This is a genomic window from Streptomyces sp. NPDC060209 (assembly GCF_042728155.1).
In the GTDB taxonomy this organism is placed as follows: domain Bacteria; phylum Actinomycetota; class Actinomycetes; order Streptomycetales; family Streptomycetaceae; genus Streptomyces.
Window position 1 is genome coordinate 1 of the sequence record NZ_JBHWZS010000006.1, and the last position, 57671, is coordinate 57671.

52 protein-coding genes and 2 pseudogenes are annotated in these 57671 nt (G+C 66.9%); 19 read left to right on the top strand and 35 right to left on the bottom strand.

Features of this window, described 5'->3' with window-relative positions; genetic code table 11:
- Positions 1–756, top strand: a 756-nt coding sequence (locus tag ACFWFI_RS02230) for a transposase (RefSeq protein ID WP_387384459.1), incomplete at its 5' end; no start/stop codon positions are given.
- A 496-nt stretch (positions 757–1252) separates the two neighbouring features.
- Here ACFWFI_RS02230 and ACFWFI_RS02235 read toward each other — a convergent pair.
- The 4 genes from ACFWFI_RS02235 to ACFWFI_RS02250 form a co-directional block, all read right to left on the bottom strand.
- On the bottom strand, positions 1253–1669 hold the full coding sequence (locus tag ACFWFI_RS02235) for a (R)-mandelonitrile lyase (RefSeq protein WP_387384461.1): 417 nt from the start codon (positions 1667–1669) through the stop codon (positions 1253–1255).
- A gap of 117 nt (positions 1670–1786) precedes the next feature.
- Positions 1787–2554, bottom strand: coding sequence for an SDR family NAD(P)-dependent oxidoreductase (locus ACFWFI_RS02240; RefSeq protein WP_387384599.1), 768 nt, complete (start codon positions 2552–2554; stop codon positions 1787–1789).
- A gap of 299 nt (positions 2555–2853) precedes the next feature.
- Complete coding sequence (locus ACFWFI_RS02245; RefSeq protein WP_387384463.1) at positions 2854–3519, bottom strand: SDR family NAD(P)-dependent oxidoreductase; 666 nt, start codon at positions 3517–3519, stop codon at positions 2854–2856.
- 72 nt (positions 3520–3591) lie between these two features.
- Positions 3592–4608: a zinc-dependent alcohol dehydrogenase family protein gene (locus tag ACFWFI_RS02250; protein WP_387384465.1), complete on the bottom strand. Its 1017-nt coding sequence runs from the start codon at positions 4606–4608 to the stop codon at positions 3592–3594.
- 213 nt (positions 4609–4821) lie between these two features.
- Between ACFWFI_RS02250 and ACFWFI_RS02255 the strand changes: the two genes are divergently transcribed.
- From ACFWFI_RS02255 to ACFWFI_RS02270, 4 genes are all read left to right on the top strand, one after another.
- Positions 4822–5706, top strand: a complete 885-nt coding sequence (locus ACFWFI_RS02255) for a helix-turn-helix transcriptional regulator (RefSeq protein ID WP_387384467.1) — start codon at positions 4822–4824, stop codon at positions 5704–5706.
- Positions 5707–6421: 715 nt separating this feature from the next.
- Entirely contained in the window at positions 6422–7564 is a 1143-nt protein-coding gene (locus ACFWFI_RS02260; RefSeq protein WP_387384469.1) for an FAD-dependent monooxygenase, read from the top strand.
- Positions 7565–7764: 200 nt separating this feature from the next.
- Positions 7765–9354 (top strand): Na+/H+ antiporter, encoded by a 1590-nt coding sequence (locus ACFWFI_RS02265; protein WP_387384471.1) that lies wholly within the window; start codon positions 7765–7767, stop codon positions 9352–9354.
- Positions 9355–9469: 115 nt separating this feature from the next.
- On the top strand, positions 9470–10453 hold the full coding sequence (locus ACFWFI_RS02270) for a quinone oxidoreductase family protein (RefSeq protein ID WP_387384473.1): 984 nt from the start codon (positions 9470–9472) through the stop codon (positions 10451–10453).
- Positions 10454–10912: 459 nt separating this feature from the next.
- Here ACFWFI_RS02270 and ACFWFI_RS02275 read toward each other — a convergent pair whose 3' ends face one another.
- The 4 genes from ACFWFI_RS02275 to ACFWFI_RS02290 all read right to left on the bottom strand — a co-directional run bounded on the left by ACFWFI_RS02275 (position 10913) and on the right by ACFWFI_RS02290 (position 15333).
- Positions 10913–11812 carry a bifunctional 5,10-methylenetetrahydrofolate dehydrogenase/5,10-methenyltetrahydrofolate cyclohydrolase gene (locus ACFWFI_RS02275; RefSeq protein ID WP_387384475.1) on the bottom strand — a complete coding sequence of 300 codons (900 nt, stop codon included), beginning with the start codon at positions 11810–11812 and terminating at the stop codon, positions 10913–10915.
- Between the two features lie 230 nt (positions 11813–12042).
- Complete coding sequence (purU, locus tag ACFWFI_RS02280; protein ID WP_387384477.1) at positions 12043–12951, bottom strand: formyltetrahydrofolate deformylase; 909 nt, start codon at positions 12949–12951, stop codon at positions 12043–12045.
- Entirely contained in the window at positions 12948–13820 is an 873-nt protein-coding gene (locus ACFWFI_RS02285) for a methylenetetrahydrofolate reductase (RefSeq protein ID WP_387384479.1), read from the bottom strand. The genes purU and ACFWFI_RS02285 overlap by 4 nt, the downstream gene beginning before the upstream one ends.
- A 169-nt stretch (positions 13821–13989) precedes the next feature.
- Positions 13990–15333 carry an aminomethyl transferase family protein gene (locus ACFWFI_RS02290; protein WP_387384481.1) on the bottom strand — a complete coding sequence of 448 codons (1344 nt, stop codon included), beginning with the start codon at positions 15331–15333 and terminating at the stop codon, positions 13990–13992.
- A gap of 367 nt (positions 15334–15700) precedes the next feature.
- Between ACFWFI_RS02290 and ACFWFI_RS02295 the strand changes: the two genes are divergently transcribed.
- From ACFWFI_RS02295 to ACFWFI_RS02310, 4 genes are all read left to right on the top strand, one after another.
- Positions 15701–16633 carry a LacI family DNA-binding transcriptional regulator gene (locus tag ACFWFI_RS02295; RefSeq protein ID WP_387384483.1) on the top strand — a complete coding sequence of 311 codons (933 nt, stop codon included), beginning with the start codon at positions 15701–15703 and terminating at the stop codon, positions 16631–16633.
- 284 nt (positions 16634–16917) lie between these two features.
- Positions 16918–18126, top strand: a complete 1209-nt coding sequence (locus ACFWFI_RS02300) for a low temperature requirement protein A (protein WP_387384485.1) — start codon at positions 16918–16920, stop codon at positions 18124–18126.
- A 239-nt stretch (positions 18127–18365) separates the two neighbouring features.
- Positions 18366–19247 carry a helix-turn-helix transcriptional regulator gene (locus ACFWFI_RS02305; protein WP_387384487.1) on the top strand — a complete coding sequence of 294 codons (882 nt, stop codon included), beginning with the start codon at positions 18366–18368 and terminating at the stop codon, positions 19245–19247.
- 237 nt (positions 19248–19484) lie between these two features.
- Positions 19485–20741, top strand: a complete 1257-nt coding sequence (locus ACFWFI_RS02310) for an MFS transporter (RefSeq protein WP_387384489.1) — start codon at positions 19485–19487, stop codon at positions 20739–20741.
- 217 nt (positions 20742–20958) lie between these two features.
- Here the strand turns inward: ACFWFI_RS02310 and ACFWFI_RS02315 are convergent, their stop codons facing one another.
- From ACFWFI_RS02315 to ACFWFI_RS02390, 16 genes and pseudogenes are all read right to left on the bottom strand, one after another.
- Positions 20959–21801: an alpha/beta fold hydrolase gene (locus tag ACFWFI_RS02315; protein ID WP_387384491.1), complete on the bottom strand. Its 843-nt coding sequence runs from the start codon at positions 21799–21801 to the stop codon at positions 20959–20961.
- Positions 21761–21853 (bottom strand): annotated as a pseudogene (locus ACFWFI_RS02320) (acetyl-CoA acetyltransferase); the annotation flags it as partial. The gene ACFWFI_RS02315 and the pseudogene ACFWFI_RS02320, both read right to left, overlap by 41 nt.
- Positions 21854–21971: 118 nt before the next feature.
- Entirely contained in the window at positions 21972–22268 is a 297-nt protein-coding gene (gene catC, locus ACFWFI_RS02325; protein ID WP_387384493.1) for a muconolactone Delta-isomerase, read from the bottom strand.
- Positions 22269–22274: 6 nt separating this feature from the next.
- Complete coding sequence (gene catA, locus ACFWFI_RS02330; RefSeq protein ID WP_387384495.1) at positions 22275–23129, bottom strand: catechol 1,2-dioxygenase; 855 nt, start codon at positions 23127–23129, stop codon at positions 22275–22277.
- A 29-nt stretch (positions 23130–23158) separates the two neighbouring features.
- On the bottom strand, positions 23159–24262 hold the full coding sequence (locus ACFWFI_RS02335) for a mandelate racemase/muconate lactonizing enzyme family protein (protein ID WP_387384497.1): 1104 nt from the start codon (positions 24260–24262) through the stop codon (positions 23159–23161).
- Positions 24263–24467: 205 nt separating this feature from the next.
- The gene (locus ACFWFI_RS02340; RefSeq protein ID WP_387384499.1) at positions 24468–25766 is read right to left on the bottom strand and encodes an amidase; all 1299 of its coding nucleotides are present in this window, start codon (positions 25764–25766) and stop codon (positions 24468–24470) included.
- 29 nt (positions 25767–25795) lie between these two features.
- Positions 25796–26698, bottom strand: coding sequence for a PDR/VanB family oxidoreductase (locus ACFWFI_RS02345; protein WP_387384501.1), 903 nt, complete (start codon positions 26696–26698; stop codon positions 25796–25798).
- 60 nt (positions 26699–26758) lie between these two features.
- Complete coding sequence (locus ACFWFI_RS02350) at positions 26759–27235, bottom strand: aromatic-ring-hydroxylating dioxygenase subunit beta (RefSeq protein WP_387384502.1); 477 nt, start codon at positions 27233–27235, stop codon at positions 26759–26761.
- Between the two features lie 19 nt (positions 27236–27254).
- Positions 27255–28532 carry an aromatic ring-hydroxylating oxygenase subunit alpha gene (locus tag ACFWFI_RS02355; RefSeq protein WP_387384504.1) on the bottom strand — a complete coding sequence of 426 codons (1278 nt, stop codon included), beginning with the start codon at positions 28530–28532 and terminating at the stop codon, positions 27255–27257.
- Entirely contained in the window at positions 28529–28810 is a 282-nt protein-coding gene (locus ACFWFI_RS02360; RefSeq protein ID WP_387384506.1) for a hypothetical protein, read from the bottom strand. Before ACFWFI_RS02360 ends, ACFWFI_RS02355 begins: the two co-directional genes overlap by 4 nt.
- 26 nt (positions 28811–28836) lie before the next feature.
- Positions 28837–29307 (bottom strand): nuclear transport factor 2 family protein, encoded by a 471-nt coding sequence (locus tag ACFWFI_RS02365; RefSeq protein ID WP_387384508.1) that lies wholly within the window; start codon positions 29305–29307, stop codon positions 28837–28839.
- A 57-nt stretch (positions 29308–29364) separates the two neighbouring features.
- Positions 29365–30717 carry an MFS transporter gene (locus tag ACFWFI_RS02370; RefSeq protein WP_387384510.1) on the bottom strand — a complete coding sequence of 451 codons (1353 nt, stop codon included), beginning with the start codon at positions 30715–30717 and terminating at the stop codon, positions 29365–29367.
- Positions 30718–30880: 163 nt separating this feature from the next.
- Positions 30881–31636 (bottom strand): IclR family transcriptional regulator, encoded by a 756-nt coding sequence (locus ACFWFI_RS02375; protein WP_387384512.1) that lies wholly within the window; start codon positions 31634–31636, stop codon positions 30881–30883.
- A complete protein-coding gene (locus ACFWFI_RS02380) occupies positions 31614–32216 on the bottom strand; it encodes a TetR/AcrR family transcriptional regulator (RefSeq protein ID WP_387384514.1) in 603 nt (200 codons plus the stop codon). The genes ACFWFI_RS02375 and ACFWFI_RS02380 overlap by 23 nt, the downstream gene beginning before the upstream one ends.
- An 86-nt stretch (positions 32217–32302) precedes the next feature.
- Entirely contained in the window at positions 32303–34699 is a 2397-nt protein-coding gene (locus ACFWFI_RS02385; protein WP_387384516.1) for a glycoside hydrolase family 3 protein, read from the bottom strand.
- 4 nt (positions 34700–34703) lie between these two features.
- Positions 34704–35978 (bottom strand): MFS transporter, encoded by a 1275-nt coding sequence (locus tag ACFWFI_RS02390; RefSeq protein WP_387384518.1) that lies wholly within the window; start codon positions 35976–35978, stop codon positions 34704–34706.
- 925 nt (positions 35979–36903) lie between these two features.
- Between ACFWFI_RS02390 and ACFWFI_RS02395 the strand changes: the two genes are divergently transcribed.
- Positions 36904–37718, top strand: a protein-coding gene (locus tag ACFWFI_RS02395) for an IS5 family transposase (protein WP_387384520.1) whose coding sequence is annotated in 2 segments (ribosomal slippage) — positions 36904–37252 and positions 37252–37718 — 816 coding nt in all. Because the reading frame shifts where the segments join, the coding sequence is not laid out codon by codon here.
- Between the two features lie 784 nt (positions 37719–38502).
- On the opposite strand, the gene ACFWFI_RS02400 is transcribed toward ACFWFI_RS02395, so the two are convergent.
- A complete protein-coding gene (locus tag ACFWFI_RS02400; RefSeq protein WP_387384522.1) occupies positions 38503–39888 on the bottom strand; it encodes an MmgE/PrpD family protein in 1386 nt (461 codons plus the stop codon).
- Complete coding sequence (locus ACFWFI_RS02405; protein WP_387384524.1) at positions 39881–41257, bottom strand: MFS transporter; 1377 nt, start codon at positions 41255–41257, stop codon at positions 39881–39883. The genes ACFWFI_RS02400 and ACFWFI_RS02405 overlap by 8 nt, the downstream gene beginning before the upstream one ends.
- Before the next feature lie 203 nt (positions 41258–41460).
- Here ACFWFI_RS02405 and ACFWFI_RS02410 point away from each other — a divergent pair, with 203 nt between their 5' ends.
- From ACFWFI_RS02410 to ACFWFI_RS02445, 8 genes are all read left to right on the top strand, one after another.
- Positions 41461–43650 carry an alpha-ketoacid dehydrogenase subunit alpha/beta gene (locus ACFWFI_RS02410; protein ID WP_387384526.1) on the top strand — a complete coding sequence of 730 codons (2190 nt, stop codon included), beginning with the start codon at positions 41461–41463 and terminating at the stop codon, positions 43648–43650.
- Positions 43650–44903 carry a dihydrolipoamide acetyltransferase family protein gene (locus ACFWFI_RS02415; protein WP_387384528.1) on the top strand — a complete coding sequence of 418 codons (1254 nt, stop codon included), beginning with the start codon at positions 43650–43652 and terminating at the stop codon, positions 44901–44903. Before ACFWFI_RS02410 ends, ACFWFI_RS02415 begins: the two co-directional genes overlap by 1 nt.
- A gap of 75 nt (positions 44904–44978) precedes the next feature.
- Entirely contained in the window at positions 44979–45761 is a 783-nt protein-coding gene (locus tag ACFWFI_RS02420) for an N-acyl homoserine lactonase family protein (protein WP_387384530.1), read from the top strand.
- A 50-nt stretch (positions 45762–45811) separates the two neighbouring features.
- The gene (locus ACFWFI_RS02425) at positions 45812–46636 is read left to right on the top strand and encodes an SDR family NAD(P)-dependent oxidoreductase (protein ID WP_387384532.1); all 825 of its coding nucleotides are present in this window, start codon (positions 45812–45814) and stop codon (positions 46634–46636) included.
- Entirely contained in the window at positions 46636–47037 is a 402-nt protein-coding gene (locus ACFWFI_RS02430) for a carboxymuconolactone decarboxylase family protein (protein ID WP_387384534.1), read from the top strand. Before ACFWFI_RS02425 ends, ACFWFI_RS02430 begins: the two co-directional genes overlap by 1 nt.
- A 49-nt stretch (positions 47038–47086) precedes the next feature.
- Complete coding sequence (locus ACFWFI_RS02435) at positions 47087–47554, top strand: VOC family protein (RefSeq protein ID WP_387384536.1); 468 nt, start codon at positions 47087–47089, stop codon at positions 47552–47554.
- Positions 47555–47620: 66 nt separating this feature from the next.
- Complete coding sequence (locus tag ACFWFI_RS02440) at positions 47621–48343, top strand: GntR family transcriptional regulator (protein WP_387384538.1); 723 nt, start codon at positions 47621–47623, stop codon at positions 48341–48343.
- A 433-nt stretch (positions 48344–48776) separates the two neighbouring features.
- Positions 48777–49013, top strand: coding sequence for a hypothetical protein (locus ACFWFI_RS02445; RefSeq protein WP_387384540.1), 237 nt, complete (start codon positions 48777–48779; stop codon positions 49011–49013).
- A gap of 93 nt (positions 49014–49106) precedes the next feature.
- Here the strand turns inward: ACFWFI_RS02445 and ACFWFI_RS02450 are convergent, their stop codons facing one another.
- From ACFWFI_RS02450 to ACFWFI_RS02480, 7 genes and pseudogenes are all read right to left on the bottom strand, one after another.
- Complete coding sequence (locus ACFWFI_RS02450; protein WP_387384542.1) at positions 49107–49463, bottom strand: transposase; 357 nt, start codon at positions 49461–49463, stop codon at positions 49107–49109.
- 493 nt (positions 49464–49956) lie between these two features.
- On the bottom strand, positions 49957–50799 hold the full coding sequence (locus ACFWFI_RS02455) for an IS5 family transposase (RefSeq protein ID WP_387384544.1): 843 nt from the start codon (positions 50797–50799) through the stop codon (positions 49957–49959).
- 229 nt (positions 50800–51028) lie between these two features.
- Positions 51029–51358, bottom strand: coding sequence for a hypothetical protein (locus ACFWFI_RS02460; RefSeq protein ID WP_387384546.1), 330 nt, complete (start codon positions 51356–51358; stop codon positions 51029–51031).
- 73 nt (positions 51359–51431) lie between these two features.
- Positions 51432–52301: an IS5 family transposase gene (locus tag ACFWFI_RS02465; RefSeq protein WP_387384548.1), complete on the bottom strand. Its 870-nt coding sequence runs from the start codon at positions 52299–52301 to the stop codon at positions 51432–51434.
- A 393-nt stretch (positions 52302–52694) separates the two neighbouring features.
- Complete coding sequence (locus tag ACFWFI_RS02470) at positions 52695–53081, bottom strand: hypothetical protein (protein ID WP_387384550.1); 387 nt, start codon at positions 53079–53081, stop codon at positions 52695–52697.
- Between the two features lie 43 nt (positions 53082–53124).
- Positions 53125–53385, bottom strand: coding sequence for a transposase (locus tag ACFWFI_RS02475; protein WP_387384552.1), 261 nt, complete (start codon positions 53383–53385; stop codon positions 53125–53127).
- Positions 53386–53801: 416 nt separating this feature from the next.
- A pseudogene (locus tag ACFWFI_RS02480) lies at positions 53802–54032 on the bottom strand (hypothetical protein); the annotation flags it as partial.
- A gap of 515 nt (positions 54033–54547) precedes the next feature.
- On the opposite strand from ACFWFI_RS02480, the gene ACFWFI_RS02485 reads away from it, so the two are divergent.
- Complete coding sequence (locus ACFWFI_RS02485; protein WP_387384554.1) at positions 54548–55525, top strand: hypothetical protein; 978 nt, start codon at positions 54548–54550, stop codon at positions 55523–55525.
- A gap of 583 nt (positions 55526–56108) precedes the next feature.
- On the opposite strand, the gene ACFWFI_RS02490 is transcribed toward ACFWFI_RS02485, so the two are convergent.
- On the bottom strand, positions 56109–56699 hold the full coding sequence (locus ACFWFI_RS02490) for a malonic semialdehyde reductase (protein ID WP_387384556.1): 591 nt from the start codon (positions 56697–56699) through the stop codon (positions 56109–56111).
- A complete protein-coding gene (gene pheA / locus ACFWFI_RS02495) occupies positions 56696–57556 on the bottom strand; it encodes a prephenate dehydratase (RefSeq protein ID WP_387384558.1) in 861 nt (286 codons plus the stop codon). The genes ACFWFI_RS02490 and pheA overlap by 4 nt, the downstream gene beginning before the upstream one ends.
- Between the last annotated feature and the right edge of the window lie 115 nt (positions 57557–57671).

Sequence of the window (57671 nt, forward strand, 5' to 3'; positions counted from 1 at the left end):
CGGGCTGAGTCGTTGTGGGTGGAGACGTTCACCGGCTTGCGGATGGGCCGGTTCGAGAAGTTGGTGAAGGTAGTACGGGAGCGGGGCGGAAACGGTCCCGGTGGAGGGCGCCCGTGGTGCCTGCCACTGGCGGACCGGGTCCTCCTGGTGGCCGTCTACTACCGGACCAACCTCACGATGCGCCAGCTCGCCCCGCTCTTCGGGATCTCCCCGGCCACCGTCTGCCGGGTCATCCATCGCCTGCGGCCGCTTCTCGCGCTGGAGCCGGCGCCGCGGCCCGTCGCGGATGTCGAACGGTTGTGGATCGTGGACGGAACCCTCGTCCCGGTCCGCGACCGCAGGGTCGCCGCGTCCTCCCGCAACTATCGGTTCTCGGCGAACGTGCAGGTCATCATCGATGCGGACAGCCGCTTGGTGATCGCCTCGGCCCGCCCCGTCCCCGGGAACAAGGCTGACGCCCACGCCTGGCGAGAATCGGACCTGCCCGCCATCGCGGCCGGGACAACGGTCATCGCAGACGGCGCCTACCTGGGAACCGGACTGGTCGTCCCGCACCGCAGAAGAGCCGGACGCCCACTCCTGCGCGGCCAGGAGGAGGACAACGCCGAACACCGACGCGTCCGCGCCCGCGTCGAGCACACCTTCGCCCGCATGAAGAACTGGAAAATCCTCCGCGACTGCCGCCAGAAAGGAGACGGACTCCACCACGCCGTCCAAGCCGTCGCCACCATGCACAACCTCGCCATGACAGGCTGAACCAGCAGGTCAACCGCCATCCTGGCCTGCCCACACCCACCCTTCTGCAACAACCTTTAGGAATTGTCCGGTGGGTCACAGGTGACTCGCCGAACGCGCCCAGTTCACCGCGCGCTTCGGGCAAATGGTGCAATGGAGTGGAGCCACGCTCAGACGCTGAGATCACGGCACCTGCCCAGATCCCGCGTGTGTCGGCGGCTGCTCGCGTCCTTTGACAGCAAAGTTGGTCCGGCCGGAGTCCCTGACCGGTGCGGACTGACTTCGCTGTCAGGGCTGCTTTCATGGCACTGCCTCGATCCGAACCCTTGGGCCTGCCGTGACTGGGTTGGATGGCAAGGAACGTCACGCGACTGGTTTCGGTGTTGTGGGATCTCGTGCTTCGTGGCACGGTCCAGTCTGCTGACCAGCGCCTTCCCGGTCTTCTCACGTCGTGGCATGGTGGCGTTGTCTCAGGGGCGCGTGGCATTTCCTCAGCAACTGTGAGCGTGAGGGCGGGTCAGCTCCCGTTCTTGCTGTTGAGGGCGTCGGCGTACTTCTCGTCGATGACGGGTTCCAGCCAGGTGGTTCCGTCGCCGTTGGCATCGCCGACGACCATCGCGATGTGGGCCATGAGCGTGGTGTCGGTGGCGCCGTGCCAGTGCTCCTCTTCGGGCGGACACTTGACGATCTGTCCGGCGCTGACGCACACGACGTTGCCGTCGCGGGTGCCGACCAGGCCGGTTCCGTCGGTGACGTAGAGGGTCTGGCCGTTGGCGTGGGAGTGCCAGTTGGTGCGGGCACAGGGGGTGAAGCGGACCAGAGCGGTGGCGAGGCGGGCGGGCTCGGTAGGGGCCTCGATCACGTTGAGGTAGACATCGCCTGTGAAGCGTTCGGCGGGGGCCTTCACGGTGGGGGGCTGAGTGATGTGTTCCATGACTGCCTTTCTGGGCGGTTCAGGATCGTCTGCGTGCTGTTCGTCAGTTCTGCTGGGTCGGCCGGCGGGTGCTCGCAGAGGGGCCCGCGCGCGTGGTGCCGGTCCTTGGACGGGCGGTCACTGAGCGGTGTAGCCGCCGTCGACGGGGAGGGCGATACCGGTGACGTAGCTGGCGCCGGGACTGCACAGCCACAGGACGGCCTGAGCGATCTCGTCGGCGGTGCCGAGCCGGCCGATGGCTTGGCCGGCTTCGGCCTGGGTGCGGTCGAGTTCTCCGCCTTCGACCATGGCGTCGACCATGGGGGTGCTGATGGTACCGGGGCAGACGGCGTTGATGCGGACGCCGCGTGCACCGTATTCGAGTGCGGCGCTCTTGGTCAGGCCGATGACGCCGTGCTTGGAGGCGTGGTAAGCGGCGCGGCCTGGGTTGCCGACGAGGCCGCCGAGGCTGGAGCAGTTGACGATGGCGCCGCTTCCTTGGGTGCGCATGTGGCGCAGTTCGTGCTTCATGGCGGCCCAGATTCCGCGCAGGTTGATGGCGTGCACTCGGTCGAACTGGCCGGCGCTTTCGTCGGCGGCGCCGGTGGGCGGAGGCATGATGCCAGCGTTGTTGTAGGCCGTGTCGAGCCGTCCGAAAGTTTCCACGGTGCGGTCGACAGCAGCGGCGACCTGGTCTTCGTCGGTGACGTCGCAGACCAGAGCGATGGCCTGGTGGCCGGCGTCGCTGAGTTCCTTCGCGGCGGCGTTAACGGCGTTCCCGTCGATGTCCGCGAGGGCGACGGCGGCCCCGGAGGCGGCGAAGGCTCGGGCGGCGGCCAGGCCCATTCCCGAGCTGGCGCCGGTGATGAAGGCGACCTGGCCGGTGAAGTCGTAGGTGGGGTTAATGGGGTTACTCCTGGTGGGTGAGGTGCGGGACAGGTGTACCGGTTCAGTTCCGCGGCGACGTCGCTTCAGCGGTCTCCCGCCGCGCCGGATAGGGGCTTGGGGAGTGTCGTGGGCGACGGTGCGGGTCGTCCCGCGCAGTCGCACTGTCTTTCAAGGTGGCGTCCACGCTGTGGCCGTCGATCGTGATCGGTGTCCGAAGAGGCGGCGCTGCAAGCCGTCACAGCCAGCAGCACCGCGGTCAAGAACCGCGTAGGCACGGGTGCGCGGGGCGGTGCGGGGCATGGCAGAACGCATCCGGCTCAGTCGGGCATCGGTTCGGCGTAGTGCCGAAAGCCCTCCCGATCGGTGTGCAGCGTGTACAGCCGCTCGGCCAGCGCGCTCGGGCTGGAGTGCTCGGACTTTGGGCTGATGGCTCCCGGGACAATGAGCTGGGCGGCGTGGATGTTCTCGCCCGCAAGCGCGTCGTGCAGCATCGCCGCGTACGCGCTCTCACCGGCAAACGCAATCGAGGTACCCGCACGGTCGGGGTGCGGGCGGACCGCGCTGCCGCCGTTGACGAACAGCAGCGTGCCCCGCCCTAGTGCCCGCATCCCGGGCAGCACCGCGTTTACACAGGTCAGCGGGCCCTTGATGGAGAAGGCGAGCGGATCGTCCAGGTCGGCCGGGCTGGTGTCCAGGACCGGCTTCATGAAGTCGGCGCGGGGCACCGGGCTGAACTGCAGGATCTCCACCGGCCCCAGCTCCTCACCGGCCCGTCGCAGGGCGGTGGCAAGGGAGCCGGCGTCCAGGACGTCGGCGGTGTAGCCGCGGGCCTGGATTCCGTCTCGGTCCAATTCGGCCACGAGACGGTCGAGGTGCTCGGCGTTGCGCGAGAGCAGGGCGACGGTGTGGTCGGCGGCGCCGAAGCGGCGGGCGCAGGCCAGGCCGAGGCCGGGACCGGCGCCGACGAGGGCGAAAGTCGTCATGAAAGGTTGCTCCGAGTGATCAGGACACGGCGAGGGCTCGGCCACGCCGTTCGGACGGGCAATTTCCCCTGGTCAGGGCTTGAGGAGCGCCTTGATGGCCCTGCGCTCGTCCATCGCCCGGTAGCCCTCTGCGACCTGGTCGAGGGGCAGGGTGAGGTCGAAGACCTTGCCCGGGTCGATGTGGCCCGTCTGGACGAGGCCGATGAGGTCGGACAGGTAGCGGCGTACGGGCGCGGGGCCGCCGCGCAGGCCGACGTGGGAGAAGAACAGCTCCTGGCCGTCCACGGCGACGTCGTGGGGGACGCCGACGAAGCCGACGTTGCCGCCCGGGCGGGCGGATTGGAGGGCCTGTTGCATGGCCTCGTTCGTGCCGACGCACTCAAGGACACTGTCGGCGCCGATCCCGCCGGTCAGCTCCTTGATCCGCTCGACGCCTTCGTCGCCGCGCTCGGTGACGATGTCGGTGGCGCCGAACTCGCGGGCCAGCTTCTGGCGGGAGGCGTAGCGGGACATGGCGATGATCCGCTCCGCGCCCATTTCCTTGGCGGCGATCACCGCGCACAGGCCGACCGCGCCGTCCCCGACCACCACGGCGGTGGAGCCGGACTTGACCTCGGCGGCATCCGCGGCCCACCAGCCGGTGCCCATGACGTCGGAGACGGCCAGCAGGCTCGGCCACAGCTCCTCGCCCGGGATGTCGTCGGTGGCGACCAGGGTGCCCTGGGCGTTGGCGATGCGCACGTAGTCCGCCTGGCAGGTGGACATGAATTCGCGGTGCAGGCAGCTGGACTGGAAGCCGTTCTTGCAGTTCGCGCAGGTGTTGTCCGAGGTGGCGAACGAGCCGATCACGAACTGGCCCGGCTTGACCGCGGTGACCGCGGAGCCGACCTCTTCGACGAAGCCGACGTATTCGTGCCCCATCGGGTGCGGCTCGTCAGTGGGCTCCAAGCCTCGGTAGGGCCACAGGTCGGAACCGCACACGCAGGTCACGGCGGTGCGGATGATCGCGTCGGTCGGTTTGAGGATCTTCGGGTCGTCCAGCGTCTCGAAGCGGATGTCGCCGGGGGCGTGGATTACTGCGCCGCGCATGAAAGGGGTTCCTTTGCGTGCCGAGGCGACGTACCGGGGTAGCGGCCGTCGCCGAGTGCAGAGCCAGGTGGCCTTGTGTCCGGCCAGCTCACGGCCGGGCGACAAGCACCACGTCACCAGGTAACCCGCTCTTGGCGCGCGCAGCGAGGCACCGAGAAGGGGTGTACTGCCAGTACATCGCTGCGGCCGCGTATGGGACGTACCGTCGAAGGCGTGGAGAACCAAGCAGAGGTCCGCGAGTTCTTGACCTCGCGGCGAGCGAAGATCACCCCCGAGCAGGCGGGCCTGCCCTCTGGCAGCCGTCGGCGGGTGCCCGGCCTGCGCAGGAGCGAAGTCGCCGCGCTGGCCGACATGAGCGTGGAGTATTACTCCAAATTGGAGCGCGGCAACGTCGCCGGTGCCTCCCCGGCCGTCCTGGAAGCCCTCGCTCGCGCTCTCCAGCTCGATGACGTCGAACGCGCCCACCTGCTGAATCTGGCCCATGCGGCGGATGGCTCCGACGCCCTCGCCCGCCCCCGGCGCCGCTCCCCGCAGTGGAAGGCGCACCGCAGTCTGCAATGGGTCCTGGACGCCGTCACCGCCGGCCCGGCCTTCGTGCGCAACGGCCGCATGGACCTGCTCGCCACCAACCAGCTCGCTCGCGCGTTCCACGACGAAATCTACGCCGCACCCCACAACCAGGCGAACCTGGCCCGCTTCAACTTCCTGGACCCCGCTTCCCGGCGCTTCTACCCCGACTGGGACCAGGCCGCAGACATCGCCGTGTCGATCCTGCGCACCGAAGCCGGCCGCAACCCCCACGACAAGGGCCTGCACGACCTCGTCGGCGAGCTGTCCACCCGCAGCGACGACTTCCGCACCCGCTGGGGCGCCCATAACGTCCGCCACCACGGCACCGGCACCAAGCGCTTCCACCACCAGGCCGTCGGCGAGCTGACCCTCGCCTACGAAGGGTTGGAGATGGCAGCCGAACCCGGCCTCACTCTGACCATCTACACCGCCGAACCCGGTTCCACCTCTGAAGAGGGCCTGCGCCTCCTCGCGTCCTGGGCCGCCACCCAAGATGCCGACGCTACGCAACCCTCCACAACGAGCTGAGCCCAGCTTTCAGGGATCACATTCTCCGGGGGCGGCCCGTCACAGCGAGACTGTCCAAGGCGTACCCCCTCCCACCAGTACGGCCGTACAACACCCCCAGCGTGCTCAATTCGCACGACTAGGTTCACAGTCACAAAAGCCGAGACAGCTGTGTTCGCTGTCAAACGCCTCGATTGGATAACAAGGGACATCGCCCCAGCACTCTGAGACTCGCCAGGCAGGCAGGGACTGGTGTCAGGTGCGAGACAAGTCAAAGCCTCGTCTCTGTTCTGAACAGCGTGAGCGTCACCCGGCCTGTGACTGGCACGGGCCGGGTGACGGTCATGGGGCCTGCCAGCATGCGCTCGTGCCACCCGACCAGAGGGCAACGGAGTACCTCGTGGCGCCGGGGGGCTGGTTCCTGGCTACCGCTTGCAGTCAAGGGCCGGGCTGTGACCTGTACAAATGCGGCCTGGGGGTCCTTGCCAGTACCCCTCACAGCGGAGACTCCCACATCGCCTTCATTCCCGGTTCCATGGTCAATGCCCCACCCCGCCGACCGGTCCCCCTGCACTGGCCCGGTTACCCACGCAACGAGGATGAGACATGACTGGCAAGAGCCCGGTGATCACGCTGGACAGCGGCCTCAAGGAGCCCTCCCTGGGCCTCGGCTTCTCCCAGTACGCACCGGCCAACACGACCGCCGCCGTGGCGAGTGCGTGAGGAGAAGAACAGCATGACCACACAGCTGCACGACACGCCCGCGGCCAGGAACCCGGACCAGCGTCGGACCACCGCAATCGTCGTCGGCGCGTCCCTGGCAGGTCTGATGACCGGGCTGGCCCTGTCGCGCGCCGGAGTCGACGTCACGATTTTGGAGCGCTCGGGTGCAGTCCCTCGGACTGGGGCCGCTCTCGGCGGGGTGGACGAAAGCCTGCTCGAGAGAATCACCGGCCGCAAACTCTCGAAAACGGACTCGACGGCGCTACGTTCAGTGGCCTCCGGTGTGCAGACCTGGAGCGCTGTCCACGCCCGGCTGCGTACGGCCGTCGCTGCCGACCCCCACATCACTCTCCACCCCCACACGTCGGTGCACAGCGTGAGCCAGGACGCGGATTCCGCGTGGGTGATCACCTGGGACAACATGACGTTCCGGGGAGATGTCGTGATCGGTGCGGATGGTCACAGAAGCGTGGTGCGCAACAGCGTCTCACCTGAGAAGCCCGACGCCACGTTCGCCGGCTACGTGATCTGGCTCGGCCTGACCGATGAGGCCGCACTCGCGTCGTCAGGCCGCTGGCCTCGCGACGTCGCATTCCTCAGCGGCATTGACGACTATCTCCTGGGCTACCCGCTGCCCGGCCACGATGGTTCTCTCGCTCCGGGCTCCCGCCAGCTGGGATGGGCCTGGTACGACTCGAGCCGCAATGATCTTCTGCGTGAAAAGGGCAGCGTTGTCCGCAACGTCGTGCACCACTCACTCACCTCCGCCGACATACCGGAAGCGACCTTCCGCGAGCTTGCGGACACGGCCAATGCCCTCTGGCCGTCGCCCTGGCGCGAGGCGATCCTCGACTGCATCGAGCGGCGTGCCGTGATCGGCACTCCCATCGCCGAATACGTTCCCGACAAGCTCGTTAACGGGCGCCTTGCCCTTGTGGGGGACGCCGCGCACGTTCCGACCCCGATGACGGGTTCGGGCTTCAGCGCGTCGCTCCACGATGCCGAGGCCGTCGCCGCATCCGTTGCTGCCGGTGTGCGTGGACCGGCCATGGCGCAGGCCCTGCGGGGGTATGAGAGGCAGCGGCTCAACAGCGTGCGGAGCATGGTCCAGTCGGGCCAGCAGTTCAGTCGTTCCTTCGCCGGTCGGGCCGCCTGATCTCTCGCGGGAACGCCCGTACGAGGGCACTTCCAGGCCGTGCGCCGCGTATGCGCCTTGTCGTGACCGGGGCACCATCAAGATCGACTGGACTAACGGGCGCGAGGTCATCGGGACACACCCCCGCGACCGTCCGGCTCCGATCCGTATCAGCTCCGTGGCGCCCCCGCCCGGCAGGCAGGCTACCTGGGAGAAATACCTTGCTCGGTCTCGAACTCGTCGTGATCCTGAGTCTCGCGGTTCTGGTGTGCAATGCCGTCGGACCGCACCTGCGGGTCGCGCCGCCTGTCCTGCTGCTCATCACCGGCGTGCTGCTCGGGTTCATCCCAGAGCTGCGCCAGGTGCACCTTCCGCCTGAAGCGGTGCTGCTGCTGTTCCTACCTGCACTGCTGTACTGGGAAAGCCTAACCACCTCGCCCCGGGAGATCCGTAAGAACCTGCGCGGCATCGTCCTCATGAGCACCGTTCTGGTCATCCTGACCGCCTGGGCTGTCGCGGCGGCAGCGCATGCCTTCGGGTTGCCGTGGGGACCGGCGTGGGTGCTCGGAGCAGCCGTCGCGCCGACCGACGCCACCGCCGTCGGAGCGCTCGCGAAGATGCTGCCACGCCGCAACGTCACCCTGCTGCGCGCCGAAAGTCTGATCAACGACGGCACCGCCCTGGTCATCTACGGTCTGGCCGTCGGCATCACCGTCGGCGAGGAACACCTCACCGCACCGCACGTCGGCGGGCTGTTCCTGCTCGCCTATGTCGGCGGAGCCGCAGCCGGAGCGGTGACAGCGTGGTTGGGGCTCAGGGCGCGCCGGGTCTTCGGCGACCCGTTGCTGGGCAACGTCGTCATGATCCTGATCCCCTTCACGGCATACCTGCTCGCTGAACTCGTCGAAGTCTCCGGCGTGCTCGCGGCCGTGGTGGCCGGCCTCTTCATGAGTCAGGCCGGGCCACGTGTCGCAGGAGCCGCCCCCATGCGCCGTCAGGCGGACGCGTTCTGGTCGCTGGCCACGTTCCTCCTCAACGGTTCCCTGTTCGTCCTGGTCGGACTGGAGGCTCAGTCGGCCGTCCGGAGCCTGAGCGACCCCGACCTCACCCACGCCCTGATCACCGTCGGCATCGTGTCAGCGGTCCTCGTCGTTGTGCGTTTGGTTTTCCTGTTCGCCGCCGCCTATCTGATCCGGCTGATCGACCGCCGTCCTCAGCAGCGGCTGCGCCGGATCAGTAGCCGCGCCCGGGTGGTCAGCGCGCTGGCCGGCTTTCGCGGGGCGGTATCCCTCGCAGTGGCGTTTTCCGTGCCGACCACACTGGATTCGGGTGCCCCGTTCCCCGACCGTGACGTGATCGTCTTCGTGACCTCAGGGGTCATCATGGTGACGCTCGTGGTCCAGGGGCTGTTGCTGCCGAGCGTGGTGCGCTGGGCCAAGCTGCCAGTGGACACATCGGTTCAGGAGGAGCGTTTCCTCGCGGAGACCCGAGCCACCGAAGAGGCGCTGAAGGCACTGCCTGACCTCGCCGCCGAGACCGACACCGACCCGGCAGTCGTCGACCGGCTCCGCGACGAGTACGAGACGCACCTTGACGTCCTGCACGCAGGCCGAGGCGACGCCGACGACGACACCGTGCTGCGGCACGCCCAGGACTACACAGCCTTGCGTCTGGCCCTCATCACCCACAAACGCGCCACCGTGATCAAACTCCGCGACGATCACCACATCGACGACACCGTTCTGCGCCAGGTACAGGCCCACCTCGACAGCGAAGAAGTACGCCTGGCCCACAACGAGACGACCGAGTGACGTCAAGTCCTGCCCCGACCGTCTTCAAAGCCTGCAGGGCACACCGCCACCGCCGGCCGTGACGCGCCTATGCCTGCATCCCCCAACCCTGCACAACCAGAGAAGGAAGAACGACATGTCGCACACCATGACAGCCTTGCTCGGCGGAGCCGGACCCGATTGGGTCACCCGCGAGGTGTCCGTACCCGAACCCGGCCCCGGACAGGTGCTCGTGCGTACCCGCGCAGTCTCGCTCGGCAACGCCGACGTACAGATGCTCGCGTCCGCAGACTCTGCATCCGGAAGCGGAAACGAATATGTCGCCGGTTACGAATTTGCCGGGGAGATTGCCGCCGTGGGGACAGACACCGGCCTGGTCCAGGTCGGGAATCATGTCATGGGCGCGTCGCCGGGGGCCTTCGCCGAGTACGTACTGGCTGACCACCGCCACGTCATGCCAATCCCGGGGAGCATCGGCCACGAGAAAGCATCCGCGCTGCCCACCGCCTTGTTCACCGAGCACGGCGCACTCGCCCTTGCTTCATTCCAGGCCGGGCAGAGCGTGCTGATCACCGGCGCCACGTCCGGGATCGGCCTGGTCGGAGTACAGATCGCCAAGGCTCTCGGAGCCCGCACCGTTCTGGCAACGACCAGGACCGATGCCCGATCGGGCCTCGTGAAGACGACCGGGGCTGACGTCGTTATCGCCACCACCAGCCAGAACCTCACCAAGATGGTGCTCGAGGCGACCGACGGCCAGGGCGTGGATGCCGTGCTCGACCATGTGGGAGGACAGACCCTCGCCGACTGCCTTCCCGCCACCCGCGTCGACGGCACCATCCTCAACATCGGCAGGCTGGACCAAGCGGCTTCCACCATCGACCTGGACGCCCTCTCCTACCGCCACCTGCGCCTGCTGGGAGTGTCGTACGGCTTCAGCCGCGCTGCCGAACTCGGCGGGGTAATCGCCGGCCTGACACCGCACGTGCTGCCCGCCGTGGCCGATGGCCGCATCCGCCCCGTCATCGACACTGTGTTCCCCCTTGCCCAGGCCAAGGAGGCCGCCGACCGGATGCGCACCAACCAGGCCCAGGGAAAGGTTGTCCTGGTGATGCCCTGACCGCCTCTCTGCCACCTGGCCAGTCATCGATGCGGACTTAAACTCTCACACTTGCTCATCAGTGGGTCAGTGACAGCGCTCGTCGCGCCACGAGGCTTCAGGCGCGGTACGTCGACGTTGCGGTGCGTCGGAATCTGCGCGAGCGCAGTGACCGCGCTGGCGTCGGGAGGGCGACGGGTGGCGTCCTTGCCCGACGCCGCCCGGCTGCTCCTGATCCACACGGAGGCGGCTCCGTTGACGCAGTACGAGAACGCTGGAGAGCCCCGGCCGGCCGGGGCTGTAGGGAGTGTGGGACGAGGAGGGTGGTCCCCTCTTGGCGGAGGGCGCCATGGGGCTTCAGCCGAAGGTGCTTTGGGAGCCAGCTCTGTGGCGCACCCCTCAGTACAAGGCCAGCCACTCCCCCACACCTTGCCCGGGCGCAGCTGGGCGAAGTGAGCACGGTGCCACCTCGGCGCGGGCTCACGCACCGAGGGGGCTTCGTGCTTGCAATTGCTGCCAAGCCGTGACGGATTGCCGTTCGGCGTGCCACTCAGCTGCCTGAAGGGTGTTGACCAGGAGCATGGCGATGGTCATCGGGCCGACGCCGCCGGGTACGGGGGTGATGCGGCCGGCGATGCCGTCGAGTTCGGCGGCGCGGACGTCGCCGATCAGCCCGTCGCGGGTGCGGTGGATGCCGGCATCGATGACAGTGACGCCGAGTTTGACGTGCTCGGGCCCAATGAGGCCGCGGACGCCGGTGGCGACCACGATGATGTCGGCGGGGCGGGTGACGGCGGCGAGGTCGATGGTGAACTCTTGCGCCACGGTCACTGTGGCGCCGCGCCGCAGCAGCAGTTGTGTGAGGGGGCGCCCCACCAGTTCGCCCCAGCCGACCACCGCGACGCAGGCGCCTTTGATTTCGATGCCTTCCGCGTCGAGAAGTTCGATGATGCCGCTGGGTGTGCAGGGCCGCAGTCCGCGCTCGCCGCGGGCCAGCTGACCGGCGCTGGCCGTGGTCAGGCCATCGACGTCCTTCACCGCGGGAATGCGGTCGATCAGGGGTGCGGCGTTCAGCTGTGGTGGAAGCGGAAGTTGGACCAGGATCCCGGAGACGCCTGGGTCGGTGGCCAACTCATCGATCACTGAGGCGACTTCCGCTTGGGTTGCTTGCTGGGGCAGGTGGCGGTGGATGTCGCGCATACCTGCCTCACGGACGGCGCGGCGTTTGGCGGTGACGTAGACGGCACTGGCTGGGTCATCGCCGACCAGAATGGTCGCCAGTCCGGGTACCAGCGCGGTACCCGCTGCCGCAGCGACGCGAGCGGCGACTCGCACACGGATGCCTTTGGCGATCCGCGCGCCGTCGATCATGGTTGTCATCACAGCGAACCGCTTTCTACTGGTGGACAATTCACTCGGTGAGATGAACTGCGCCGCGGCTGTACGGCGCCGGCCCGGGGCGCCACTGGGTACCGGAGAAGGCTGTGCGCGGGATGCACGGCAACTCGCGACGTCCGCCGCTCTGGTCGTCCGGGAGGCCGGCGCGCGACGAGACCGCCTGCCCCTGTGCCGGGCGGAATCCCTGTCGAGGTGTGCGTGTGGAAGGCGTCTCAGGTGAAGACGATGGTGTGGTTGCCGTTGCGGATGATGCGGTCCTCGGCGTGCCAGAGCACGGCGCGGGACAGGACGGCTCGCTCGACGTCGGCGCCACGGTGCATCAGGTCGGCCGTGTTCTGCGCGTGGGTGACGCGGACGACGTCTTGTTCGATGATGGGCCCTTCGTCGAGGTCGGCGGTGACGTAGTGGGCAGTGGCGCCGACGAGTTTCACACCCCGCTCCTTGGCTTTGGCGTAGGGGCCGGCGCCGATGAAGGCAGGCAGGAAGGAGTGGTGGATGTTGATGATCGGCACGCCGACCTGCTCGATGAAGTCGGCGGAGAGGATCTGCATATAGCGGGCGAGGACGACGAAGTCGACGTTGTCCTTGAGCAGGCGCAGGTGTTCGGCCTCGGCCGCGGACTTGTCCGGCCCGGCGGAAGCGACGTGGAAGAAGGGGATGCCGAAACCGCGCACCTCCTCCGCCACATCGGGGTGGTTGGAGACGACCATCGCGACAGAGATCGGAAGCTGGCCCTGGCGATGGCGCCACAGCAGATCCAGCAGGCAGTGGTCCGACTTGGAGACGAAAATCGCGACGCGCTTGGGGACCGACATGTCACGCAGGGTGTAACGGAGTCCGTACTTCTTCACCAGATGCTCGTCCAGACCTGCGCGTAGGGCGGGAACGGCGGCCTGCAGCCCGTCAAGGCCGAAGACGGTGCGCTGGAAAAAGGCGCCGCCCTGCGGGTTGTCGGAGTACTGGTCGAGGGAAACGATGTTGGCCCCGTGCGTGCTGAGGAGGGATGCCAGCGCGGCGACGATCCCGGTGGCGTCAGCACCCTGCACGATCAAGGAGGCTTGGTGCCCGGCCGACTTCTGAGTCCTGGTGAGTGGGACGGACGTGTGGTGAACGGTGGTCATGCGGGCGTTTCCTTCCTGAACTGCGCAACCCACTCGGAGGTCGCCTTCAGACCGCCGAATGTGTAGAAGTGCACCTTCACCTCGCCATGGCGAGCGGGGTCGTAGCCGTCTGTGAGGGCGCGCAGGAAGCGGTCTGGTCCTGCGGTGCCCATGAGGTTGGTGATCGACAGGCCGTACTTCTTGGCAATGGACGCACTGGTTGTGACACCGAAGCGCGTCGCGTAGGCCATCAGCCGGCGCACACCGGCCGGCCCCGGGACACCGATGCGGACGGGCAGGGTGATGCCTTCCTGCCGGACCCTCTCGAGCCAGTTGAGTACGGGATCTGCGTCGAAGCCGAACTGGGTGACGACGCTGCCCTCCAGGTTCTGGGCGGTGAGCGATGCGTCCTTGTCCCGCAGCGCCGACCAGAGCGTGTCGTCGGCGATGTCGGGGTGGCCTTCCGGGTAGCCGCTGACGCTGACGTGCCGGACACCGTACTTCTTGAGCAGTCCGGAGTTGATAAGGGCCAAAGAATCCGCGTAGGGGCCCTCGGGGTGGGCAGGATCGCCGCCGACAGTGAAGGCGTTCTCGCTGGTTCCGTCGGCTTGGAGGGCTGCGAGGAACTCCTCGAACTCGGCCTGGGAGCCGAGGCGGCGGGCCGAGATGTGGGGCACGGGCTCGAAGCCCAGGCGCTTGACCGCCCGAGATGCCTCCCGCCGCATCTGCAGATTCTCGTTGCCGAGGAACGTGACGTTGATGCGAGTGCCCTGGGGGATCGTTTCGGAGGCGTCCTTCAGCTGGGCGACGTCCTTGCCGGTCATCTCCAGGGAGAAGCCCTCCAGGAGTGAGGTACTCACCCCGGCCGAGGCGTTGCTGAGTGGATTCATCGTGCTCCTTGTCCTACCGATGGGTGTAGTGGGCGGTCGATCCGGGCTACGCGGAGGGGTGTCCCTGCTCCAAGGTGGTCGGATATCTCGGAGATGGCAGACCGGTTGGAAGTGGGGCTCCCCTCCGGTCGGTCCTGCCTGGAGTGCGTACGACCCCGGCCGGGGTCGGTCAGCTGTTGCGCCGGTAGTGGGTGCGGGCGTGCTGGTCGAAGGGGCTGGGCTGAACGGTGGCGCGTATGCGTGGGAACCCAAGGTCGGCCTCGGGTTCGGTGCCGAAGCCAGGGTGCTCGCCCCACACAACGGTGACCTCGGTGCCTGGTTCGGCGTGCGCGGGGTCAATCACGGTCTGCGCCAGTACGGTGCCGACTGGGTCGATGGACGCTGTCTGCACGGTCATGCCGACCAAACCGACGGATGCCTCCACACGGTGGCGGGCATACGTGAGGACGAAGCCGGGGTCCTCCCCGGCGCCGACCACACGGCGCACGTCGTCGGGGTTGAGGACGAGGGTGACCTTTTTGCGGCGAGGCTGGTCCTTGGCCGCGAGCAGGGCTTCCCGGCCCACGAAGTCGTGGGCGAAATGGATGAGCTTGCCGTAACCGAGTTCGTACGGGGACAGGTAGTAGTCCTCGATGTCAGGGGAGAAGTAGCTGCCGTTGAGGGGCCGCTGGCCCTCGATGCCGTACAGAGCCAGGTGCGCGCGGTAGTCCCGCAGCTCGGGGTCGGTGTAAATGCCGGGGACGGGAGAGGGAATCCAGCCGCTCTCCACACTCGGCGTGGTGTAGGCCAGGGCGCCGACCTGGATCAGGCCGAGGGGCTCACCGGCCTTCAGGAACGCCTCGTGGACGTAGTCTGAGTGCTCCCAGGGCCCGATGAACTCGTAGCCGGCCTGCCCGGCCATGCCATGCCGCAGGGCCTTGAAGTCCCTGCCGTCCAGACTGACCGGCGTCGAGTGGAAGAACTTCGTCTCCGGCAGCGGTCCGTCGAACACCCTCTCCACCAGTTGCTGAGCCAGAGGCCCCTGAATCTGGTAGCGGAACAGCTTCGGGTTGCCCCCGCCGTGCCGGAACGCGGACGAGGCGTCCGTCTCGAAGGAGACGTCGTAGCCACCCTTTTCTGCGTGGTACTGCACCCAGTGCTGCGCTGCGGGAATCCCGCTGAGGAGATACGCGTTCTCGTCCTCCCGGGCGAGGATCCCATCGGTGACGATGTTTCCGTCCCGGGTGACCGGCACGTACTGCTTGGCCTGACCGACCGCGAACTTCTCGAAGTTGTTTACCCCGTGGTCCGCGAGCAGACGGGTGGCGTCGGGGCCTTCGATCCACATGTCGTACATGTGGTGCGACAAGTTCAGCAGCGCGGCGCCCTCGTGCCATGCGGCCTGCTCGAGGCGCCAGCCGGCGTACTCGCGCTCGACCACTTCCGGGGTCCAGGGCGCCGCCCCGGGCTTCCACAGCAGCTGGATCGGTGAGCCTGCTTTGTCGATGCCGTCCTGAAGGCTGGGGGTGGTCATAACAGTTCCCTTCGATGGTCCACCCGAGGTACTTAATCGATCTAGTAGCGAAGATCGAAGACTGAAGAAGTACCGCGGCTCTGGGGGACGTGCGATTACTAGAACGATCTAGCGCAAGCTAGCAGAAGGTTGCTGGCGGAAGGGAGGTTCATGCACTGCACGCTTACGTTGCAGCGGGCGCAGCCTTCGCTGTCGTGGGCGTGCCCTACGGCCGGTTCCACACGAGGGCGCCCCGGACGTCGTGTACACAGACAAGACGCCGGCAGCGGCAAGGCCGGCTATCGGCCGTGCTCACCGTTCGGCTCCTCCTACAATGAACCGCTGCACAGGTGTGTGCGGCGCACGCACACAGCATCGGAGCAGATCGATGGGCGCCTCCGGACGGGTCACGCTGAACGATGTCGCGGCTGCCAGCGGAGTATCCCGGGCCACGGTGAGTTTCGTCCTGAACGACGACCCGAAGCAGACGATCTCGGCCTCGACCCGCGACCGCGTCAAGCAAGCGGCGAAAGAACTCGGCTACGCCCCCCACGGCGTCGCGAGGGCACTGCGGGAGGGCAACTCCCGTCTGGTCGTCCTCACCATCGACTGGGGCCTGGACGGCAACTACGCCCGTACTTACATCCGCGGACTCGACGACGAACTGGCCGCGCACCACCACGTCCTCCTCGTCCGTCACGGACACCAAACAACCCAGGACACACAACAGATCCTCGACGCCATCGCTCCGCGCGCCATCTTCCGCTTCGGAGATCCCTACTTCACCGGCCACGACCTCGATGATCTGGGCCGTGGCTGGCGCGACGGCCTCGCCGCCCACACCGCACTGCAGATCCAGCACCTCGTGGAACACGGGCACACACGCATCGGCCTTGCCCTTCCGGACTTCGAGACGCCGCTGACAGCCTCCCGTCTGCGTTTCACCGGACACGCCGCAGTGAAGCTCGGCATCCCGGCCCCGGCCTCGTTCGTCGCGCACCGTAACCGCTCCGCCTGTGCGCACGCCGTCGAGCAATTCCTCGCCGATACTCCCGGGACGACGGCGATCGCGGGCTTCAACGATGACATCGCGCTGCGCTCCATGACCGCTTTGCAGGATCTCGGCCTGAGTGTTCCTCACGATGTCGCTGTAATCGGCTACGACGACACCGAGTACGGCGAACTCGTCCGGCCGTCCCTGACCACTGTCCACATCGACGCCGAGGCGCATGGGCGGCTCAGCGCGCGGCTAATCCTCCGCTTGGATGATGCAGGACTGACGCCGGTACCGGCTCAGATCATCGTCCGCGAGTCGGTCTGAGCTCAGCCGCAGCTCACAGCTCTGCGGCTGACAGCGGCCAGGCCACGCATTCCATCGCAACTGCAGTCGCAGCACCCGCAGACCCGTCTGACTCCAAAGCCGTGCAGCCCGGCACGGCATGACGCTCGCCCAGCGGCGACCACATACTGCCCGCAGCCCCGTCCCCCGCTCCGCCGGCCCGAGCGACAACCGGCCCGCAGTCTCCGTCAAGATCCTGACTACGGCCTGAGCGCTGCGGCGCGCCGGAATGCACGACGACCGCAATGCCGGGAAAAGTGCGGTACGTGGTGGAGAAGAGCAAAGACAGGCAGGAACACGGACCGCTGGCCAGGGTCCACGCGGCTTTCACAGGCGACCGGGTGACGACCTTCGAGCTCTTCTTCGACCTCGTGTATGTCTTCACCCTGACCCAGGTCACGGCCTACATGGCCCACGAGCACACCGGTATCGGTGTCCTGCACGGCGTGCTGCTCCTGGCCCTGGTCTGGATCTCCTGGTCCGCCTACGCCTGGCTCGGCAACCAGGCCCAGGCCGACCCGGGTGTCGTACGAGTCGGCATGACGGTGGCGATGGCAGGGGTCTTCATCGTGGCGCTCACCGTCCCGGAAGCGTGGCACGACGAGCCGGGCGGCCTGCATGGACCGCTGGTCCTGGCCTGCGCGTATCTCTTCGTACGATGCGTGCACATGGTCCTCTACAGCGTGCTCGCGCGTGGGGACCGCGGGCTGCTGCGTCAGATCGCGGTCTCATGGCCCGCTGTACTGGCGGGCTCCGGGCTCCTGATCGCGGGCGCGGTGGTGGGCGGCGGATGGCAGACGGCACTGTTCGCAACGGCGATCGCGGCGGACTGGGGAGGTGTGTACGTCACCTCCCGCCGGGGAAGCTGGCGCATCCACAGTGCCGCCTACTTCACCGAACGGCACGAGCTGTTCATGATCATCGCAATCGGGGAATCCCTACTGGCAATGGGAGCGGGGGCCGCCGGTCGCCCTGTATCAACACCGCTTCTGGCCGCCGCAGTCCTCGGCGTCGCCATCGCCCTCGGGCTGTGGTGGCTGTACTTCGACGTGGCGACCCTGGTCGGAGGACACCGGCTGAAGACGTCCCAGGGCCGGGACAGGGTGAGCCTCGCAGTCAACGCCTATGGCTACGCCCACTTCCCAATCATGGCGGGCATCGTGCTGACCGCGCTCGGAGCGGAGGGAGTTGTGGCACAGGCGGACAGCGGCAAGACTCTGGGCAGCTTCTACGCCTGGGCTCTCTACGGCGGCGCCGCCGCGTATCTGGCCGGACTACTCCTCTTCGGCCTGGTCATGCTGGGCCAGTGGAGCCCGTTCCGGATGGGGGCCCTGTTCCTTCTGCCTGGGATTGCGCCCGTAGCAGCCACGCTGCCGCCGGTCGCGGCTCTGGCAGCCGCTGTCGCTGTCCTGGCAGCGGTAGCTGCCGCCGAGACCTGGTGGTACGCCGAACTGCGCCACCATTTGCGACGCTGAGGCGTACGTGACGGTGGCAGCCACGATCCCTCGCACAGACGGCTGACAGACCTGGATGACCCACTCAGCCAGCGTGTGGCGCGTTGGAACGGCAGGCGGGGACGGCATGCTCGAGCGGGACTACCAGCTCAGTGAGCGGCGGATCTGTGATGACGCATGTGCGACAAGCTGGGGGTCACTGCTGATGGGGGTACTAGCAGGGTCTCTCAGATTCGGGGAGTCGTGCCTAGCCTGGGTGTATGGACAATCAGGCTGAAGTACGCGCTTTCCTCAAGTCTCGGCGTGACAAGATCACGCCTGAGGAGGCTGGCCTGCCCTCTTACGGAAACCGTCGGGTGAGCGGGCTACGCCGGAGCGAGGTCGCGATGCTGGCCGGGGTGAGTGTCGAGTACTACACCCGGCTGGAACGGGGCAATCTCGGCGGGGTGTCCGAGGGTGTGCTCGACGCCCTCGCACAGGCCCTGCAGCTCAATGACACCGAACGCACCCACCTGGACGATCTGGCCCGTGCGGCGAATACGACCCCTGCCCGGGCCAAGCGTCAGCCGGCCCGGACGGGCGTGCGGCCGAGCATTTCGCGGATCGTCGAGGGGATGCCGGGGCTGCCGGCCTTCGTGCAGAACAACCGCTTCGATGTCCTGGTCTGCAATCCATTGGGGCGGGCGCTGTACTCGGAGATGTACGCCGATCCGTCGTGCGGTGCGAACACGGCACGCTTCGTGTTCTTCAGCCCGGCGGCGAGGCGGTTCTACGTCGACTGGGAGCGCATCGCCCGGGGCGCGGTGGGCGCCTTGCGGATCGAGGCGGGCAAACACCCCTACGACCGGGAACTGTCGAACCTGATCGGCGAGTTGTCGACGCGCAGCGACACCTTCCGTGTGATGTGGGGCGCCCACGACGTGCATGTCTTCCGCGAGGGGAAGAAGCGGTTCAACCATCCGGACGTTGGTGAGCTGGAGCTGGACCATGAATCCATGGATCTTCCGGGCGACACCGGGCTGATCGTGGCCGCGTACAGCGCGGCTCCCGAAACGGCGGCCGAGGATGCTCTGAAGCTGCTCGCCAGCTGGTCCGCGCCGTCCGAGGCTCCGCAGGACGCCGACGCGAACTCCGACAGCTGATCCTCTGCGCCCTTCCCTACTCCGTTTAGCCCCGGCCGCGCTCCGCGGCCGGGGTGAGCTGTTTCGGTTGCGGGAATGCGGTGCTGGGGGGCTCTGCGAGTGCCCCTCACAGCAGAGACTCCCTCATTGTCCGGGATCACGGTTGCATGGTGGTCGCCCCGCGTTCCGGGGCACGGGACGGTGACCGCTTCGGCTGGTCCCGCCGCCACCCACTCGTTCAGCAAAGGCTATTTCCGCATGTCTCCTCTGCGACCAAAATCCTCCAAGCTTCCGTTCGTCGTCCCGCTGCTGGCCCTGGGCACCTTCCTGATGAGCACGACCGAGTTCATCATCGCCGGCATCCTGCCTGAGATGGCCTCCGACCTGGGCGTCAGTATTTCCCAGGCGGGTCTGCTGATCACGGCCTTCGCGATCGGCATGATCATCGGCGGGCCCACGATCTCGCTCGCCACACTGCGTCTGCCACGCCGCTCGACACTGGTCATGGCTCTGGCCGCGTTCGCCGCCGGTCACCTGATTGCTGCGCTCAGCTCTTCGTTCACAGTCGTGCTCTCGGCTCGTGTCCTGACTGCTTTGGCCACCGGCGCGTTCCTGTCAGTCGCCTCGGTCGTCGCCACCTCAGCGGCAGGCCCGGCCGCCGCCTCCCGGGCCATGGGCGTGATGATGAGCGGCATGGGCCTGGCCATCGTGGCCGGTGTGCCGCTGGGCTCGTTCGTCGGCCAGTCGATCGGCTGGCGCGGCACCTTCTGGGCGCTGACCATCCTCGCCGCGATCGCCGCCGTGGTAATCGGCCGGTTCATCCCTGGCGAGGAACACCGCGAGGTGCCCTCCGTGCGCTCCCAGCTCGGCGTGCTACGGCACGGGCGGATGTGGCTCGTGCTGGCCGCGACCGCCCTGGTCTCGGGCGGGTTCCTGGCCGCCTACAGCTACATCTCGCCGCTGCTCACCGAGCGGACCGGTCTGTCCGAGGGCATCGTGCCGCTGGTCCTGGTCGGATTCGGTATCGGCGCCCTGCTGGGCACAAACCTGGCCGGCCGGTTCGGTGACCGTAAGCCGCTGACCACGTTCCTCACGATCGCGATCGGCTCCGGGCTCGTTCTGCTCCTGCTGATTCCGCTGTCCACCAGCGCCGCTCCAACCGTCGTCCTGGTGGTGGTGCTGGGACTGACCGGCATGGCGGTCACCTCGATTGCCACCCCGCTGGCCGTGCGGTTCGGGCACTCCGCCCCCGGCTTGGCCGCCGCCCTGACCGTGTCGGGATTCAACGTCGGCATCGCGGCCGGCACCTGGATCGCGGGCAGCGCCCTGGACTCCTCGCTCGGCGTGACCGGTCCGGAGGTCGTGGGTGTGGTCATGGCCGCCCTCGGTGTGATCCCGCTGCTGATCCTGGCCGCGATGCGCGCCACCCGCACGAACACCTTCGAAGCGGCCCTGGTCGATGGTCCGGCCGAGGAGCCGTCGCAGGGTGAGTCCGACGACCGGGTGCTGGTCTGATCCGGCCTAGGACGCGGCTGCGACGCCCCGCTTCCAACGGATCGATCTGATGGTTGCCGGGCGTCCCCACTCTGCTCCCGCCAAGGGCTGCAGGGAAGTGCTGGTCATGGCTACTCGTTGAGGACTACGACCAGCAAGGTCGCCTCGTAGCGGGGTGGCGCCCTACGGAGTGGGATCGACGTGGTGGCCTGCCGCCCTCCCCACTGCCCGCACACGCTCAGGTCTTTAGCAGGTGTGCCGTGAGTGCGTCCTGCAAGGCCGTGCGCCGCTCGGCGACGAGATGGCCGCAGGCGATGGTCTTGAGGACAGCATGCGGGATGCCCTCTGCGAGTTCCCGCGCGTGTTCCAGCGGTGTGGCTGCATCGAGCGTGCCACCGACCACGAGGGTGCGGGCTCTGATCGTGGCAAGTTCGGGACGCAGGTCGTAGCCGGCCAGTGCGTCGCAGCACGCCGCATATCCGACCGGGTCGGTGTCTGCGAGATCTCCAAGGAGTCTTCTGCCGAAGGGAGTGTCAGCTCCGTCGGCAGTGGCGAACCACCGGCTCTGGCTGGTCCCCAGTAGCGGAGCGGTTCCCTTCAACCGCACCAGACCAGCTCGCTCGTTCCACGGCTGAGCGGCACCGAAGTGCGCTGAGGAGCAGACCAGAGCCAGAGACGCGATCCGGTCCGGATGACGCGCGGCGAGGTGGGCTCCGATGGCCCCGCCCAAGGAGATGCCCGCGTAGTGGAACCGGTCCCAGCCGTGATGGTCGGCAAGGGCGAGCACCAACGCCGCGAGGTGCCCGACCGTAGTACGGCCGGGCTCGGGGTCGGGCAGAACGCCGGACGAGGAGCCGCCGTGTCCTGGCAGGTCGAAGTACAGGACCCGGAAACAACGGGACAAGAAGGGAAGTTGGGACTCCCAGACCGCCTTGGAGGTGCCCAAGGAGGGGCCGAGGACCAGGGGTGGAGCGTCTGCCGGTCCGATGACGTGATGGTGCAGGAGAGGGGAGGTGGGCACGGTCGGCTCCTGTCGGGGTTCACCGGCGTTCGAGGACGAGGGCGAGGCCCTGGCCGACACCGATACAGAGGGTGGCGAAGCCGATGCCGTCGCTCTTACGCGCGACTTGATGGACGCCCCGCTCGTACGGGGCCTGGATCAGCATGTTCGGCACACCGCTGGGGCCGAGTGCGGCGTCCGCGAGCCCCGGTCGGCCACGGCCTTGGCCGCCGAGGGAAGCAGCTTGTCCATCACGCCGTTTCCTCGCCGGCCGAGAGGTCGGAGGGATGCTGCGCCAGAGGGGCCACGTCGATCTTCATGTACGGGAACAGCGGCAGCCCCCAAAGGATTCGGTGCAGCGCCTCGTTGTCGGTCACATCAAAGACGCTGATGTTGGCGTACCGACCGACCCACCGCCAGAGGTGCACCCACTGCCCCGACTTCTGCAGTTCCTGACAATAGACCTTCTCGCGGGCCACCAGGTCCGCTCGAACCTCGGGGGCGAGGTCACGCGGGATGTCGACGTCCATGCGTACTGCGAACAACACAGTGCATCACGCCTTGTCGAGAACGAAGTCGTAGGTGACCTCTCGGCCGGTGCCGTCCGCGACAGGGGTCGGGTCGAGGATCAGCTCGGGCTTCACGGCGGTGGCGATGTCGTCGCTCACGTGCGCGCCGCCCTGGAAGTACAGCTGGGTAGTGACGAGTTGGTGCCCCGGGGCAGCGACCTTGAGGTGCAGGTGGGCGGGGCGCCAGGCATGCCAGCCTGCTGCCCTGATCAGTGTGCCGCAGGAGCCGTCGGTCGGGATCTGGTACGGCGCCGGCTGGATGGTGTGAATCCTGAAGCCGCCCTGGTCGTCGACGACGACCGTGCCCCGCAGATTCCACTCGGGCAGACCGGGAGCGAACTGGGAGTACAGGCCGTCGTTGTCGGCCTGCCACATCTCGACGGTGGCTCCGGCCAGCGGGGTGCCGTGCAGGGACCGAACCTGGCCTTGGAACAGCAGCGCCGTGCCGCCCTCGCCGTCCCTCATGGGCAGCGCCGCCTCGGCGGGCAGCCGCGGGGAATCGGGGACGTAGTAGGGGCCCTCGATGGTGCCCTTGCTGCCCTCGCGGGACGCGTTGGCGACCTCCTCGACGACGCGCTCCAGCCACACGTCGAGGAAGAGCGGCCACTCGCCGTCCGCACCGACCTGGATCAGCCACGTCTTCAGAGCGTCGTACTCGGCGTACGTCACCTGGTGACGGCGGATGATGTCGTGTGTGGCGGCAAGCAGTTCGGTGACGAGAGTGTCGACGCGCTTGGTGTCCACTTCGGCTGCCTCCGTCCGCTGCTTGCCGCGGAACTGCTCGGTGGCGGCGGCTCCAGAAGCGGCGGCGGTCGCCTGCTGGGTGGTGGTGTCGGTCATGGTGATTCCGTTCCTTGAAATCAGATGTGTCAGCGGTCCTGGCGGTAACGAGCCAGCTTGTCGGGGTCGATGTCGATGCCGAGTCCGGCGCCCTCGCGGATGCGCAGAGTTCCGTTCTCGATCGTCAGCGGCTCGGCGAGGAGGTCGTCGGTCATGTCGAGGAAGTTGGACAGTTCACCCGCGTAGCGAGCGCTGGTTCGGTGGGCGGCTCCGAAGGCAACCGTGCACAATGTGCCTACCTGCCCGTCGATCTGATTGCCCATCACTATCTCTACGCCCAGCCCCTCGCATTCGTGCAGTACACGCTGCGAGGCGGTGAAGCCGGTGCGGGCGGTCTTGATGCTGATCGCGGTGGCCGATCCGCCGAGCAGTTCGCGGGTGACCTCCGCTGCTCGGGTGGCGCTCTCATCGGCGATGAACGGCACCGGGCTCTGCGCGACCAGCCAGCGCCGCCCCAGCACGTCGTCGGCGGGGCAGAGTTCTTCTGCGAAGGTCAGACCGAGGTCGGCCATCTCCCGCAAGGCGCGAGCGGACTCGGATGCCGTCCAACCCCTGTTGCCGTCGATGTACAACTCCGCATCCGTGCCGAGGGCTTCGCGCAATGCACGGCAGGCCGCTACGTCATCGGTGTAGGGGCGACGTCCGACCTTCACCTTGAACGTGGTGATGCCGTGCGTGTCCCGAATCCGTTCCGCCTCGGCGACCATGTCGGCGGCCGGCGCGAAGCCGACCATGTGACTCACACGCATCCGGTCGGTGTAGCCGCCAAGCAGTCCGGAGACCGGCATCCCCGCAGCCTGGCCGAGGATGTCCCACAGCGCCATGTCGATCGCGGCCTTCGCGGTCGGGTTGCCCACGGTCCGGTCAAGGCGGGCGTGAACCACCTCCCGCTCGAGGACCGACAGACCCAGGATCTGCGGCGCGAAGATCTTTTCGATCACCGCCACGATGGACTCCTGCGTCTCGCCGTACGTGTACGGGCGCGGAGGTGCCTCGGCCGTACCTGTCAGTCCCTCATCGGTGTGGATCCGCACCAGTACGTGATCGGCGGTGTGCACCTCGCCGCTCGCGAATTTCAGGGGTTTCCGGTAGGGGATCGCGAAAGGGATGGTTTCCACTGCGATGATCTTCACGGCTTTTCCCCTGCGCTTTCGTAGATTTCCTGCTCGGTGGCCGCCAGGAATACAACATTCTTTTCGGGTACGTCACACCCCCGGTCACCACGACGCACGCGAAGGAGCCGAATGTCTTACGGTCCCAGTCGAGGCCACGGCACGGACGCACAACTTCTTTTGAAAGCATCGGGCGGGCCGATCAGAAGAGTCCTTTCTCCACGACTTACCTGAGTCCGCGCTGTGCACGGGCGGCCAGTTCCACCACGTGCCCGAGGGCGAAGAGCTGTTCCAGACGGTCCGGGTGCCCGATGAGTTGCACCCCCAGCGGCATGCCCTGGCCGTCTCGGTGACCAGGCACGGTCACGACCGGCAGTCCCAGGAGTTGCCACGGTCGGCTCAGGATCGGTGATCCCGTGGCCGTGAGCCCCTTCAGCGCGGGTCCGGTGGCAGCGGGGCCAACAACTGCGTCAACCTCGGTCAGAAGCGACAGCATCGATGTGCGTTCTCGCTCGGCGAGGGCCAGGGCCTGTTGGTAGTCCGCGGTCGGGATCGCACGGCCATGCGCCAGGAGTTCGTTGAGCGGAGTGCTCAGCCGATCTGGGTGGGCAGCTTCCGAGGCCAGCTCCCGAGCGGCCTCGTACGCCATGATCGTGCCGTGCGCATCGGCGAGCCGAGGCGTCCGGGAGGGCAAGTCGATGTCCACGAGCTCGGCGCCGTGGGTCACGGCGTCTTCGGCGGTCCGGATCACAGCTGCCTGCATATCCGCGGCGACCTCGGCCAGTTCTGTGCCTGACCACAGGGCGAGCCGCGGTCGGGTCGGTGGCTCGAGCACTCCCGGGAGACGGCCGGCGGTCAATGCCTCGTGGACGATTCGGAGATCGGCAACGCCAGGGGTGAGCAGCCCGACCGCGTCGAGGCTGGGCGAAAGGCCTGCGAATCCTTTCGTGTCGAGCAGTCCCCCGACCGGAGCCACGAGCCCCGCAACTCCGCAATACGCGGCCGGACGGGTCAGCGAGCCTGCGGTCTGACTGCCGAGGGCCAGCGGCACCACGCCCGCGGCGACGGCGGCCGCCGAGCCGCTGGAGGAACCGCCGGGAGTGTGTTTCAGGCTGTGCGGATTTCTGGTGGGTCCCGGTGAGAAGTATGCGAACTCCGTGGTGACCGTCTTTCCCAGGGGGATCGCACCGAGTTGCCTGAGCCGGGCTACCAACGGGGCGTCGGACTCGGCCATGCGGCCCTGTCGCAGCGGTGATCCGCATTCGGTCGGCATCCCGCGGACGTCGATGATGTCCTTGACCCCGAACGGGATGCCGCGCAGAGGCCCGCTGGCGGGCTCTGTGTCGAGCTGCCGTGCGGTGCGCAGCGCTCCGCATCGGTCGAGCCGCTCCCACGCCCGCACTTCGGGCTCCGTGCGGTCATGGCGCCTCAGCGCGCATGCAACGGCATCGCTGGGGGTCGACTCGCCTGCAGTCATCCGGGCCACGAGGGCGGACAGGGTGGTGTCGCAGTCCACGGTCGGCATCGGTGTGTCTCCTTTCGCGGGGCGGGCTACTACAGCTCCAGTACGAGCCGGGCCGTCCGAGCCCGTGACACGCACGTGGCGATCTGGTCGCCTGCCTCCTTCTCCTTGCGGGTCAGGCAGTTGTCGCGGTGGTCCGGCACTCCGTCGAGCACGGTGAGAACGCAGGTGCCGCAGATGCCCTCACGGCAAGATGTGTCGACCTCGATGCCGTCCTCCGCCAGCACCTCGACGATGCTGCGTCCGGGCGGTACGTGAAAGACCTCACCGGTGTCCAGTTCCACCTCGAACGCGTCCCCCGCCGCAGCCGTCGGCTCCAGCGGCTGGAAGTGCTCGACGTGGACGTTGTCCTCCGGCAGGGCTCGGGCTGCCGCCTCGACTACGCCTTGCATGAACTCCTTGGGGCCGCAGGTGTACACGTGCGTCGTGGAGTCGGCGTCCGCCAGTGCCTGGGCCAGGACCTCGTGTTGTGCATTCCGGTCGACTCCGAAGTGGAACTCGACGTCGGCCGCGAATTCCGGGCTCTCCAGCAGGGACACGAACGCCGCCTTCTCACGGCTGGTCGCGAAGTAGTGGAGACGGAACCGTGCGCCATCACGCCGCAGTTGGTACGCCATGCTCAACAACGGGGTGATCCCGATGCCGGCCGCGATCAGCACGTGCCCATCCGCCGCCGGCTCGATGCGGAAGACGTTGCGGGGTTCGCTGATGGTGAGTTCGTCACCGGCACCGACCTGGTCGTGCAGCGCCGCGGAGCCGCCCCGCGAGGCCTCCTCCCGCTTGACCGCGATGAGGTAGGAGCCAGTGTCGTCGGGGGGCCCACACAGTGAGTACTGCCTGGTGATGCCGGTTGGGCCCAGGACGTCCACGTGTGCGCCCGCCTCGCACGGCGTGAGCGGGCGGCCGTCGCTGCGCCGAAGCCGCAGAAATCTCACGGCACTGGTTTCGGCCAACGTCTCGCTAACTGTGACTGGGATCATCATCGTCTCCTCCGTCTACAGCAGGAACCCGAAGGAGTTGACGGCGTCCGTGGAGTTGATCAGCCGGACGACCTTCTCCTGGATCAGCGGCTCGGGACCGTCCAGCCGGATGCGGTGCGTCACGTCCGCGGCGAGCACGAAGGTCTCCTCGCGCCGGTGGCTGACCACGACCTGGGCCGAGCAGAGCTCGGCGGACTTGTCGTCGCAGTGCTCGACCACGAACCGCGACAGCGTCCGCACGGTACGCGCGGCAGCTGTCGCCGAAATGGAGTAGCCGGACGTCAGACGCTCGATGCGCATCCGGCGCATGCGGTCGTCGTCGTAGACCATGTTCAGCGCGGACGCGAAGTCCTCGGTGTCCTGCTCGATGGGGATCACGTAGAGGCCGCCGGGGGCCCAGAGCCGGTCCCAATCCTCGTACCGCTTGTGGTCCAGCAAGTGGGCCTCGCGCCAGACCAGTTCGATGGCCGAAGCAATGCGAGGGTCGGCCAAACGCGGGATTACGGTCGCCTCAACGGACATCGTTCATCATCGCCTTCCACATTGCGTACGCCTCGCGCATCCCGGTCTCGTCGGTGGCGTGCGAGACGCGTCCCTTGTGTTCCTCTTCGTCCAGCTCACGGCCCAGCCCGCGGTTGACCATGATCGGCATGCCCGGTCCGGCTGCCGCACCGCGCTGCACCCGGTCCCAAGCTTCAGAGTCGTCTGTGGTGCCGAACCCGAACGGGCCTTGGAAGTGCTCGTGGATTCGCAAACGTTCGCGGTTGACGATCTCCGGGCCGCCGTCGAGGCCGAGGGCCAGGTGCCGGATCTCCGTCTCGGTGACGGAGATCGGGCGCAGCACACGGAAGAACGACATGGACATCGCGACGTTCGGGAACAGGTTGAGGTTGAAGCCGGCTCCGTGCATCGAGCGCACGATGCGTCGCACCTGGGCCGGTTCGAAGTCCTTGGACAGCTCCTCGACGATGTGACCGAAGCGTTCCTGGAGCTGCTCGGTGCCGTCGTCCTCGTCCAGGTCGACGTGCTCGGGCACCATGATCATGACGCTGTGGCCGTTGCCGAGCGAGTGCGTGACCGCCTTCTCGTCCGTCATGAACGACAGCATCTCGGCGGTCTCCGCGTCCACGGAGGACATCCAGGAGCGGTGCACGATCGGGAAGTGGTAGCCGTCGGTGGTGTTCTCCAGCTGGATCTTCCAGTTGCCCTTGAATCGGAACTTGTGCTCACCCTGCACCTTGAGGGGGAATCCGGCTCCCTGCTTCATGAACAGGTCCATCCAGTGCCGGGCCGGACCGAGGAAATCCTCCAGAGGTTCCACGTCCGGGTTGAAGCTGGCGAAGACCATCCCGGCGTACGTGTCCACCTGGAGGCGGTGCAGCGGGAGGTCCTTCTTCTCCAGAACATCCTCGTAGCCGTCGGGGTAGGGGATGCCGCGCAGCTTTCCGTCGAGGGCGTAGGACCATGCGTGATACGGGCAGGTGAAGCCGTTGGCGTTGCCGCGGGGGGCCTCGCACAGGCTCGCGCCGCGGTGGCGGCAGCGGTTGAGCAGGACGTTGATGCCGCCGCGGCGGTCACGGGTCACGATGACCGGTTGGCGGCCGACCATTGCGGTCCGGAAGTCGCCGGCGTTGGGAATCTCGCTCTCGTGTGCCACCCACACCCAGGTGCGGTTGAAGATGCGGTCCATCTCCCTCTCGAAGAGGCCGGGGTCGGTGTAGAGGGAGATGTCCACGCGGTCGGGCTGGACCAGCCCTTCGAGGTCGGCGCTTTCCGTGGGTGTATTCATTGCTTCGCTTCCTGTGGGGTGCCGGTTTCGGTGGGGTCGTCCCAGGCGGCACCGGCGGTCCAGTAGTCGCTGCCGTCGGCTCGGATGCCGTGCTGCCACTCGGTGGTTCTGCGCAGGGTGGGTTCGACGGCCGCGCAGGCGGCGTCGGCTCCGTCGGGGCCTTCCTCGGCGGTTCCCCAGTGGACCCAGTTCAGTTCCCTGCCGTCGCGGTCGTGCAGGAACAGGTCTACGTGGAGCCAGCCGTAGCGGCGGATGTCCCGGTAGCAGGTGAGGTGCATGGTTCGGTCTTCCTGCGTAGGGGCTGTCACGGGATCTCCGCTCCGAGGTCCGCTTCGAAAACACGTTCCGTGCGGAAGCGGGAGATACGGATGTCGGACCCTTCCCTGCGGAAGGTCACCTCCAGCCTCGCCACCACGACTTCGGCCGCGCCGGACTCGTAGCGGGACAGTTGCTGCATCAGCCACCGCCCGCCGACTTTGTCGCCGTCGGAGTACGTCGTGCCGCGGTGGAGCAGGTGGACGTTGGCCTGGAATTGTCCGTTCGGAGGCAGGTGGGCCGAGAGCATCGTCTCGATCGCCACTGATCCGGTGGTGCGGCCGAACTTCGCCGCGTAGAGCGGTCCGACCCCCTCCCACACGGCGTCTGGGGTAAACAGCTCCGCAAGGCTGCCGGCCGCGTGGGAAGGTCGGGGGACGTCGCAGAGCTCCAGGTATCGGGTCAGTACCGCGTACGCCAGACGTTCGGACGACCGTTCGGCAGTGCTGGTGGAGGGCATGCGTGACCAGCCTCCCTTCTTCAAATCTTGGTGAGGTGGGGTAGGGGTATCACTCACTCATCGGGTGGACACCGCTGCGGGCTCCTCGGCCTCCAGGCGGGTGTCGCCTCCATCGATGGACTTGGTGCGGGTCTCCGGCGCCAGAGCCACGGAGACGACCGTGACCACTCCCATGGCGATGAGGAACAGCGCGATAGGCCAGGAGGCGCCCGCCCAGGCGAGCAGAGCGGTGGCGATGATGGGTGAGAAGCCTCCGGCGACCACGGAAGCGAATTCGTGTCCGAGGGCGACGCCGCTGTAGCGCACCCTGCTGTCGTCGAAGAGTTCGGTGATGAAGGCCGGCTGGGTGCCGATCATCGCGCCGTGGCAGATCACGACCGCGACGAAGACCGCGACGAAGACCAGCACCGGGTTACGCGTGTTGAACAGCCAGAAGAACGGGAACGCCCAGGCGATCACTCCGATCGCCCCGCCCAAATAGACCGGGCGGCGTCCGACACGGTCGGAGAGCGCGCCCCACAGCGGCATCGCGAACGACTCGAAGAGCATGGCCACCACGACCGCGATCAGCGCCAGATCTCCGTCCATCCCGATCTTCGCCGCGTAGGAGAGGCTGAAGGTGAGGAACAGGTAGGTCGCACCGTTTTCGGCGATGCGTGCGCCGAAGGTGATCAGCACCGCCTTCGGCTGGGTGCGGAGAACCTCGATCACCGGCAGCTTGCGCTTCTCGCCCGCCTTGGACTTGGCCAACGCCGTCTGTTGGTAGGCCGGCGTCTCCATGACCCGGAGCCGGATCAGCAGTCCTACGCCGGTCAGTAGAATGCCGGCGAGGAACGGGATCCGCCATCCCCAGGCAAGGAAGTTCTCCCTGGTGGTCACCTCCTGGACCAGCCAGTACGTGGCCGCGGAGAGCACAAAGCCGAGGCCCACGCCCGTCTGGCTCCAGGCCGAGTAGTAACCGCGGCGATGGTCCGGCGCGTGTTCGCTGACGATCAGGACACCGCCACCCCACTCGCCGCCGGCGGCGATGCCCTGGACAACCCGCAGCATCAGCAGCAGCACCGGCGCCCAGAGTCCGATGGCTCCGTAAGTGGGCAGGACACCGATCAGGAAAGTCGCGACACCCATGATCATCAGGGTGGTCACCAGGACCGACTTGCGGCCTACCCGGTCGCCGAAGTGCCCGAAGACGATACCGCCGAGCGGCCTGGCGAGGAAGCCCGCCGCGTTGGTGCCGAAGGCGGCGATCGTGCCGACCAGCGGATCGACGTTGGGGAAGAACAGGGTGTTGAAAACAAGCGCGGCTGCTGTGCCGTAAAGGAAGAAGTCGTACCACTCAAGCGCGCTGCCGACCAGGCTCGCGGTCGCTGCCCTGCGCACCGCACTCGGCCCGCGGTTCGTTCCTGCCATGCTCGCCCCTCTGGCCGCTAGTGATGCACAGCCGTGAGGCGGCTGTGCAGGAATGCCACTCAGCCGTCGAGCAATGCCGTTCGGCTGTTCACGGATTGTTCGCCACGTCGTTGCCGGACGAAATGCCATTGGCCCGGCCACCGGACCGAAAAGTTCCAGATGCTCAGTCGTTTACCGACTCGAAATCCCGTGTCAACGCGCGGCCGGCCGCCGTGAGCACGGGAGCGAGCCGCGGCACGTCCAACCGGTCGATCGGACCGGTGACCGTCAGCGTGGCTACGGCGATCCCCGCGGAGAGCACGGGAGCGCCGACCGCCCCGTAGCCCACAACGAGCTCCTGGCGGTCGACGGCATAGCCCTGCCGGCGCACCTGCTCCAGCTCGGCCGCCAGCCGGCCCGGCTCCGTGATGGTCCACGGGGTCCGGCGACGCAGCGGGGCGGCGAGGGCCCGCCCGCGGATCGCCGGGTCGCCGAAGGCCAACAGGGCCTTGCCCGAGGCGCCGCAGTGGAACGGCACCCGGCCCTCGACCTGGGTGACGGCCACACCGCCGCCACGCTGGCTGAAGTACTTCTCCAGAAAGAGGACGTCGCGGTCCCCGGGGAACGCGAGCACCACGGTCTCCCTGGTGGTGAGCGCCAAGTCCTCGAGGTACCGGGCCGCGATCAGGCGCAGGGCCCTGGTCCGGGGCACTCGTTGGCCCAACTCGAAGAGCAGCGAGCCTAGTTCGTATCGCCGCCCGTGCCGGTTCAGCAGTCCGACGTCCACCATCTCGGTGGCCACGCGATGGACCGTCGTCTTCGCGAGACCAGTGCGGCGTGCCAGCTCCGACAGACCGAGCACGGGCGCCCCGGTGTCGAAGACTCCCAGGATCAGCCGCACCTTGCGTAGCAGAGAGTCACCGTCCGACTCGGCCGTCATGGCGGTCACCCTCCCTACGCGGTCCCCAGCGGGACCGTAGGTCGGCCGTGTACGCGCCGAACTCCTTGACCATGGAAACTCTCTCCGGATACAGGAGCCACTGTTGCTGCAACCCGTCCACCACAGCGATCGTGTTATGTACGAGGACCGAAGCCGGGGCGTCGGACTGGATCTCGTCGCGCACCTTGCCGATACGGACGGCATCGGTCAGCCACGCCGTCATCCCGGTGTAGCGGTCCTTGAGCCAGTTGTGCGCGGGGTGACTCGGCTCCATCGCCTCTGCGGAGAGCCGGACGTAGAGGCCCACGAGGTGCGGTCGCGTCGAATTGCGCGCGACCAGCGCCTCGATGGCATCGAACGCGTCCCAGCCCAACGGCGCCTCCCCATCCTTTCCGGTGAGGAACGCGCCGTCCTCGGCGTCGCGTTCCTCCAGTACGGCTGACAGCAACTCGGCCTTGCTCGGGAAGTGGTGCAGCAGACCGGACTGCGACAGCCCGGTCCGCTCCGCCACTTTCGCGATCGATGTGCCCTTGAACCCTGTGGTGGCGAACAGCTCCAGCGCCGCACGTACGGCTTTCACACGCGAGTCCTGGCCGGCACGCTCACGCCGAGACAGAGCCGGTGCCGCGTGGTACTGCGAGGGAAAGGACATACTTGCTCCTGATCTCAGTGGGCCGCGGGCAGCACAATCCGAATGTCGCCGAGACCGCGGGCGACCAGCACCTCGCCGGTGAGCGGCAGTTGCCGCCAGGCGCCCTCATGCCACCGGCGCAGCACCCGGGCGTCCACGGGCACGTCGACCGTCACGGTCCGTCCGGGTTCGACGTCGACACCTCTCCATCCGACGAGCCGTACGGGCTCGTGCTCCGGCCGCCAGTACGCCTGCACGACCTCGCGACCAGCCCGCGCTCCGGTATTGGTCACCTCGACACGCACCGAACGGATCGCGTCGTCGGCGATGGCCAACTCGGCCCGCCCGTAAGCCCATTCGGTGTAACCAAGCCCGTGACCGAACCAGAAGAGCGGCTCAGTCCGCTCACCGTGCCATCCGCGGTAGCCGACAGCGATCCCTTCGCTGTACGCCACTTCGCCGTGCGCGGGCACCGGCGACCAGACCGGGCCGTCCCCGTCCTGCCCTGGGAACGTGGTGACCAGCCGGCCGGCAGGCTCCACCTCACCGGTCAGCGCCGCCGCAACCGCCGCTCCGGCCTCCTGACCGGGCAACCCGGCCCACAGCACGGCGTCGACCCGATCCAGCCACGGCATCAGCACAGGCGTGGCCGCATTGACCACGACCACGGTCCGCCTGGCCGCGGCGGCGACCGCGGCGACCAGGGCATCCTGCTCACCGGGCAGCGCGAGTGTGATCTTGTCGACCTCCTCGGTCTCCTGCTCCGGGGTGAGCCCGACAACGACCACCGCGACATCGGCCTCGCGGGCTGCCCGGACGGCCGCGCCGATCGCCGGAGCCGGCGGCTTCGGGGCCACGCGGGTGGCCAGGCCGATGACCCGTTCACCCGGTTCGGCGGTCGCGACCGCCGTGATCCGCGCGCCAGGTTCCAGGTCGAGGGTGACGGTGCGGTACGGCAGCCGCAGCACTTCCCCTGCGTCGTCCACGCGCTCCAGACGGACCCGCTCGTAGTGCCCTGGCACGTTGAACGTCCACTCGCCGCGGCCACGCACACCGACCTGCATCCGGGCCGTCTCCTCCAGGACGACCTCTGCGGTCAGCTCGATGGTCTCGGCGGACTGCACCCAGGGGCTCTCCCGGGTAAAGAGGGCGCTCCAGCGGACGTGCCGGGAGTCGATCACCTCTCCGTCGCCGTCGCGGGTCGTGACCCGGATGCCGAACTCTCCTGTCTCGGGGTCGCGCAGGGAGCCCTCGGCAGCGGTCAGCGGATCTGCGCGGACCTCGACCCCGTCCACGAAGGTCACTCGGTCCGCGCCGAGTGCCTCCGTCAGGCCGTCCGCGATGCTCACCGTATGGGGCGGTCGGACCTCCGACGAACCGGCGCCCTGTGTCACGGTCTCCATCGCGTGCCGGCCGATGACAGCAACCTTCCCCTCGGTCGGAAGCGGAAGCGTCGATGCGCGGTTGACCAGTACGGTCATGCCGCCTGCGGCCAGCCGACGCAGAGCCGCGCGCCGCTGTGGACTGTCGGGCGTCGGCCCACCGGACGGCCACTGCCGCTGCGTGCCGAAGGCACCTACCCGGTCGGCCAACCGCAGCAGTCGCCGTATCTTCTCGTCGATCACGGACTCGGCTAGTTCACCGCTACGAACGGCGGCGACGAGCTTCTCGCCCCACGGCCCTGCGGGGCCCGGCATGATCAGGTCCAGTCCGGCGTCGGCGCTCTCGGCGGTGGACGTGGCGGCATACCAGTCGGACATCACCAACCCGTCGTATTCCCATTCCCCCTTCAACAGGCCCGTGATCAGCTCGGTGTGCTCGGTGGCGGGCGTGCCGTTGACCCGGTTGTACGCGGCCATGACTGCCCAGGGGTTGGCGTCGGCCACCGCCATCTCGAACGGCAGGAGGTACACCTCGCGCAGCGTCCGCTCGTCCAGCAGCGAGTTCACGGTCTTTCGGTCGGTCTCCGCCTCGTTGGCCACGAAGTGCTTCAGCGTCGCCGCGATGCCGTGTTCCTGCAGGGCGTTGATGTACGCGGTCGCCAGGGCACCGGTCAGCAGCGGATCCTCGCTGAACTCCTCGAAGAGGCGCCCGTTCAGCGCGGTGCGGTGCAGGTTGACCGTGGGTCCGAGCACCACGTGGACGTGCTGTGCGGCCGCCTCCTCGGCGAGCAGCGCGCCAACCTCCGCCGCGACTGCCGTATCCCAGTGTTGGGCCAGCAACGTCGCATTGGGGAGCTGGCAGGCGATCCGCCCGCCGGTGAAGAGGGCGCCGCGCACGCCGGTCGGGCCGTCGGAGAACACGATTTCGGCGAGGCCGACCGACGGCTCCGGGTGGAGGGTGAAGCTGGTGGCGCCGGTCAGCAGGTGGACTTTGGCTTCCAGGTCCAGGGTGCCGATCGCCTTGTCGGTGAGGACTTCCAGGTCCTTCATGGGTCTAACGCACCTTCCTGATCGGGAAGATCATGACTCCGCCCACCACGGCGACGGCGGCCGCAGTGCCCAGCAGCAGGTCATAGTTGTGTCCCCCGCCGATTCCGACCAGCACGGCGCCGACCGCCGGAGCAAGGCTCTGCGGTACGACCTGAGCCATATTGAGCACGCCCAGGTTCTTCGCCGAGTCATTGAGCCCGGGAAGGACGTCCATCACCAGGGCAAGGTCGACCCCGATGTAGACGCCGAAGCCGAGCCCGAGTATCACCTCAGCAACGTAGAAGCCGGTGACGGTGTCGGCCTGCACAAGCATCGCCATACCGAGTCCGAAGATCAGGGCCGAGGCGATGACGAACGGTTTACGGCGACCTACCTTGTCCGAGAGCCACCCCGCCGCCTGCCCAGCCAGCGCCAGCGTGACCGTGTACACAGTGACGGCAGTGGCCAGCACGGCGACGGCACGCTCGAGTGACAACCCCAGCTCGTATTGCATGTAGAGCAGCCGATACGTCATGAACAGGTACAGCGACAAGGTGATCAGGAACCGTGAGCCCCAGGCCCAGGCGAAGTCCGGGTGCTTGCGGGGCGAGAGCCAGAACGTCTTCAGGACCGCCCGCAGTCCCTCGCTCGGCGGGCGCTCGGTGAGCTGCTTGTCCGGCAACAGCAGGAGGAACGGCACCAGGAACAGCACCCCGATCAGGGCGGGCACCACGAACATCAGCAACAGGCTGCCGACGAGCCACTGGGCGACGAAGGCCGCGCCGAGCTTGCTGCTCTGCTGCATGAGGCCGATCAGGCCGCTGACCCTGCCGCGCTGAGCCGTCGGTATCTGGTCGGCGACCGACGCCAGCAGGGCGGCCTGCGCGGCATTGGCGAACGCCTGCGCCGCGAACCAGGCAATCGCGATCCCGATGACGTTGGGCACGAGGGCGAGGACAAGCTCGCTCAGGGCGAGCCCGACGACGCCCAGGAGAAGCCAGGGACGGCGGCGGCCGAAGCGTCCGGTCGTACGGTCGCTGATCCGCCCGAAGACGGGATTGGCGACAAGCGCGGCAATGGCACCGACGCTGCTCACCATACCGAACACGGCGACCACGTTGTCCTCGCCGACGATCGACTGGACCTTGATCGTGAGGCTGGCCGTGACGGGCGTAATCAACGCGACGGACAGGCCGAACTGAGCCAGTGCCATCGCCCCTACAACCTTGGGCGGCGCCTTTTCGGTCGGTGGGGAGACGACGTCCTCAACGACGGGCACTGCTTCGCCAGTCGTGGTCATGGATCCTCCTTCAGGCCCACGAGGGATGCGTGGGCGGAGAGACGGGATATAAGAACACGTGACAGACCGAGTACTCGGTCGGTATATCGGAACGTGATATTCCTGTTGCGGTTGTGTTGTGAAACGGGACTGTGCGGCGGACGCGCCCCAGAGCGCGCCTACGCGGCCTGACGAGGTGCTCGGCGTGGACCGGAGTGTGACCAACACTCGAACGGAAACCAACCGGATTGGTCCGTTCTCCGGGCCGAAATCTCGGGCGCCACATCCCTCTTACGGGCCCGAAATCTCGAGGCGGCGCCAGTGGGTGCCCTGGATGGTCCCGACACTTGCACGCAGCGGGCAAGGACGCCGAAGTCCACGTTGTCCTTGAGTAGGCGCAGGTGTTCGGCTTCTGCCTGTGACTCGTCCGGCCCTGGGAGGACACGTGGAGGAAGGGGATACCGAAGGGCCGTACTTCTTCGGCGATGTCGGGGTCGTGGAGATGACCATGGTGATGCTGACCGGTGGCCGGCCTTGGCGGTGGCGCCGGAGCAGGTCGATCAGGCAGTGGTCGGACTTCGACGCGAACACCGTCATCGGCTTCGGCACCGACACATCCCGCGGGGTGCAGTCCACTTACGCCGTCGCAGCACTGGGCCGTGGAGGGAGCCGGCGGCCTCTCGCCACGCTCGGGGAGCATCTGTTAACGTCCACTTAATCGATCTAGTAACGGAGGCCGGCCACCTCCGCCCTACGGCCCCCGGCAGACAGCGGTTCCGGCACACCGCGTTCCGACCGCTGCGGCCCGCCGACGTGCACGCCCTCCCGCAGGCCACTCTTGCGCCCGTCTGCGGTGCGGCCGTCGCCGTCATCGGGCCGCACCCTCCAGAGACCCCCAGGAGTTTTAGACCGTGTCCTACATGGTCAGTTGGCAGTTGTGCTGGGTATGGGGAGTGGACGGTGGGGATGGATCGCTCCGGACGGACTCTGGGAGATAGCGCGGCCGTTGCTGCCGCCGGCCCGAGTTCGCCCGCAGGGCGACGGGGTCGCGAACATCGATGACGAGGCGGTCTTCGCGGCGATCATCTACGTGCTGGTCAGCGGGTGCGCTTGGCGAGCCTTGCCCCCGTGCTTCGGGGCGTCGAAGTCGACGGTGCACCGTCGCTTCGTCATCTGGTCGAGAGCCGGGGTGTGGGGCCGGCTGCATCAGAAAATTCTCCAGCTCCTGGACGAACAGAACCTGATCGACCTGTCCCGGGCGGTCCTGGACTCCGCGCATATCCGCGCTAAAAAAGGGGCGAACTTGCAGGTCCGAGTCCCGTGGACCGGGGCAAGCCAGGTTCCAAGATGCACGTCCTGTCCGACGCGGACGGACTGCCCCTACGCGTCGGGCTCTCCGCGGCCAACACCCACGACAGCCAGGCCCTGAAGCCGATGCTGTCCCATTTCCACATGGGACACGAATCCCACGCGACGGAATCCAAGCCCCGCCGTCTTCACGCAGACAAGGCGTACGACATCCCCCACCTGCGGCGATGGCTCTGGGGCAAGCACATCGGGGTCCGCATTGCACGCAAGGGCATCGACTCCAGCGAGCGGCTCGGCCGGCGCAGGTGGGTCATCGAACGCACGATGTCCTGGCTGACTGGCTACCGCCGACTCAACCACCGCTACGAACGGAAACCAGGCAACTACCTGGCCTTTCTCGGACTGGCAGCCGCTCTCTGCTGCTACAAACGATTCCTCAAACTGACCATGTAGGACACGGTCTAAATCTGGGTTGATGGGGCTTCAGCAGCCTGGGCAGGGCCATGAGGTTCTCGCCGGGGCTGACGCGGAGACAGGCACGCCTTCTGATGATCACGAGGTGTCGAGTCCCTGATCACCCCAACGGAAGACCGTGTATGCCCGCTCATCTTCGCTCATCCCGAGCCGCGGTCCCGACGGCACTCTCGGTCGAGCTCGCACCGGTGGACATGAGCCTGCCGAACGCCGTCCGCACCGCACCTGTCCGCCGGCCGATGATCAGCCCCCCGATTTTGTTGACGCGAGCCGCATCAACGGCACGGGCCGCATCCATCAGAGCTTCCACACCAGCAGGCGTGAGACCAGGTATAAGGGTGGTCAAGGGGACGTCGTCGAAGGTACCTCGCGTCATTCGTCGATCATCGTGGCTCTTCGTTCCTAGGCCGGGAGCTTCTGCCCGAGGTTCCCTCTTCGCCCGCAAGATGACGCTTTGATGGCCGCCAAGGTGAGCCCGTTCATTCGTACCTTGCTGAGCACCTCAATGACTACGCGGACACCTTGGCTGCCGGTCCCCAGCCGGTGTGCCCGAGCAGACCCAGCTCACGCCGGCGAAGAACAAACTCAGGGCACTCTTGAAGACCACCGCGAAGGCAGCCAGGACACCGAGCCTCGCAAGCACTCCCGCGCCTCGTGCGCGGGTGAGCGCGAACGAGCGGGTTGGCGGGTTGGCGGCGGTCGGGGTGGTGAATGACCACCCCGACCGTGTCCCCCTCAGCAGAGGCGGTACCCGAGGGGACTGTCATCCCTGCGCCAGGGCCGGTGCGACGAGTTGGGCACCGATCTGCCGTGCCGTTGGCAGGACATTAGCTTCGGCGATGACACGCAGTAGCGCAGGCGCGTCGGTCTTCCGCTCGCCGTACGCACAACAGGCGGTCACCTTGTCTGCAACCTCGGACCAGTTCAGCGGATATCGCCGGTCCCCGCGTGGTACGTCGCAGCGGCTCGCGATGGTGCCGGTGCTGGTTGTCACTTCGACCGTGGCGAAGGCGCCGCTCCACTCCGGGGAACCGACCGGTGGCGCCTGGGCGGTGCCACTCTGGACCAGGGCCATCAGCGCGCGGACGTCGGGGCGGGCGACCTTCTCGTCGAGGAAGGAGAACAGATCGATCGCCTTGTCGTGCAGGGCTGCCGCGACCACGTACTCCATGCTGAACTTGGCCTGCGTTCCGTTGGCCGGCTCGTGGTGGACCAATGGCACTTGGCCACCGGGTTCGGTCGTGACCCGGATGGCGATGATGTCGTCGAGAGCCGGTCGCCGCTCGCGCGCCAACTTCAGTGCTGCGTCGATCGCCCGTTGAGTCTTGTAACAGGACGGGTAGGACTTGATGTTGAGCCCCTCCCGGTCAAGGTGCGGCGCCTCGGCCAGCACCACGTCCGCCGCGGATCCGGTGACAGGTCCGAACCTGGCAAGGAACCCCAGTGGTGCGTCGAGTTCTGAGGGATCGGCGTCGAAGCCGACCTGCGCCAGTCGAGCCGCCATGACGGCATCTCGAGCTGCGAGGCCCGCGTGCAGGGGCTTCGTCAGGGTCCCGAAGTTCTGCCTGCTCCCCGAGGCGGACGAAGACGCGATCCCGAGGGCATGCTGCACCTGCCCACCGGTCAGCCCGAGGAGCCTGCACACTGCCGCGGTGGCTCCCAGCACACCCAGGGTCGCCGTGGCGTGCCAGCCGGCACGGTAGTGCGCGTCCACGTCCAGCACCGTGGCCAGCGTAATGATCGTGTCGAAGCCCGTGTGGTAGGCGGCGGCAAGGTCCTGGCCACGGGCGTCAACGGATTCGCCGACGGCGAGCAGGGCGGGCCAGAGCACTGCGCTGGGGTGCCCGGACATCCGGTCGTTCACGTCGTCATAGTCCAGGGCGTGGGCCGCGGTTCCGTTGAGCAGCGCGGCAGTTGGCGCGTCGCAACGCTCGCCACTGGCCCAGACAGTGGCGCAGCCGGGAGCCAGCCTTGGGCCGAGAGCTTCCCGAAGCCGCAGGGGCGCCGGGTCTTGTGCCGCGGCCAGTGCGACGCCGAGGGTGTCAGCCAGCGAGGCGGCGAGGATGTCGCGGGACCGAGCGGACGGTGTGACGTTGCGCGCGGCGTGTTCAGCCAGTTGGGCCGTCATACCTGCGGTTGTGTCAGACACTGTGTTCCTCCTTGATTGCCGCGCCCGCCCCGCCGACTGTGAGCTCGGCGTCGAAGTCGATGCTTCGGGTCTCCGGGCCGAGCAGGGCCCCGACCGCGATGAGCCCACCGCCCAGGACGTAGCAGACGGCCGTCGCGTATTCGATGGGAATGACGTGGCCGATCCATACGCTGTAGAAGGCGAAGCAGTTCGGGATGACGATCGCGAGACTGAACGCGCCCGCGAAGCCTGCCGAGCGCACGCCTGTGCTGAAGCGCTCGTTGCAGTAGGTCACGGACACTCCGTTGACGCCGAAGACCACGGCGGGAATGGCGATGGCCATCAGTGCGATCAGAAGGGGGTTGTCCGTCAGCTTGGCGGCGAAGAGGCACCATAGGGCCGTTCCTGCTGTCCCGACGAGCAGTCCCAGGAAGACCAGCATGGGCTTTCGGCCGACCTTCTGGCTGCCCCACCCGGCTCCGAAGAACACGGCCACGAGGAGCACATGAGCGATCAGCATGGTCCACGTGATCCAGTTGTCGGACATGCCGTAGAGGCTGCCCAGGAGGTTGGGGATCACGGACGATGTCGACGCGGTGATGAACCACAGGCCGCTCATCACCATGAAGACCTGCCAGAAGACGCGACGGTGCTCACCGAACATCACGGCCTTTAGTGGTGACTTGACCCGGGCGGACTTCTTCCACAGGTCCGACTCGGGCAGATTCTTCAGCCGGAACAACCAGAATACGGCCGACAGCACAGCGCTGAGCAGGAACGTGATCCGCCAACCCCACTGCACGTACGGCGAGTTCAGCCCTCCGTCGGGAAGAACCTGCAGGATGACCAGCGTGATGGCCGACACCGTGACGTAAGCGAACGGGAACGAGGTCTGCAGCAGGCCGCCGAACGATCCGCGCTTCTCGCGCTCGACGTATTCGTAAGCCATCGGCGCCGCCGCCGCGTACTCGCCGCCGAGGAAGACCCCGTCGAGCATGCGCAGCAGCACCAACAGGATGGGTGCGGCCAGTCCGATCGAGTCGTAGCCCGGAAGTATTCCGATCAGGCCCGTACAGAGCGTGAAGCCCGCCACTGTCACCAGGCTGACCCGGCGTCGTCCGATCCGGTCGGCGAGGCTGCCGAAGATCAGGCTGCCCAGTGGTCGGCCGATCAGTGTCGACGCGAAGGTCAGGTAGTAGATCAGGGTCTTCTCGCCCTGCGACATGTCGGTGCCGGTGAAGAAGACCATTGCCGGCGCCAGGGCGATGATCGGCGCGTAGATGTCGAAGTAGTCCAGGAACAGGCCCTGGTACGACGCTGTCGCGGCTTGTCGCCGCTTGCGCGCGAATTCCTCGTGCGCGGTGTCGGTCGGCTGGCGCACTGTCGTCATCGTTGACGCCCTTTCGAGAGAGTGCGGAGGGGCGGGCCACTGGCTGCCGCGAAGTTGATTCCGTACACACTTACAGGCTCTGGCGGAGAAATCATCGAAGCTGACCAGGAGGAAGTCAAGCAAGTGTCGACAGAATGCTGGGGGTGATCTATGTTCGGCCTATCGGCCGAGCATGCGACCACCTTCAGAGACGAAGAGGAGTCATGACGCGAACACGACGCATCGAGCCGGGAGCTCCGTGGCTTGAGACCAGCACTACCGAGGCCGACTGGCGGTCAGCAGATCCTGCACTGCTGACCACAATGCTGTGCCAGCTCAACCTCATCCGAGCCTTCGAGGAGACCGTCCTCGACCTTGCCGGGCAGGGCCTCGTCCATGGTCCGGCTCACTCCAGCATTGGTCAGGAAGGAGGCGCGGTCGGTTCCATCCTCGGGCTGCGGTCCTCCGACGCGGTCAATGGCTCGCACCGCGGACACCATCAATTCCTGGCGAAGGCCCTGACCCATGTCACCGGCGGGGTACTGGACCCGACAGCCCTGGCCGGCGAGCCGGTCCGCGACGTGGTGCGCCGCACGCTCTCCGAAATCCTCGGCCTGGCGCAGGGATACTGTCGCGGCCGCGGTGGGTCCATGCACCTGCAGTGGTTCGAGGCCGGTGCGCTCGGCACCAATGCCATCGTCGGTGGCGGGGTCCCCCTGGCCGCGGGCAACGCCTGGGCGCAACGCCAAGCAGGTACCTCCGACATCACCGTGACGTACTTCGGGGACGGCGCGGTCAACATCGGCTCCGTCCTGGAGACCATGAACCTCGCCGCCGCCTGGCAGCTGCCGCTCTGCTTCTTCATCGAGAACAACCGCTACGCGGTGTCGACCACTGTCGAAGAGGCGACCGCCGAGCCCCGGCTCTCCGGCCGCGGACCGGGATTCGGAATCCCGTCCTATCGGGTCGACGGCATGGACCCCCTCGCCGTCCACCTCACGATGGCGGACGCGGCCGAGCGCATGCGTGCCGGCGGAGGCCCGGTCGTGATCGAAGCCGAGGTCTACCGCTTCTTCCACCAGAACGGCCCGTACCCCGGCAGCGCCTTCGGGTACCGCAGCAAGGAGGAGGAGGTCTCCTGGCGCGCGCGTGACCCGCTCGAATTGCTCGCCACGCGACTCCTCAAGCGCAGCCTGCTCACTCAGACCGAGGTGGAAAGCATCCGCGAGCAGGCGGTTTCCTTGATGCGCGATGTCGCGGCGGAACTCACCGAGAACGATCCGGAGAAGGACGGCAGCCTCCGGATCAGGCCGCAGCTGTGGCCCGACCCCTCGTTCGTTGACGTCGGTGTCCGGGGCGGTGGCGAGGAACTCGACGGCCTCCCCACCCTCGACCCGGTGGAGCACGACGGCCCGACCGAGACCATGCGCTTCGTCCAGGCCGTCGCTGCGGTGGTGGGTCACCGGATGGACGAAGACGGCCGCGTGGTCGTCATGGGCGAAGACATCCACCGACTTGGCGGCGGTACGAACGGCGCGACCAAGGGGCTGCACGACGCGCACCCCGATCGTGTCCTTGGCACACCGATCAGCGAAAACGCCTTCGCAGGACTGGGCGGTGGGATGGCGCTCGACGGACGCTACCGGCCCATCGTCGAGTTCATGTACCCGGACTTCCTCTGGGTGGCCGCCGACCAGGTGTTCAACCAGATCGGCAAGGCCCGCCACATGTTCGGCGGCGCCAATCCGGTCCCACTCGTACTGCGCACCAAGGTTGCCATCGGCTCGGGCTACGGCTCACAGCATCTGATGGACCCGGCAGGTGTGTTCGCCACCGCACCGGGGTGGCGGATTGCCGCGGCCTCCACCCCGGCCGACTACATCGGGCTGATGAACACCGCCCTCACCCTCGACGACCCCGTCCTGATGATCGAGCACACAGACCTGTACGGGCGCCGCGGCGAGGTCCCGGCCGGCGACTTGGGCTACCACCTGCCCGTCGGCAAGGCTGCCGTCCGGCGCCGAGGTTCCGAGGTCACTGTGCTCACCTACCTGTCGATGGTCGATGTGACCCTGCAGGCCGTGGAAAAGACGGGTGTCGACGCCGAGGTGATCGATCTGCGCTGGCTGGACGCCGCGTCGCTGGACTGGGACACCATCGAGGCCAGCGTGCGCTCCACCAACGCGGTTCTGATCGTCGAACAGGGTGCGCGGGGCACCTCGTACGGCGGGTGGCTCGCCGACGAGATACAGCGCAGGTTCTTCGACTGGCTCGACCACCCCGTCGACCGGGTCACGGGTTCGGAAGCCTCGCCCAGCATTTCCAAGGTGCTGGAGCGGGCTGCGTATGCCGATGTCGAGGAGACAGCAGCAGGCCTCAAGCGCGTTCGCGCCGGCCGGGGAGGAGAGGTCTGATGGCAACCATCGTGCACCTCCCGGAGATCATGACCGGTTCCAGCGAGGCGACGATCCAGACCTGGCTTGTCACTCCCGGACAGGAGGTCTCCGTCGGGGATCCCCTGGCCGAGGTCGAAACGGACAAGGCCGTCGTCGAGATGGCCGCGGAGACAGCCGGCACGGTCCTGAAGATCCTCGTCGAAGACGGCGCGCCGCTGGCAGTCGGCACACCGGTCGTTGTGATCGGAGCCCCGGGAGAGGAACCTCCCGCAGAGCCGGGGACAGGTGCCATCGACGACACCCGGGACCGGCCCGCCGAAGCCAACACCCTGGTCAGCGCCACACAGTCGGAGAAGGAAGCCACCGCTGCCGACACCGCTCGACGCTTCGCCACCCCGCTGGTGCGCAAGCTCGCGCGCGAGCATGAAATCGATCTGTCCACACTGACCGGCTCGGGGCCCGGCGGCCGAATCGTCCGCAAGGACATCGACCGCTATCTGGAAGAGGCGTCCCGCGCGCAGACCACGATGCCCGTTCAGGAGGCCCCGGTCCCCGCGCCGGCCCCGGCGGCCCGAACTGCGCCCGCCCTTCCCGAGGGAGCCACGCGCGAGACACCCTCGGCAATGCGGCGAGCCATCGCACGTAGGCTCACCGAGAGCAAGTCGACTGTGCCGCACTTCTATCTCAAGGCCGAGTGCCGAGTGGACGCACTGCTGGAGCTGCGACGCACGGTCAAGGACCTGGACATCCCGGTGTCGATCAATGACTTCGTCCTCAAGGCCGTCGCGGCGGCCTTCGACAAGGTGCCCGAGGCGAATGCCCTGTGGACCGACGAGGCCATTGTGCGCCCGGCGGGCGTCGACATCGGCCTCGCGGTGGCAGTCGACGATGGCCTCGTCACCCCCGTGATCCGCGATGTCGGGAACACCTCGATCACCGGCGTCAGCCTGCAGGCCCGCGAGCTCGCCGGGCGCGCCCGCGAGGGCAAACTGCGACAGCACGAGATCGAGGGCGGCTCCTTCACGGTGTCCAACCTCGGCATGTACGGCGTCACCGAGTTTTCCGCGATCATCAACCCACCGCAATCCGCGATCCTGGCGGTAGGAACGATCGTGCAGCGGCCAGTCGTGGCAGAGGGTGCCATCGAGGTGGGCAGCATGATGACCGTCATGCTGTCAGCTGACCACCGAGTGATCGACGGGGCTCTCGCCGGGCGCTGGATGCAGGAGTTCGTCCGCGTCCTTGAGCACCCCTTGAGTGCTCTCGTCTGACGGCCCGGCAGGGGCCTGATCCGCCGGATCGCCCCACCGAAGCAACCGAAGCAACCATCCAAGGAGGGCAAGGACGTGTCCGTAACGGCTGTATATCCGCAGGTCCACGCATTCGTCTGTGGCCGACTGACCGTCCCGCGAGGATTTCTGATCGCGGGCGGCGAGGGCGACATCAACGTGCCGGTTCCCGCATACCTGATCACCCATCAGGGCCGGCACATGCTCTTCGACACAGGACTGAGCCACAGGGCCAACACGGACCTCTCGTCGTACATGGATGAGAAGGCCCTGGCTAAGCGCCGGTTCCATTTCAGCCCCGCCGAAGAGCTGAGCAATCAGCTGGCCGGGGCAGGAGTGGCACCCGAAAGTATTTCTCTCATCGCCAACTCGCATCTGCACTACGACCATTGCGGGGGGAACGCCCAGTTCCCGCAGGCCGAGGTCCTGGTGCAACGCCACGAATGGGAGGCCGCCAACGCCGCGCCTGCCGACTCCGGCTCGTACCGGAAGGCGGACTTCGACGTCGGCCAAAAGGTGACCCTGCTTGACGGCGCTCACGACGTGTTCGGGGACGGAACCGTGCAACTCGTCCCCACAACGGGCCACACTCCGGGCCACCAGTCCCTCCTGGTCGCGACCGAGCACGGACGCGCAGTACTCACCGCCGACGCCTGTTACCTCCGGGAGACCCTGGAGCAGCGCAGGCTCCCGGGGATCGTCGCGGACCCCGATGCTGTGATGGCCACACTCGACTGGTTCGCCGCCCTGCAGGAGGACGGTGTCCAGGTGATCTTCGGGCACGACCCCGACTTCTGGTCCGAACGGAGCCTCGCTCCGGTGGAGTTGCTGGCCTCCTAGACATCCCCGCACGACTCGATCCGCACCGAGACAGAAACGGAAGCACCACCATGGACCGTCCTGTGACCTACGACTTCGCCGGAAAATCCGTCGTCGTGACCGGCGCCGCCCGCGGCATCGGCCGCACGATCGCCGAACGATTCGCAGCGGCAGGCGGCGCGGTCGTCGTTGCCGATCTCAACGAGTCGGACGCACAGCAAGCTGCTGCCGAGATCTGCGAGAAGGGAGGCAAGGCGGCGGCGTTCGCCGTGAACGTCGCCGACTCCGCTCAGGTCTCGACCCTGATGGAATTCGCGAAACAGGAGCACGGCGGCCTCCACGTCCTCGTCAACAACGCGGGCGTCAGCACCACCAAAATCATCGAGGAGACCACCGAGGAGGACTGGCGCCGGGTTGTCGACATCAACCTGACCGGCCCATTTCTCACCTGCAAGGCGGCACTGCCGCTGCTGCGCGCCGCCGGGGGCGGCAAGATCGTCAACGTGGCCTCGGTCGCGGCCAAGCGGATCAGCTTCAATGCCTCCGCCAACTACACCGCCAGCAAGGCCGGCCTGCTCGCATTCACCCGGCACCTCGCGTACGAAGCCGCGCCGGACAACATCAATGTCAACGCGATCTGCCCCGGACCGGTTCTGTCGCCCATGCAGTTCAACACGGCTTCACCAGAGACGATGCGGGAGCGTGTGGGGAGCGTGCCCATGGGCCGGTTGACCTCTACGGACGATCAGGCGGACGCCGTGCTCTTCCTGTCCTCGTCCGCCGCGTCGATGATCAATGGGGCGGCCATCGACGTTGACGGGGGTTCGCTGCTGGGTTGGTACGACGTCGCCACCTACTTCGAGCGCCGCCACGCCACCCGAGCCGGAGGCGCCTGATGACCACCACGGCCCCCAACGAGGGCACCGACCGATTCGAGCGCGGCATGGGCCTGCGTCGCGAGGTCCTTGGAGACGCACACGTATCGCGGAGCGTCACGGGTGCTGAGCCCTCGGACCTGCAGAGACTGATCGCAGAGATCGGGTGGGGGACGATCTGGGCCCGGCCGGGCCTACCTCGGCAGACCCGTAGCATGCTCACGGTCGTCATGCTGATGACCCTCAACCGCGGAGCCGAGCTGAAGGTGCACCTGCGCGGGGCGCTCAATAACGGCTGCACGCAAGAGGAGATCCGTGAGGCCATCCTTCACGGCATCCCCTACTGCGGCTTCCCCGCGGCGATCGACGCGATGCGCGTGTTCGACACGCTCCTGGCCGAGGAGAACAACGATGAGTGCTGAACCGAGCACCCCAGTACCCAGCTTCCTCCGGGGAAGGACGCCGACTCAGGTGGGCATCCTGGTGGACGACCTGACCGCCGGCGTCGAGGGCTGGCGTGCGGCGACCGGACTGGACGACTGGTACGTCGTGACCTACGACGCGGAGGAGATCGACGGCCTTTCGTACCACGGCAGTCCGGGGTCGTTCGCGATGCGGCTCGCGCTCGCCGGCCAAGCGCCTCAGATCGAGTTCATCGAGCCACTGCGCGGCCCGAGCATCTACGGGGACTGGATCGCCGAGCGCGGCTACGGGATGCACCACCTCGGATTCCATGTGGATGACATTATGGCTGCCGTGGCCGCCATGGCTGCGGACGGCTTCGAGCCGATCCAGAGCGGCTTTGGCTACGGTGCGGACGGCGATGGGGGGTTCGCGTACTACGAAGTCCCGTCCCTGTCCCCGCTCATCGTCGAAATTATCGAAGTACCGACGCAGCGGCGACCGTCGGAACCCCTCGAAAGTCGAACGGCCAACTGACCCTTTCGGCCGCCCATGTCGGATCAAGGCACGGGCGGCCGGAAGGGAGAACGGTAGATTGATCGAATGTCGGACGACAGGGCGGTCCAGTTCGGGCCCAGCGCAATGCTCAGCTCTCTGTTGCACCTTGAAGAACCGGACTCGCTGGTCAGCCAGATCGTCCTGAACCTGGCACTCGACATCATCGAAGGCAGGGCCCGCCCGGGGCAGACACTTAACTCACTGGATCTGGCCAAGCGCTTCGATACGAGTCGCACCCCGGTGCGCGAGGCCCTCTTCGCCTTGGAGCGTGAAGGCCTCCTGGAAATCCAGGCACGCAAACGCCCCCGAGTGATGTCCCGTTCGCTCGATCAGGTCGCCGAGATCTACCATCTCCGGGCCGAACTGCACGCTCTGCTGGCCAAAGAGGTCGCGCGCAGGGCGGGACCGGAAGACCTCAGCCAGATCGAGAGCCACCTTGCCGCGCTCAAGGATGCAGTCGACCGCGGTGACAACAACCTCTTCTTCTGGCAGAACGTCGCCTTCCACGACTTCACCACCACTGTGGCGCGCAACCTCACCACCAAGAGAGTGTTGAACAGCCTCGGCCTTCAGGTGCTGCGACTGCGGCATCTGACGATGTCTCTGCCTGATCGGATGGCGGCCTCCTACCGGGACCATGAGCGCCTCGTCCTGGCATACCAGGAGCACGACGTACAGCTCGCGGGAGCCCTCAGTCGATCACTGATCATTGGAGCCCTGGGAGCGCTCGAATCTCTCTCCCCCGACGACCTGCGCGGTGGTTACTGAGCCGCCAGTCGCGCTTGCCGAAGCCCGGCCGACCGCAGCTACGCGCCGCGTGTGCGGTGGATGCCCCTCCACCGCACACCGTTCGCGTGGAAACATATCGCCTCCCAGAGTGGACCGTCTGCTGTGGGGCTGCAGGTGTCGAGGGGGCACGTCTCAATCGTCTCCTGTTTCGTATCGAGGTCGATCGTGCCCGGCGATCGAAGCCGCTGGAGGCGGACGCCGCGGAGCTGGGCCGAGGTGCAGGCGGATTAGGCCGTGTGTCGAAAATCGCTGAGAGGCAACGTTGTGCCGGGCTGGAGCGTCATTGGGATTGCCGGACTCGGCTTGGCCAGGGCGTTGAGGGAGGCTCGTGGAGCGGGGTATGGGGAAGCGGGACGGCCCAGGGCGAGAGCTGAACACGTAGAAGAAGGTTCTCGCAGAGGACCACCGCGTCATGCGCGAGATGTTTTGTGTGAGCGTCGGCGGTGCCCATGCCGGGCTCGTCACAACGGTCTTCATCGTGACCTTGTTTGCTGCGATCGGCGGCACCGTATGGGCTCTGATCGTTAGCGGAGAGGTTGCGCTCTGGTTCACAGTCGCCCTTATCGCGGTTGTCGGCGGCGGTCGCCGCGGGTGGGTCGCAGTCAAGCGCGCTTACCTCGTGACTTTCGGCTGGGCCGGCTGGCTGTGATCGTCAGCGAGGGTGTGGCCGACGCGAGCAGGCAGCTTCGGCAGCTCCGTCTGTTACAGCAATTCTCCGATCGCGGCGACAAGGACGGTGGCTTCAAAGCGGACGGCGAGCTATCGAATCGGGTGGCGACCGCCCGGTGCCTTTGAGGCGGTTGATCCCGCACTCGACCGCATGGCGTTCGCGGTAGTCGACCGGATCGAAGCGTGGCGGCCGACCGCCACGGGCGCCGAGCTTTCGACGGTTGCGTGCCCGGTCGGCCTTGTCCGGGATGGTGCAACGGATCCCGCGTCGGCGCAGGTAGGCGCGGTTCCTGCGAGAGGCGTACGCCTTGTCAGCCCGCACGCGATGAGGGCGGACGCGCGGCCGGCTCGGCCCGATGCAGGGCATGCGGAGCTTCTCCAGCACGGGCTCGAACTGAGGTGATTCCCCGCGCTGTCCCGCGGTGACCACGATGGACAGGGGCTTCTGCCCCTGCTCGACGGCCAGGTCCGCTTGGCGGTGAACCCGCCGCGCGAGCGTCCCAGCCCGTGATCACCGGGCTCGGCGAACACGCCGCCCGGTGGTTCCTTCTACAGGTCACCCTGCTTGCGCGCCCCGGCAGCATGCTGATGAGCACGACAGACCGTGGAGTCGACGCTTAAAGAGTGTTTTGTTCCGTCAGGGGTTTTTGGTAAGGCGGCAGTTCGAGCTGTCGCTCGTGGGGCGGCCAGTGGGGTTCAATGCAGGTATGGAGAACGCTCTGTGGGACCGACTATCGGTGGAGGTCCGCCGGGAGGTGGATGGCCTCGTTTCGGCCGGGCGGAACGTGCAGGCCATTGCTCTGATGCGTTAGCATGCCGGTCCGCCAACGCCGCATCTGCATGCGTGCGTCGATGTGGTGGGCCAGCGATTCAGCGAATTGCGGAACGGGTCAGCGAGTTCGTGACCATGCCTCGCGTGGTGGTCACGCGTCGCGCCAGTTCGGGGTCGATTCGCGGGTGAGCCTACGGCTCATGAGGTCGACCATCGCCACCTTGATCATGGCTTCGGAGCGGTGGGGGTGGGTCTCGTAGTCGCGGGCCAGGCGGCGGTGGTGCATGATCCAGCCGAAGGATCGCTCGACGACCCAGCGCCGCGGAATCACCTTGAAGCCCTTCTGGCCAGGGTCGCGGCGGGTGACTTGCACATCAATGCCGAGGTGGGCGCCGTGGTCGATGACTTTGGTTCGGTAACCGGTGTCGGCCCATGCCTTGGTGATGCGCGGATGGTCAGCGGAGACGGTTGAAAGCACATGAATGCCGCCGACATTGTCGGAGACGCTGGCGGCGGTGACCAGCACGGCCAGGAGGAGGCCGAGTGTGTCGACGGCGATGTGACGTTTGCGGCCTGCGATCTTCTTGCCCGCGTCGATGCCCTGGCCTGTTGCGGGCACGTTGGCTGAGGTCTTGATGCTCTGGGCGTCGAGCACGCAGGCGCTTGGCTCGGCGGCGCGGCCTTCGGATTCGCGGACGAGGCGTCGGAGGAGGCCGTTGAGATGGTCGAAGACTGCGTCTTTCTGCCAGGCGGCGAAGTAGCCGTAGACGGTCTCCCACGGGGCGAAGTCGTGCGGCAGATAGCGCCAGGGAATTCCGGTCCGGTCGACGTAGAGGATCGCGTCCATGATCCGGCGCAGGTCGTGTTCGGGCGGCCGGCCGATGTCCAGGCCCTTCCCCCTGCGTTCGGCACGCCAGGCTGCCAGAGTCGGCTCAAAGAGTTCCCAACGGGCGTCGGACAAGTCACTCGGATACGGCCGCTGTCGGCGAGACATGTTTCGATGCCCATCATGTCGCCACAGGGCGCAAACGGGTGCGACTGGGGGCGTGTTGAGATCAGACAGGAGCGAAGGGAGCGAAGGGATCGAAAGGAGCCCTTGAAAGCCGTCACCCGCCCCACCAGTCAAAAGGGATATCTGCTACCTCAGCCGTCCCGGAGCGGCCCGCCACCTAAACCGCAGACAAACACCTCTGGCGGGACAAAACGCTCTTTTAGGCCGTGTTTTAGAAGTTGTTGGTGTGCTGGGTGGGCCGTCCGGGGAAGTCGCGGGCGGCCATCCAGATCGTGAGGTTACGAGCGATCCGATCGATGCTGCTCTCGGTGACAACGTCGTGTTCGCGACAGGTGCTGTCGCGGCGGACAACTTCGTAGCCGCCTTCGTCCAGGACCGCGACGGAGGTGAACCAGGCCGGGTCGTCCTCGTCGGGCTGGATGACGACGAACGTGTTGTCCGAGTCGTTGAGGTCATCGATCAGCATGAACAGCGCGTCCTCGGACGGGTCCTCAATGTGGTCGCCGCTCTCACTCTCGGCCCGGTAGTACGCAGCCCCCATCGGCCCTGTCTCCTCTCGGCCCGCTGACCTGATCGCGGCCAGAATGACACGTGGGGCTGACACTTCCGTCAGGTCACAGCCATTCATTGATCGCGGCGATGAGGACGGTCGCCTCGAAGCGGACCGCGAGCTTGTCGAACCGGGTCGCCACCGCCCGGTTCCGCTTCAGCCGGTTGATGCCGCACTCGACCGCATGCCGGGCCTTGTAGTCCTCGCGGTCGAAGGCTGGAGGTCGTCCACCAGACGTTCCCCGGCGCTTGCGGCTCCCGACCTGATCGGCAGGCTCCGGGATCGTGCACAGGATCCCGCGCCGCCGCAGATACGCACGGTTCGCGCGCGACGAATACGCCTTGTCTCCCCGCACCCGCAACGGACGAATCCGGGGCCGGCCCTGTCCGAGGCGAGGAACCCGGATGGCTTCCAGCACTGCCTCGAACTGCGGGCTGTCTCCTCGCTGCCCGGCTGTGACCAGCAGTGATAACGGCCTCTGCCCTTGCTCGCAGGCAAGGTGAATCTTCGTCGTCCAGCCACCGCGGGACCGGCCCAGGCCATGGTCGTCGGGTTCGGTCCGATTGCCGCCCGGCGGTTCCTTCTGGGCTCGGCTGTCCCGCCGGGCACCGGCCGCGTGCTGATGGGCCCGACAGATCGTGGAGTCGACGTTCACCTCCCAAGTGATCAAACCGGCGGCATCTGCCCGGGCCTGCAGCCCGGTCAGGACCGACGACCAGACGCCATCGCGCTGCCAGCGCCGGAAGAGCCCATAGACCGTCTGCCACGGACCGTACTCGGGTGGCAGATCCCGCCACGGAGCACCAGTCCGCACCCGCCAACGAATCCCGTCGATCAACCGGCGCCGGCCGAGCGACGGCCTGCCCAACACCGCGACCGGCAACAACGGACCCAGCACCGCCCACTGGCCATCTGAAAGATCCCCTCGCCCCACACCGAGATCATCACGGCACGAGGCGAGACACGGACCCCAGTTCTAAAACACGGCCTAGACCCCAGGCAGCCGTGATTCAGCGGTACTGCTCCGGAATTTCCATCTGGGGGACGGGGCGCCTCCCAAATTCATCGACAAGCGACTTCGCAACTGCGGTTCTGGCTCACATTCCGTGGAGTGATTACGGAGAGTCAGATCTTCGGGGCCATGCGATGACCGTCTGGATGGGCACGAAGTCGAGGCGAGGTGAGTTCCAGGGCCCGTTTGTCGCGTCCGGCGTTCATGTGGTTGAGCCAGCGTTCGTACCAGTCGAAGAAGTCGGTGGCGGAGGAAACGTTGGGGCCCCCAAACCCGTCGCTGTTACCCATCAGGACGCGGCCAGTGAGGGGCCGGTCACCGCGATGACGCATACGTCAGTGCAGCCCATCCCGATGATGTGGAGGAAGAGATCGCGTCCGTGGGCCCTGGGTCCTGTGCCGTCGTCGAAGCGCGGTGTGTCCCTGGTTCTCCGCGCGGATTCATCACCAGCAGGGAACACCGCTCCAGCGGCATGAGGCCGTAGAAGGGCGCCGCGCCTGAGCCGCCGATTTGCGTGAGGAACTGCTGATAGGCGTCGGGCAGGACGATGTCGTGCTCGGCCTCAAACGCAGCAACGCGTGCTGCCGCCAGCTTCGGACCGAGCCGAAACTCGTGTTGCTCTTCCCCGAAGGAATGGCTGCGCAGGGGTTGGAACGAGATCGCGGCCAGCTTGCGACGCAGGCGGGGTATGCGGCAATCCATGGTGCATCTTCTCTCGTCCCCGTCACCCTATGGGTGGCTGTGGTCAGCTGGCCAAAAGAACCCTCTTCCGCAGGAGAGCGAAGCCGACTCGGCCGAACATCTGGCGCTTAAGCATCTTGATCCGGTTGACGTGTCCTTCAACGACGCCTGAGCTCCAGGGCAGGGTGAGCCCGGCGATGACGGCGTCGCGGTCACGCTCGATGCCTGCGGCGAGGGTGTGGAGGCTGGCGAGGTCGTCACGCCGGAGGGAGGCGCGAACCCGCTGGTAGCTGCCCTGATAGCCGAGCGGCACAAGCTCTCCCACAACTTCCAGGCGTTGGTGCAGCCCTGGTTCCAGCGGTCATCCAGGTAGGGCTTGAACGCGTCCAGCTTGGACGGCCGACCCTGCCACTGCCCATGGAAGAGGTCCTCCGGGGCGGCTGCGTCAGCGAAGAGCTTGACGGTGCGCGAGGTCATGCGGAGCTGGCGGCCGATCGCCCTCCTGCTGAGCCCAGCCGCCAACAGTTCGTGGACGGTCGCGTGCTTGGCGCGGGTGCGGTCGGCGAAACGATGTTCGGTCGGCCAGGGCGAGTCGGCCGGGTCTTCGAACTTCTCCGGCTGGGCGACGGACTGGGTTGAATCCGGCGCCAGGACCTGCAGGCATCCGCAGTGGTTTGCGACACAACGCTCGGCGACCTCGCTCAGGTTGTGCCAGAGGTGCCACCTGTTAGCGACCTCCACCGCCTGGGGCGCCCCGGCGGTGGCGCCTTCGGCGAAGAACGGTGCCCGGTCGCGGCATACGACCTCTACCCCGGGCCGCTTCGCGAGCCAAGCGGCCAGACTGGAAGCCTCCCGGTCGGGCAGCAGGTCCACAGGACGCCGACTATCGACGGGAACAGTAACTCCTCCAACCGGAGCGCGACTTCTATCACGGGCCGAACTTTCAGCCACGCCACACTGGGGACGAGTCATTTTCAGGCAGCTTCCCGAGGCCCCACCCGACGACAAACGTCACTCCGCGTGGTGATTCACGGAAAGTGAGCACAACCAATTCTCGTGAACATTCGTGGCGAGGCTGGGCACTCACTGCTGCTCAAACAGCTCGACAAACGCTGTCGCTGGAAGTGAACGAAGCCAGCCAGGTTCCGGTTGGCCCCGAGCCCTGGCGGTGGATCCCTAACCACTCGCCCCAAGAGCCCCAGTGACCCCCATCCCTCACCTTCTGTGCTTCCGCCACTCTCCCTCACAAGGTCGACGACGACGCCATTGAGTAGCTGGCCGCACGCCGGCTCGCCGCCGGAGCCGGATCCCCACTCGCTGCTGACGTGGGCTGACGTCATCTTGATCTACCATTCGTTTTTTCTGTATGCGGTGAGTGTTGTTGTTTCCGTTGGTTGGACTCAAAATGGCTCTTCGACGGGGAAAACTGGGTACGCCACGTGTTCGGTTGCTCGTCCGGCAGGACTTGGGTGTGAGATTCTGATGCCGTGAACACGCTATTGCCCCGCAGGCTGTTGGTTTCCTTGGGTGTTGTGGGCATCGGCAGTGCGGCTGTGGGAATCCCGGTCGGCGGAATAGACTATGTGGTCAATATTCTTGCCAGCGTAACGGGGTTCTGTGCGGCAGCTGCTGTTTTGGCGCCGATGTTGGCCGCGTACGAGGCGCGAAGACTCCATCCAATCTGGCAACTCCTCAGCATGGAGCTTCTCGATGACCTTCTAACGCTCTGGCAAGAGTCGTTCCCATCTTCTGCGGCAGGACGGGGTGGGATCCTGGGAGAAGTGCAGGCACTGGGGGGTGAAATTGAGGAACTTGGCCTCCTTCGTGCCTATACTCCCGGCCTTAGGCCTACCTGGATGGGACAAGTGGAAGACGTGGTTGAAACTGATCCCGAGAAGGTTCATGCTCAGCTGGAGCGCCTGCAGCGTTCAATCGAACCGCTACGTCACTGCCGCCTGGAAATTCTCGCCCGAAAGGCAGAAGCGATTGCGATGAGCAGGGTTCCCGAGGTGGTAGCGGTTAGCTACGACGCGGGACTTGCTACCGGCGCAAGGGAATTGATGGCCGCCGTTCGCTGGCTGACAGACACCTGGTGGATTCCGATCAGAGGGGCTAGTGCAGATGAGAATCTACGCCAGTCCATTCGACGCCTGGATCAACAGAAGGAAATTCTTGAAGAGGAAATGCGGCAGCGAGGGGCAGGTTCTGGTGAACTCAGGGAGGTAGCTACAGCCGCTACGTTCGATTGCGATGAGGCTGTGGTTCTTATGGATAAGGCCCGTTGGGTCCTTGTTCAGATTTACGTACTGAGTGAGCGAGTTTCTGTCCTGCGAACCGAAAAGGAGCGAATTATCAATCGCTGGCCCTTCAAAATCGGCGTCAAATACAGCCTCTCTGGCGTCATTGCCGATGTCGCCCATGAGTATAAGCCAGTCCTGCTGCCGAGTGATGAAGATGTCTCCTAGGGTAACCCTGAGCCCGAGAAGATCGCCGCTTCTGCTGGGAGTGCTTCAACCTGCACCGTCCGACCGATCCTGAGGTCTTGGAACGGATGGCACGAATGCGGAACGCTCAACTCCAGCAGACGAAGCCCACCTGCTTGAGCGGCGCCAGGCATACGCCAACGACCTCGGGTCCGAACCGTCTCTGGTCGCCGTCACTGCGAAGTCGAACCGCTCCAAGGTCGGCAAGAACCCCGCTCAGCGGCTTCCCCCGGCGAAGAGCGCCTACAGACTGGACGGCAGCCAAACTGCGTTGGAAGTTCACCGCCGACAAGTCAACCTCGCCAAGAACTGCACCGACGCCACCGTCGAGTTCGAGGAAGCCGCCCAGTGACGCTTACGGCAACGGCCCCTCCTCCCCTCTCAAGGAGGGAAGAAGGCAGGTACTTTCGATGCCCGCGCACTCCGCCCAATCGGGGCCAACGCAGCCGGCACGGGGAGCAGGTGTAGCGCGCCCCTTCCGGGTAGCAGGCTTTGGGACCATGCATCCCCACAGACACACGAAGCCCAGTCCAAGGACGCCAACTCCAGTGCGACAGATGTTTTGTCAGACGCTCCTGAACACCTCGTCGTACGCCAGGCGGGGTGCGCGGGGCCGAAAGGCGTCCGGGCCCGGGTAGCCGACATTCGCCACGACCAGGGCGCGGTGTCGGCCGCCGGGGAAGAACTCCTCGGTGACGGCCTTGGCGTCGAAACCCGCCATGGGGCCCACGGCGAGGCCGGCGGCCCGTACTCCCACGAAGAAGTAGGCGATTTGGAGGGAGGCGTTGACCACGGCGGTGTCGTGCCGCATGGTCTCGTCGGCGAACAAGTCACGGGCGTTCGGTACGTGCGGTGCGACTTCGGACAGCTTTTCGTGGAATTCGAGGTCGGCGGCGAGGACAACGACGAGTGGAGCCTGGCGCACCTTGGATTGGTTGCCGTGTGCCATCCGCTCGACGAGTCGTGCGCGTGCTTCGTCGCTGCGGATCAGGACGGCGCGCAGTGGCTGGCTGTTGAGCGAGGTCGGAGCGTTCCTGATCAGCTCGTGGATGGCGGTGACCTGCTCGTCGGTCACCGGCTCGTCGGTGTATGTGTGTGCGGTGTGGGCCTTCTTGAAGAGAAGGTCCTGCGCGTCGGTGGCGAGTATGGGAGTCATAGCGATTCACCTCGTGTAGGAGAACTGTTCGGTGTGGCGCGCGGGTAGCTGCCGAGAAAGACGATTCGGCCGTTGCGTCGGCGTAGGGCCGCGACGACTGATTTAACGGGGGGCTCGTCTATATGGCCCTCGAATTCGAGGATGTAGGAGTAGTCGCCGAAGCCGGCGCCGCTGGGCCTGGAGAGCACTGATGTCAACGGCACGGATGTGCGGACGAACTCATGGAGTACGTCGTGGAGGTCGATCACCTTGCCCACCAGCGGCACGAGCAGGGTGCTGCGGTCCGCGCCCGTCGGCAAGGACTTCGTATCGCGTGGGGCGGCCTTCACGAATCGGGTCACCGCATCCGGCCGGGCCCCTATGCCCTGCGCGACGACATGAAGTCCGTATGCCGTGAGCGTCTTCGGCGAAGCGATGGCGGCAGTACCGGGAGTGCGTGACTCTCCCACCTCGCGGGCGGCCTGCGCAGTCGAGGAGGTAGCAACGAGATCGGCGCCTGGGAGGTGGGTGTCGGTCCAGGCGCGGCACTGGGCGTGGGCGTGCGGATGCGTGAGCACCTGGCGTACCGAGGCGAGGGAGCCGCCCGGCGATACGGCGAGCGCGAACTGGACGTAGAGCTGTGTCTCGCCGGTGATGCGTAGGCCCCCGCCGTGTGCGAGTGCGTCAACAGAGTCGGTGACGGCCCCCTCGACCGAGTTCTCCCAGGGCACGACTGCGGCATCCGCCGCCCCGCGGCGGACGGCGTCGAGCGCCTGGCGGACGCTCGGGTACGGTACGGCCTCGCCGGAGCCTACTTGCAGGCTGGCGAGTGCGCTTTCGGTGAACGAACCGGACGGGCCCAGATAGGCGGTGGGCATCGGGACGGAGCCTCCTTGGTGTTGGTAGTTCCAACAGGTCCATTCAGGGAGCGCGCTAGGCTCCGGTTACGGCGTTTGCCTTCCGCGGGTCGAACAGCGTGGTGGACCGCTCGCC

What these genes read in the sequence shown, in the direction of transcription:
- ACFWFI_RS02235 (WP_387384461.1), bottom strand. Translation starts at nt 1,669, where the DNA reads ATGGAACACATCACTCAGCCCCCCACCGTGAAGGCCCCCGCCGAACGC.
- ACFWFI_RS02245 (WP_387384463.1), bottom strand. Translation starts at nt 3,519, where the DNA reads ATGACGACTTTCGCCCTCGTCGGCGCCGGTCCCGGCCTCGGCCTGGCC.
- ACFWFI_RS02250 (WP_387384465.1), bottom strand. Translation starts at nt 4,608, where the DNA reads ATGCGCGGCGCAGTAATCCACGCCCCCGGCGACATCCGCTTCGAGACG.
- ACFWFI_RS02260 (WP_387384469.1), top strand. Translation starts at nt 6,422, where the DNA reads ATGACCACACAGCTGCACGACACGCCCGCGGCCAGGAACCCGGACCAG.
- ACFWFI_RS02270 (WP_387384473.1), top strand. Translation starts at nt 9,470, where the DNA reads ATGTCGCACACCATGACAGCCTTGCTCGGCGGAGCCGGACCCGATTGG.
- ACFWFI_RS02275 (WP_387384475.1), bottom strand. Translation starts at nt 11,812, where the DNA reads ATGACAACCATGATCGACGGCGCGCGGATCGCCAAAGGCATCCGTGTG.
- purU (WP_387384477.1), bottom strand. Translation starts at nt 12,951, where the DNA reads ATGACCACCGTTCACCACACGTCCGTCCCACTCACCAGGACTCAGAAG.
- ACFWFI_RS02285 (WP_387384479.1), bottom strand. Translation starts at nt 13,820, where the DNA reads ATGAATCCACTCAGCAACGCCTCGGCCGGGGTGAGTACCTCACTCCTG.
- ACFWFI_RS02290 (WP_387384481.1), bottom strand. Translation starts at nt 15,333, where the DNA reads ATGACCACCCCCAGCCTTCAGGACGGCATCGACAAAGCAGGCTCACCG.
- ACFWFI_RS02295 (WP_387384483.1), top strand. Translation starts at nt 15,701, where the DNA reads ATGGGCGCCTCCGGACGGGTCACGCTGAACGATGTCGCGGCTGCCAGC.
- ACFWFI_RS02305 (WP_387384487.1), top strand. Translation starts at nt 18,366, where the DNA reads ATGGACAATCAGGCTGAAGTACGCGCTTTCCTCAAGTCTCGGCGTGAC.
- ACFWFI_RS02310 (WP_387384489.1), top strand. Translation starts at nt 19,485, where the DNA reads ATGTCTCCTCTGCGACCAAAATCCTCCAAGCTTCCGTTCGTCGTCCCG.
- catA (WP_387384495.1), bottom strand. Translation starts at nt 23,129, where the DNA reads ATGACCGACACCACCACCCAGCAGGCGACCGCCGCCGCTTCTGGAGCC.
- ACFWFI_RS02340 (WP_387384499.1), bottom strand. Translation starts at nt 25,766, where the DNA reads ATGCCGACCGTGGACTGCGACACCACCCTGTCCGCCCTCGTGGCCCGG.
- ACFWFI_RS02355 (WP_387384504.1), bottom strand. Translation starts at nt 28,532, where the DNA reads ATGAATACACCCACGGAAAGCGCCGACCTCGAAGGGCTGGTCCAGCCC.
- ACFWFI_RS02360 (WP_387384506.1), bottom strand. Translation starts at nt 28,810, where the DNA reads ATGCACCTCACCTGCTACCGGGACATCCGCCGCTACGGCTGGCTCCAC.
- ACFWFI_RS02365 (WP_387384508.1), bottom strand. Translation starts at nt 29,307, where the DNA reads ATGCCCTCCACCAGCACTGCCGAACGGTCGTCCGAACGTCTGGCGTAC.
- ACFWFI_RS02370 (WP_387384510.1), bottom strand. Translation starts at nt 30,717, where the DNA reads ATGGCAGGAACGAACCGCGGGCCGAGTGCGGTGCGCAGGGCAGCGACC.
- ACFWFI_RS02375 (WP_387384512.1), bottom strand. Translation starts at nt 31,636, where the DNA reads ATGACGGCCGAGTCGGACGGTGACTCTCTGCTACGCAAGGTGCGGCTG.
- ACFWFI_RS02385 (WP_387384516.1), bottom strand. Translation starts at nt 34,699, where the DNA reads ATGAAGGACCTGGAAGTCCTCACCGACAAGGCGATCGGCACCCTGGAC.
- ACFWFI_RS02390 (WP_387384518.1), bottom strand. Translation starts at nt 35,978, where the DNA reads ATGACCACGACTGGCGAAGCAGTGCCCGTCGTTGAGGACGTCGTCTCC.
- ACFWFI_RS02405 (WP_387384524.1), bottom strand. Translation starts at nt 41,257, where the DNA reads ATGACGACAGTGCGCCAGCCGACCGACACCGCGCACGAGGAATTCGCG.
- ACFWFI_RS02410 (WP_387384526.1), top strand. Translation starts at nt 41,461, where the DNA reads ATGACGCGAACACGACGCATCGAGCCGGGAGCTCCGTGGCTTGAGACC.
- ACFWFI_RS02415 (WP_387384528.1), top strand. Translation starts at nt 43,650, where the DNA reads ATGGCAACCATCGTGCACCTCCCGGAGATCATGACCGGTTCCAGCGAG.
- ACFWFI_RS02425 (WP_387384532.1), top strand. Translation starts at nt 45,812, where the DNA reads ATGGACCGTCCTGTGACCTACGACTTCGCCGGAAAATCCGTCGTCGTG.
- ACFWFI_RS02430 (WP_387384534.1), top strand. Translation starts at nt 46,636, where the DNA reads ATGACCACCACGGCCCCCAACGAGGGCACCGACCGATTCGAGCGCGGC.
- ACFWFI_RS02440 (WP_387384538.1), top strand. Translation starts at nt 47,621, where the DNA reads ATGTCGGACGACAGGGCGGTCCAGTTCGGGCCCAGCGCAATGCTCAGC.
- ACFWFI_RS02445 (WP_387384540.1), top strand. Translation starts at nt 48,777, where the DNA reads ATGCGCGAGATGTTTTGTGTGAGCGTCGGCGGTGCCCATGCCGGGCTC.
- ACFWFI_RS02455 (WP_387384544.1), bottom strand. Translation starts at nt 50,799, where the DNA reads ATGTCTCGCCGACAGCGGCCGTATCCGAGTGACTTGTCCGACGCCCGT.
- ACFWFI_RS02460 (WP_387384546.1), bottom strand. Translation starts at nt 51,358, where the DNA reads ATGGGGGCTGCGTACTACCGGGCCGAGAGTGAGAGCGGCGACCACATT.
- ACFWFI_RS02470 (WP_387384550.1), bottom strand. Translation starts at nt 53,081, where the DNA reads ATGGATTGCCGCATACCCCGCCTGCGTCGCAAGCTGGCCGCGATCTCG.
- ACFWFI_RS02490 (WP_387384556.1), bottom strand. Translation starts at nt 56,699, where the DNA reads ATGACTCCCATACTCGCCACCGACGCGCAGGACCTTCTCTTCAAGAAG.
- pheA (WP_387384558.1), bottom strand. Translation starts at nt 57,556, where the DNA reads ATGCCCACCGCCTATCTGGGCCCGTCCGGTTCGTTCACCGAAAGCGCA.